The 55,751-nt window shown below is 65.9% G+C and carries 54 protein-coding genes (1 of these 54 running past the window's edge); 32 read left to right on the forward strand and 22 right to left on the reverse strand.

Annotation, left to right across the window (positions count from 1 at the left end):
- A partial coding sequence (locus tag E1N52_RS10725; RefSeq protein ID WP_165979344.1) for an ATP-binding protein occupies window positions 1–231 on the forward strand: 231 nt, incomplete at its 5' end.
- On the opposite strand, the gene E1N52_RS10730 is transcribed toward E1N52_RS10725, so the two are convergent.
- The 3 genes from E1N52_RS10730 to clpS all read right to left on the reverse strand — a co-directional run bounded on the left by E1N52_RS10730 (window position 174) and on the right by clpS (window position 4,341).
- Window positions 174–1,442 (reverse strand): amino acid permease, encoded by a 1,269-nt coding sequence (locus E1N52_RS10730; RefSeq protein ID WP_133183010.1) that lies wholly within the window; start codon window positions 1,440–1,442, stop codon window positions 174–176. The genes E1N52_RS10725 and E1N52_RS10730 overlap by 58 nt on opposite strands.
- A gap of 296 nt (window positions 1,443–1,738) precedes the next feature.
- Window positions 1,739–4,030 (reverse strand): ATP-dependent Clp protease ATP-binding subunit ClpA, encoded by a 2,292-nt coding sequence (gene clpA / locus E1N52_RS10735; protein ID WP_069262762.1) that lies wholly within the window; start codon window positions 4,028–4,030, stop codon window positions 1,739–1,741.
- Window positions 4,027–4,341: an ATP-dependent Clp protease adapter ClpS gene (gene clpS / locus E1N52_RS10740; RefSeq protein WP_028213389.1), complete on the reverse strand. Its 315-nt coding sequence runs from the start codon at window positions 4,339–4,341 to the stop codon at window positions 4,027–4,029. The genes clpA and clpS overlap by 4 nt, the downstream gene beginning before the upstream one ends.
- Window positions 4,342–4,926: 585 nt before the next feature.
- Between clpS and cspD the strand changes: the two genes are divergently transcribed.
- Window positions 4,927–5,133 carry a cold shock domain-containing protein CspD gene (cspD, locus tag E1N52_RS10745; protein ID WP_017776809.1) on the forward strand — a complete coding sequence of 69 codons (207 nt, stop codon included), beginning with the start codon at window positions 4,927–4,929 and terminating at the stop codon, window positions 5,131–5,133.
- Between the two features lie 79 nt (window positions 5,134–5,212).
- Here the strand turns inward: cspD and E1N52_RS10750 are convergent, their stop codons facing one another.
- Window positions 5,213–6,817, reverse strand: a complete 1,605-nt coding sequence (locus tag E1N52_RS10750) for a multicopper oxidase family protein (protein ID WP_133182638.1) — start codon at window positions 6,815–6,817, stop codon at window positions 5,213–5,215.
- A 312-nt stretch (window positions 6,818–7,129) separates the two neighbouring features.
- Between E1N52_RS10750 and E1N52_RS44015 the strand changes: the two genes are divergently transcribed.
- Window positions 7,130–7,324 (forward strand): hypothetical protein, encoded by a 195-nt coding sequence (locus tag E1N52_RS44015; RefSeq protein ID WP_165979358.1) that lies wholly within the window; start codon window positions 7,130–7,132, stop codon window positions 7,322–7,324.
- Between the two features lie 184 nt (window positions 7,325–7,508).
- On the opposite strand, the gene icd is transcribed toward E1N52_RS44015, so the two are convergent.
- Entirely contained in the window at window positions 7,509–8,765 is a 1,257-nt protein-coding gene (gene icd, locus E1N52_RS10755) for an NADP-dependent isocitrate dehydrogenase (RefSeq protein WP_133182640.1), read from the reverse strand.
- 525 nt (window positions 8,766–9,290) lie between these two features.
- Here icd and E1N52_RS10760 point away from each other — a divergent pair.
- The 11 genes from E1N52_RS10760 (at window position 9,291) to E1N52_RS10810 (ending at window position 22,683) form a co-directional block, all read left to right on the forward strand.
- Window positions 9,291–9,872, forward strand: a complete 582-nt coding sequence (locus tag E1N52_RS10760) for a pseudouridine synthase (RefSeq protein WP_133182642.1) — start codon at window positions 9,291–9,293, stop codon at window positions 9,870–9,872.
- Window positions 9,873–10,216: 344 nt separating this feature from the next.
- Entirely contained in the window at window positions 10,217–10,417 is a 201-nt protein-coding gene (locus E1N52_RS10765) for a hypothetical protein (protein ID WP_028213393.1), read from the forward strand.
- Window positions 10,418–10,649: 232 nt separating this feature from the next.
- Window positions 10,650–11,168, forward strand: coding sequence for a DUF192 domain-containing protein (locus E1N52_RS10770; protein ID WP_133182644.1), 519 nt, complete (start codon window positions 10,650–10,652; stop codon window positions 11,166–11,168).
- Window positions 11,169–11,478: 310 nt separating this feature from the next.
- On the forward strand, window positions 11,479–13,587 hold the full coding sequence (fusA, locus tag E1N52_RS10775) for an elongation factor G (RefSeq protein ID WP_133182646.1): 2,109 nt from the start codon (window positions 11,479–11,481) through the stop codon (window positions 13,585–13,587).
- Window positions 13,588–13,728: 141 nt separating this feature from the next.
- Window positions 13,729–14,247 carry a cupin domain-containing protein gene (locus E1N52_RS10780; protein ID WP_133182648.1) on the forward strand — a complete coding sequence of 173 codons (519 nt, stop codon included), beginning with the start codon at window positions 13,729–13,731 and terminating at the stop codon, window positions 14,245–14,247.
- A gap of 42 nt (window positions 14,248–14,289) precedes the next feature.
- Window positions 14,290–15,309 carry a HoxN/HupN/NixA family nickel/cobalt transporter gene (locus E1N52_RS10785; RefSeq protein WP_133182650.1) on the forward strand — a complete coding sequence of 340 codons (1,020 nt, stop codon included), beginning with the start codon at window positions 14,290–14,292 and terminating at the stop codon, window positions 15,307–15,309.
- A gap of 248 nt (window positions 15,310–15,557) precedes the next feature.
- Window positions 15,558–17,234 (forward strand): ABC transporter substrate-binding protein, encoded by a 1,677-nt coding sequence (locus E1N52_RS10790; protein ID WP_133182652.1) that lies wholly within the window; start codon window positions 15,558–15,560, stop codon window positions 17,232–17,234.
- A 53-nt stretch (window positions 17,235–17,287) separates the two neighbouring features.
- Window positions 17,288–18,289, forward strand: coding sequence for an ABC transporter permease (locus tag E1N52_RS10795; RefSeq protein ID WP_425468042.1), 1,002 nt, complete (start codon window positions 17,288–17,290; stop codon window positions 18,287–18,289).
- Window positions 18,286–19,179 carry an ABC transporter permease gene (locus E1N52_RS10800; RefSeq protein WP_133182656.1) on the forward strand — a complete coding sequence of 298 codons (894 nt, stop codon included), beginning with the start codon at window positions 18,286–18,288 and terminating at the stop codon, window positions 19,177–19,179. Before E1N52_RS10795 ends, E1N52_RS10800 begins: the two co-directional genes overlap by 4 nt.
- Window positions 19,176–21,272 carry a dipeptide ABC transporter ATP-binding protein gene (locus tag E1N52_RS10805; RefSeq protein WP_246089025.1) on the forward strand — a complete coding sequence of 699 codons (2,097 nt, stop codon included), beginning with the start codon at window positions 19,176–19,178 and terminating at the stop codon, window positions 21,270–21,272. Before E1N52_RS10800 ends, E1N52_RS10805 begins: the two co-directional genes overlap by 4 nt.
- Window positions 21,273–21,813: 541 nt before the next feature.
- Window positions 21,814–22,683 carry a hypothetical protein gene (locus E1N52_RS10810; RefSeq protein ID WP_133182660.1) on the forward strand — a complete coding sequence of 290 codons (870 nt, stop codon included), beginning with the start codon at window positions 21,814–21,816 and terminating at the stop codon, window positions 22,681–22,683.
- Window positions 22,684–22,924: 241 nt separating this feature from the next.
- Here E1N52_RS10810 and E1N52_RS10815 read toward each other — a convergent pair whose 3' ends face one another.
- On the reverse strand, window positions 22,925–23,770 hold the full coding sequence (locus tag E1N52_RS10815) for an aldo/keto reductase (RefSeq protein ID WP_133182662.1): 846 nt from the start codon (window positions 23,768–23,770) through the stop codon (window positions 22,925–22,927).
- Between the two features lie 157 nt (window positions 23,771–23,927).
- Here E1N52_RS10815 and E1N52_RS10820 point away from each other — a divergent pair, with 157 nt between their 5' ends.
- Entirely contained in the window at window positions 23,928–24,674 is a 747-nt protein-coding gene (locus E1N52_RS10820) for a GntR family transcriptional regulator (RefSeq protein ID WP_133182664.1), read from the forward strand.
- 21 nt (window positions 24,675–24,695) lie between these two features.
- On the opposite strand, the gene E1N52_RS10825 is transcribed toward E1N52_RS10820, so the two are convergent.
- Window positions 24,696–26,123, reverse strand: a complete 1,428-nt coding sequence (locus tag E1N52_RS10825) for a CoA transferase (protein ID WP_133182673.1) — start codon at window positions 26,121–26,123, stop codon at window positions 24,696–24,698.
- 144 nt (window positions 26,124–26,267) lie between these two features.
- On the opposite strand from E1N52_RS10825, the gene E1N52_RS10830 reads away from it, so the two are divergent.
- Window positions 26,268–27,518, forward strand: coding sequence for a citrate synthase family protein (locus E1N52_RS10830; protein ID WP_133182675.1), 1,251 nt, complete (start codon window positions 26,268–26,270; stop codon window positions 27,516–27,518).
- A 24-nt stretch (window positions 27,519–27,542) separates the two neighbouring features.
- Here the strand turns inward: E1N52_RS10830 and E1N52_RS10835 are convergent, their stop codons facing one another.
- Window positions 27,543–27,923 (reverse strand): DUF2917 domain-containing protein, encoded by a 381-nt coding sequence (locus tag E1N52_RS10835; protein ID WP_133182677.1) that lies wholly within the window; start codon window positions 27,921–27,923, stop codon window positions 27,543–27,545.
- 226 nt (window positions 27,924–28,149) lie between these two features.
- On the opposite strand from E1N52_RS10835, the gene E1N52_RS10840 reads away from it, so the two are divergent.
- From E1N52_RS10840 to E1N52_RS10850, 3 genes are all read left to right on the forward strand, one after another.
- Window positions 28,150–29,607, forward strand: coding sequence for an aminotransferase-like domain-containing protein (locus E1N52_RS10840; RefSeq protein ID WP_133182678.1), 1,458 nt, complete (start codon window positions 28,150–28,152; stop codon window positions 29,605–29,607).
- A 128-nt stretch (window positions 29,608–29,735) separates the two neighbouring features.
- Complete coding sequence (gene mdtD, locus E1N52_RS10845; RefSeq protein ID WP_133182680.1) at window positions 29,736–31,178, forward strand: multidrug transporter subunit MdtD; 1,443 nt, start codon at window positions 29,736–29,738, stop codon at window positions 31,176–31,178.
- A 270-nt stretch (window positions 31,179–31,448) separates the two neighbouring features.
- Complete coding sequence (locus E1N52_RS10850; protein ID WP_133182682.1) at window positions 31,449–32,720, forward strand: EAL domain-containing protein; 1,272 nt, start codon at window positions 31,449–31,451, stop codon at window positions 32,718–32,720.
- Window positions 32,721–32,745: 25 nt separating this feature from the next.
- Here E1N52_RS10850 and E1N52_RS10855 read toward each other — a convergent pair whose 3' ends face one another.
- Window positions 32,746–33,858: a sigma-70 family RNA polymerase sigma factor gene (locus E1N52_RS10855; protein WP_133182684.1), complete on the reverse strand. Its 1,113-nt coding sequence runs from the start codon at window positions 33,856–33,858 to the stop codon at window positions 32,746–32,748.
- A gap of 175 nt (window positions 33,859–34,033) precedes the next feature.
- On the opposite strand from E1N52_RS10855, the gene clpP reads away from it, so the two are divergent.
- Window positions 34,034–34,678 carry an ATP-dependent Clp endopeptidase proteolytic subunit ClpP gene (gene clpP / locus E1N52_RS10860; protein ID WP_133182686.1) on the forward strand — a complete coding sequence of 215 codons (645 nt, stop codon included), beginning with the start codon at window positions 34,034–34,036 and terminating at the stop codon, window positions 34,676–34,678.
- Window positions 34,679–34,704: 26 nt separating this feature from the next.
- Here clpP and E1N52_RS10865 read toward each other — a convergent pair whose 3' ends face one another.
- Window positions 34,705–35,355, reverse strand: a complete 651-nt coding sequence (locus tag E1N52_RS10865) for a TetR/AcrR family transcriptional regulator (protein ID WP_133182688.1) — start codon at window positions 35,353–35,355, stop codon at window positions 34,705–34,707.
- 63 nt (window positions 35,356–35,418) lie between these two features.
- Between E1N52_RS10865 and E1N52_RS10870 the strand changes: the two genes are divergently transcribed.
- Window positions 35,419–35,994 (forward strand): isochorismatase family protein, encoded by a 576-nt coding sequence (locus E1N52_RS10870; RefSeq protein ID WP_069262787.1) that lies wholly within the window; start codon window positions 35,419–35,421, stop codon window positions 35,992–35,994.
- A 106-nt stretch (window positions 35,995–36,100) separates the two neighbouring features.
- Here E1N52_RS10870 and sodB read toward each other — a convergent pair whose 3' ends face one another.
- Window positions 36,101–36,679, reverse strand: a complete 579-nt coding sequence (gene sodB / locus E1N52_RS10875) for a superoxide dismutase [Fe] (protein ID WP_042266176.1) — start codon at window positions 36,677–36,679, stop codon at window positions 36,101–36,103.
- Between the two features lie 481 nt (window positions 36,680–37,160).
- Complete coding sequence (gene xseA / locus E1N52_RS10880; protein WP_133182690.1) at window positions 37,161–38,537, reverse strand: exodeoxyribonuclease VII large subunit; 1,377 nt, start codon at window positions 38,535–38,537, stop codon at window positions 37,161–37,163.
- A 559-nt stretch (window positions 38,538–39,096) separates the two neighbouring features.
- Here xseA and lpxK point away from each other — a divergent pair.
- From lpxK to E1N52_RS10905, 5 genes are all read left to right on the forward strand, one after another.
- A complete protein-coding gene (lpxK, locus tag E1N52_RS10885) occupies window positions 39,097–40,176 on the forward strand; it encodes a tetraacyldisaccharide 4'-kinase (RefSeq protein ID WP_133182692.1) in 1,080 nt (359 codons plus the stop codon).
- Window positions 40,157–40,360 (forward strand): Trm112 family protein, encoded by a 204-nt coding sequence (locus tag E1N52_RS10890; protein ID WP_028205303.1) that lies wholly within the window; start codon window positions 40,157–40,159, stop codon window positions 40,358–40,360. The genes lpxK and E1N52_RS10890 overlap by 20 nt, the downstream gene beginning before the upstream one ends.
- A gap of 184 nt (window positions 40,361–40,544) precedes the next feature.
- On the forward strand, window positions 40,545–41,348 hold the full coding sequence (kdsB, locus tag E1N52_RS10895) for a 3-deoxy-manno-octulosonate cytidylyltransferase (protein ID WP_133182694.1): 804 nt from the start codon (window positions 40,545–40,547) through the stop codon (window positions 41,346–41,348).
- A gap of 298 nt (window positions 41,349–41,646) precedes the next feature.
- Window positions 41,647–42,309 (forward strand): adenylate kinase, encoded by a 663-nt coding sequence (adk, locus tag E1N52_RS10900; protein ID WP_133182696.1) that lies wholly within the window; start codon window positions 41,647–41,649, stop codon window positions 42,307–42,309.
- 199 nt (window positions 42,310–42,508) lie between these two features.
- On the forward strand, window positions 42,509–43,267 hold the full coding sequence (locus E1N52_RS10905; protein ID WP_133182698.1) for a 3-hydroxyacyl-CoA dehydrogenase: 759 nt from the start codon (window positions 42,509–42,511) through the stop codon (window positions 43,265–43,267).
- 78 nt (window positions 43,268–43,345) lie between these two features.
- Here E1N52_RS10905 and E1N52_RS10910 read toward each other — a convergent pair whose 3' ends face one another.
- Window positions 43,346–44,185, reverse strand: a complete 840-nt coding sequence (locus tag E1N52_RS10910) for a SirB1 family protein (RefSeq protein WP_133182700.1) — start codon at window positions 44,183–44,185, stop codon at window positions 43,346–43,348.
- A 5-nt stretch (window positions 44,186–44,190) separates the two neighbouring features.
- Window positions 44,191–45,741, reverse strand: coding sequence for a murein biosynthesis integral membrane protein MurJ (gene murJ, locus E1N52_RS10915; RefSeq protein WP_133182702.1), 1,551 nt, complete (start codon window positions 45,739–45,741; stop codon window positions 44,191–44,193).
- Window positions 45,742–46,165: 424 nt separating this feature from the next.
- Between murJ and rpsT the strand changes: the two genes are divergently transcribed.
- Window positions 46,166–46,438 carry a 30S ribosomal protein S20 gene (gene rpsT, locus E1N52_RS10920; RefSeq protein ID WP_133182704.1) on the forward strand — a complete coding sequence of 91 codons (273 nt, stop codon included), beginning with the start codon at window positions 46,166–46,168 and terminating at the stop codon, window positions 46,436–46,438.
- Between the two features lie 140 nt (window positions 46,439–46,578).
- Here the strand turns inward: rpsT and E1N52_RS10925 are convergent, their stop codons facing one another.
- Complete coding sequence (locus tag E1N52_RS10925) at window positions 46,579–46,926, reverse strand: DUF3579 domain-containing protein (RefSeq protein ID WP_133182706.1); 348 nt, start codon at window positions 46,924–46,926, stop codon at window positions 46,579–46,581.
- Between the two features lie 624 nt (window positions 46,927–47,550).
- Here E1N52_RS10925 and argF point away from each other — a divergent pair.
- Window positions 47,551–48,480, forward strand: coding sequence for an ornithine carbamoyltransferase (argF, locus tag E1N52_RS10930; RefSeq protein ID WP_042266191.1), 930 nt, complete (start codon window positions 47,551–47,553; stop codon window positions 48,478–48,480).
- Window positions 48,481–48,558: 78 nt separating this feature from the next.
- Here the strand turns inward: argF and E1N52_RS10935 are convergent, their stop codons facing one another.
- Window positions 48,559–49,374, reverse strand: coding sequence for an IclR family transcriptional regulator (locus E1N52_RS10935; protein ID WP_133182708.1), 816 nt, complete (start codon window positions 49,372–49,374; stop codon window positions 48,559–48,561).
- 112 nt (window positions 49,375–49,486) lie between these two features.
- Here E1N52_RS10935 and E1N52_RS10940 point away from each other — a divergent pair, with 112 nt between their 5' ends.
- Window positions 49,487–50,677, forward strand: coding sequence for an acyl-CoA dehydrogenase (locus E1N52_RS10940; protein WP_133182710.1), 1,191 nt, complete (start codon window positions 49,487–49,489; stop codon window positions 50,675–50,677).
- Between the two features lie 107 nt (window positions 50,678–50,784).
- Here E1N52_RS10940 and E1N52_RS10945 read toward each other — a convergent pair whose 3' ends face one another.
- Window positions 50,785–51,423: a peroxiredoxin gene (locus E1N52_RS10945; protein WP_028205314.1), complete on the reverse strand. Its 639-nt coding sequence runs from the start codon at window positions 51,421–51,423 to the stop codon at window positions 50,785–50,787.
- Between the two features lie 360 nt (window positions 51,424–51,783).
- On the opposite strand from E1N52_RS10945, the gene E1N52_RS10950 reads away from it, so the two are divergent.
- The 3 genes from E1N52_RS10950 to E1N52_RS10960 all read left to right on the forward strand — a co-directional run bounded on the left by E1N52_RS10950 (window position 51,784) and on the right by E1N52_RS10960 (window position 53,167).
- Window positions 51,784–52,086, forward strand: a complete 303-nt coding sequence (locus E1N52_RS10950; RefSeq protein WP_007584918.1) for an ElaB/YgaM/YqjD family protein — start codon at window positions 51,784–51,786, stop codon at window positions 52,084–52,086.
- Window positions 52,087–52,291: 205 nt separating this feature from the next.
- Window positions 52,292–52,678, forward strand: a complete 387-nt coding sequence (locus E1N52_RS10955) for a phage holin family protein (RefSeq protein ID WP_069262800.1) — start codon at window positions 52,292–52,294, stop codon at window positions 52,676–52,678.
- A gap of 15 nt (window positions 52,679–52,693) precedes the next feature.
- On the forward strand, window positions 52,694–53,167 hold the full coding sequence (locus E1N52_RS10960) for a DUF3318 domain-containing protein (RefSeq protein WP_133182712.1): 474 nt from the start codon (window positions 52,694–52,696) through the stop codon (window positions 53,165–53,167).
- A 32-nt stretch (window positions 53,168–53,199) separates the two neighbouring features.
- On the opposite strand, the gene E1N52_RS10965 is transcribed toward E1N52_RS10960, so the two are convergent.
- The 5 genes in view from E1N52_RS10965 to E1N52_RS10985 are tightly spaced (at most 47 nt apart) and all read right to left on the reverse strand, a layout consistent with a single transcriptional unit that may run on beyond the window.
- Entirely contained in the window at window positions 53,200–53,631 is a 432-nt protein-coding gene (locus tag E1N52_RS10965; RefSeq protein WP_246089026.1) for a type IV pilin protein, read from the reverse strand.
- 20 nt (window positions 53,632–53,651) lie between these two features.
- Window positions 53,652–54,137, reverse strand: coding sequence for a pilus assembly PilX family protein (locus E1N52_RS10970; RefSeq protein ID WP_133182716.1), 486 nt, complete (start codon window positions 54,135–54,137; stop codon window positions 53,652–53,654).
- A gap of 47 nt (window positions 54,138–54,184) precedes the next feature.
- Window positions 54,185–54,982, reverse strand: coding sequence for a PilW family protein (locus tag E1N52_RS10975; protein ID WP_133182718.1), 798 nt, complete (start codon window positions 54,980–54,982; stop codon window positions 54,185–54,187).
- The gene (locus tag E1N52_RS10980) at window positions 54,979–55,398 is read right to left on the reverse strand and encodes a hypothetical protein (protein WP_133182719.1); all 420 of its coding nucleotides are present in this window, start codon (window positions 55,396–55,398) and stop codon (window positions 54,979–54,981) included. The genes E1N52_RS10975 and E1N52_RS10980 overlap by 4 nt, the downstream gene beginning before the upstream one ends.
- Window positions 55,395–55,751, reverse strand: the 3' portion of a protein-coding gene (locus tag E1N52_RS10985; RefSeq protein WP_133182721.1) for a GspH/FimT family pseudopilin. The gene runs 174 nt beyond the window's last position; the window shows 357 of its 531 coding nt (coding positions 175–531); its start codon lies beyond the right edge, outside the window — the gene reads right to left on this strand; its stop codon occupies window positions 55,395–55,397. Before E1N52_RS10985 ends, E1N52_RS10980 begins: the two co-directional genes overlap by 4 nt.

The raw sequence follows: 55,751 nt of genomic DNA on the forward strand, positions 1-55,751 counted from the left end.
GAACTGCTGCAGACCCTCGTCCATCAACGCTACAAGCAACGCCGCAGCATCCTCGTCACGTCCAACCGCGTCGTCCAGGACTGGGGGCGCTACCTTCGCGACAGCACCATGGCTTCGACGATCCTTGACCGTCTGCTGCATCGCTCCAAACTCCTCGAGTTTGAAGGCAAGAGCTATCGTCTCCGTGAAGCCGCTGCCAGGCTTGCCGTCACTGAGGAATCCGACGCATAATCCGCTCGTCCTGCCTGGGGGAATTTAGCCGCCCACAAGTGGAGGAGTTTGAACTGCCCATCGGGGCACATGCGGAACGCGAGCGGCGCGCCGCCTTCGCGCGACTGACGCACGCGGAAAAAGATCTGCGTGACGAAGATCATGAACCACGTGAACATCGCGCCGAACATGGCGATCGACATCATCAGCGTGAACGCTGCCTGCGGCCAGAGCGCGTTGAGCACGGCCGCCACCGCAATGCCGATGGTGGACAGCGAAAGCGCCGCCGTCGGCACGCCATGACGCGTGAGACGCCCGAACGTCGCCGGCGCGTAACCCGCGCGTGAAAGGCTGAACATCATGCGCGTGGTGATGTAGAGCTGGCTGTTCATGGCCGAGAGCGCCGCCACGAGCACGATGAAGTTGATCGCGCCCGCCGCGTAAGGCACGCCGGTTGCGGCCATGACCTTCACGAACGGGCTCTCGTTGCCGCCCGCCTGGGTCCACGGCACGATGGCGAGCATGAGCGCGAGCGTGAGCAGGTAGAACAGCACGAGGCGCAGCACGGTCGCGCGAAACGCACGCGTGACGGCGCGTTGCGGGTCCTGCGCCTCGGCAGCCGCCACGGCGATCGTCTCCACGCCCAGGTAGCTGAAGAGCGAGACGATCGTCCCCACCCACACGCCCCACCAGCCTCGCGGCAGCAAGCCGCCGTGCGACGTGTAGTTCGCGAAGCCCACGCCCGAGCCGGCCGGCGCGCGCCACACGAACCACGCGCCCAGCACGATGAACGCGACGATGGCCGCGATCTTGAGGCTCGAAAACAGATATTCGATGGTGCCGTACGCGCGCACACTCATTGCGTTCACAACGATCAGCGCTGCTGAAAATCCGATGATCCAGTAGAGCCCCGGCACATGGGGAAACCAGAATTTCATGTAGACGGCGATTGCCGCAACCTCGGTGCCCACCGCCAGCACGTACGCCGACCAGTACGCATAGCGCACGACGAACCCGGCGAGCGGCCCGATGTAGTGCTCGGCATACGCGCCGAACGAGCCCGATACGGGATGCGCGACGGTCATCTCCGCGAGCGCGCCCATCAACAGCAAGGCGATCAGCGCGCCGATCGCGTAGGAAATGAGCACGCCGGGACCGGCGAAGGAGATTGCGAAGCCGCTGCCGAGAAAGAGCCCGGTGCCAACTGCGCCGCCGATGGCGATCATCGTCATCTGCCCGGCGGACAAGCCCTGACGCAGCCCTTGTTCGCGCTCGACGATAGCTTCGAACGCGCCCGATTTACGTGGTACCACTGTTACACCCCTGCTACGCGCAAGACGCTACTGAGCGCCGCGCATCAAAAAAACGCCGACGGCGGGACAAACGCGTATTTTACCGGCAGACGGCTCGCGCTCCTGCGCGTCACGGCGCAACACCTGGACCCGCGAGCACAAAAGAAAAACGGCGCAGTCCTTTCGGACTGCGCCGTCTTGCCTGAAGGCTGTTTGCGCCGTAGCGCTGCCGCCGCTTACTCCACTTCCACCGCTTCCGGATTGCGCGGCGCCGGCTGCTCGTCGAACGTGAGCTGGACCTTGTCTTCCGCGTCCACGTCCACGGTCACGCGGCCGCCGTTCATGAGCTTGCCGAACAGCAGTTCGTCGGCGAGCGCACGGCGGATCGTGTCCTGGATCAGGCGCTGCATCGGCCGCGCGCCCATGAGCGGGTCGAAGCCGTGCTTGGCCAGATGCTTGCGCAGCGCGTCGGTGAAGACCGCATCGACCTTCTTCTCGTGCAGCTGGTCTTCCAGTTGCATGAGGAACTTGTCGACCACGCGCATGATGATTTCCTCATCGAGCGCACGGAAGCTGATCGTCTGATCGAGCCGGTTGCGGAACTCGGGCGTGAACAGGCGCTTGATATCGGCCAGCTCGTCGCCCTGCTCGCGCCGGGTCGTGAAGCCGATCGTCGACTTGTTCATCGCTTCGGCGCCCGCATTCGTCGTCATGATGATGATGACGTTGCGGAAATCCGCCTTGCGGCCGTTGTTGTCGGTCAGCGTGCCATGGTCCATCACCTGCAGCAGCACGTTGAAAATGTCCGGGTGCGCCTTCTCGATTTCGTCGAGCAACAGGACGCAGTGCGGCTTCTTCGTGACGGCTTCGGTGAGCAGACCGCCCTGGTCGAACCCGACATAGCCCGGCGGCGCGCCGATCAGACGGCTCACCGCATGGCGCTCCATGTACTCGGACATGTCGAAGCGGATCAGCTCGATGCCGAGCGTGAACGCGAGCTGGCGCGCCACTTCGGTCTTGCCGACGCCGGTCGGGCCCGAGAACAGGAACGAGCCGATCGGCTTGTCCGTCTTGCCGAGACCCGCACGTGCCATCTTGATCGAAGCCGAAAGCGCGTCGATGGCCGGATCCTGGCCGAACACCACGGCCTTGAGATCGCGGTCGAGCGTTTGCAGCTTGCTGCGATCGTCCTGCGACACGCTTTGCGCCGGCACGCGCGCGATCTTCGAGATGATCTCTTCGATCTCGCTCTTGCCGATGGTCTTCTTCTGCTTCGACTTCGGCAGGATGCGCTGAGCAGCGCCCGCTTCGTCGATCACGTCGATTGCCTTGTCGGGCAAGTGACGGTCGGTGATGAAGCGCGCCGACAGTTCAGCGGCCGCGTTCAGCGCGCCCGACGAATACTTCACGCCGTGGTGCTCTTCGAAGCGCGACTTCAGACCGCGCAGGATCGCCACGGTTTGCTCGACGGTCGGCTCGACCACATCGACCTTCTGGAAGCGCCGCGACAGCGCCGCGTCCTTCTCGAAGATGCCGCGGTATTCCGTGAACGTCGTAGCGCCAATGCACTTGAGCGTGCCCGACGAGAGCGCCGGCTTGAGCAGGTTCGACGCATCCAGCGTGCCGCCCGACGCGGCGCCCGCGCCGATCAGCGTATGAATTTCGTCGATGAACAGAATGGCGTGCGGACGCTCTTTCAGTTCTTTCAGCACCGTTTTGAGGCGTTGCTCGAAGTCGCCGCGATATTTCGTGCCCGCAAGCAGCGCGCCCATGTCGAGCGAGTAGACCTGGGCATCCGCGAGAATGTCCGGTACTTCGCCGCGCGTAATGCGCCAGGCGAGCCCTTCCGCGATCGCGGTCTTGCCGACACCGGCCTCGCCCACGAGCAGCGGATTGTTCTTGCGGCGGCGGCACAGCACCTGCACCACGCGCTCCACTTCCAGTTCGCGACCGATGAGCGGATCGATCCGGCCGTCCTTCGCCATCTGGTTCAGGTTCTGCGTGAACTGGGCGAGCGGGGTTTCCTTCTGGCCGGCGGCGTCTTCGGCTTCGGCATTCGCGTCGCTGGCCTTGGCGGCTTCGCCGCTGCCCGTCTTCGCGATACCGTGCGAAATGAAATTCACGACATCCAGACGCGTGACGCCCTGCTGCTGCAGGTAGTACACCGCGTGCGAGTCCTTCTCGCCGAAGATGGCGACCAGCACGTTCGCGCCCGTCACTTCCTTCTTGCCGTTGGAAGTGGACTGAACGTGCATGATCGCGCGCTGGATCACGCGCTGGAACCCGAGCGTCGGCTGCGTATCGACGTCATCCGTGCCGGGAACCGTAGGGGTATTGTCATGAATGAAGTTGCGCAGGTTCTGTCGCAGGTCTTCGATATTGGCGGCACACGCGCGCAGCACTTCCGCCGCTGTTGGGTTGTCCAACAGCGCCAGCAGCAGATGCTCGACCGTTATGAACTCGTGCCGCGCCTGACGTGCTTCCATGAACGCCATGTGCAGGCTGACTTCCAGTTCCTGGGCAATCATGCTTCCTCCATCACACACTGCAGCGGATGCCCGGCCTGCCGTGCGTGGGTAACGACTTGCTCAACCTTGGTCGACGCGATGTCCCGCGTATAGACCCCACAAACACCCCTGCCCTCGCGATGGACCTTCAACATGATCTGCGTTGCGGTCTCGCGGTCCTTATTGAAATATTCCTGCACGACCATCACGACGAATTCCATCGGCGTGTAGTCGTCATTCATTAGCACGACCTTGTACATGGAGGGCGGTTTGACCTTTTGCTCCTGCCGCTCCAGTACGGTTGAATCCTGCTTGTCCGGGATAATCGCCATACACCCATTCTAAACAACTCGGACAGGCCCGCAATCCTGCCGTAACCTGACCGGCCGGCCGGTGAACCCGGCGCTCCCGACCTGCGACCCGCTGCAAGCAATTCATGCGCCCTGGCCCGGCCCCGATCCCTTCGACCGGCTGCGGGGCCGGTACACAATCCTGCTTCGAGCAGCTTTCACGCCACCGTTGAATTGAGTATCGCACAACCTTGCCGTTGCCGTGGAAAGCGACTGTAGGCGCCCGCACGCTCCGCGTCAGATTCCATGGTGCGGTGCATCGCATATGCGTCACCTGCGCGATTTTTCAAGACGCTCTCCTGCACCTGCTTTATGCACCGGTGCTCAGCGTCGGCGAAAAGCAGGAAAAACCCTGGAAATGCGCTCTTTACAACGCGTCAAAGGGCGTCTCAAAATATTCTTGACAGCAGAATAAAGACCCTCAACAATCAAGCTGGCACTTTTTTCAACCGCCTTAAATTCGAAAAAATGCCGTTGGTGAGCTTGTGAGGAGGGGGCGATCGCACCGCGATCGTTTAGCTTTTCGAACTGCTCGTGGTAGTGACATGAGTTACAGGGGAAGTTGGTATGGCAACCGGTACGGTCAAGTGGTTCAACGACGCGAAGGGTTTCGGGTTCATTACGCCGGATGAAGGCGGTGAGGACCTGTTCGCTCACTTTTCGGCTATTCAAATGAATGGCTTCAAGACCCTCAAAGAAGGGCAGAAGGTGAGCTTCGAGGTCGTGCAAGGCCCGAAGGGTAAACAGGCATCGAACATTCAGGCAGCAGCCTGATCTGTTCGGTACCCGTACCTTGGAAACCCGGCTTCGGCCGGGTTTCTTTTTGGTGTCATGGTTTTTTAACGTTCGCGTGCTAGCTCACGCGCAACGTACCCATCATGCCGAGGTCCTCGTGCTCGAGGATATGGCAATGAAACATGCGGTCGCCCGCTTCATGCTGAACGGTTGCGATATGCACCGTTTCGCCGGGCCGCACGTTCACCGTGTCGCGCCATGCAAGCAGTTCCTCCTCCTTGCGCACACCGCCCTGCTCGCGCGCCAGCACCTGAAACTGCGTACCGTGCAGATGAAACGGATGATCCATGTCCGTGCCGTTTGCTATCGTCCAGTGCTCGACTTCGCCGCGCCGGCTCGCTAGCGTCACGCGCGCCGGATCGAATACCGCACCGTTCACCATGAACTGCATGCCGCGCGGCATGGGCTGCGTGGACGCACCCGGTGCGTGCATCGCTTTCATGTCCATGGCCTCGCTGAACACCACGCTTTTCTTCGGTATCGTTAGATGACCTGAAGAAACGAGCGGCGCAATCTCACGCAGGCGCGCCGGCAGCGGCGACTGTGTCGCGTTTGCCGGTGCGAATCCCACGTTCGCCAGGATCAGCGATGGCCCCGCAGGCAAGCTGCCGTGCGTCATCGCCATCTTGTGACGGTCGTATTGAGCGGCAATCAGCGACGCACGCGAGGCGCCCTGCCCCGCGCGCACGATCAGCTCCGCGCGCTCGCCCGGCGCGAGCAACAGCGAAGTAACATCCTCGCGCGGCGCGCCCAGCAGCCCACCGTCGGTACCCACCTGCGCGAACGCGCGGCCGTCGTCGAAGGCGAGTTGCAGATAGCGCGCGTTGCAGCCGTTCCAGACGCGCCAGCGCTCGTCGCGCACGACGTCGATGTGCGGCTGACGCGCCCCGTTCACAAGCACGTACTGACCTTCGCGGCCGTTCATCCAGTCCATCATGCTGTTTGCAGGAATCGTGCCGTCTGCCGCGAGCTTCAGGTCGGACACGAACAGATGCCGCTCGGGCCACGCCGCGAGCGGATCGTCGGCGGCGCGCACGACGAAGGGCCCCGCCAGCCCGCGGAACACCTGCTCCGAACTCAGCATGTGCGGATGCGGGTGATACCAGTAGGTGCCCGCGCTCCCCTTCGGCAGCGTGAAGCGATAAACGTGCTGCTCGCCCGGCGCGACGGGTGTCGACGGATTGCCGTCCTGATCGGGCGGCACGGGCAGGCCGTGCCAGTGAATCGTCGAAGGCTGGGGCAGCCGGTTCACGAACGTGACTTCGACGGTGTCGCCTTCGCGTACGTCGATCAACGGGCCGATGACCGGGCCATCGTTTGCGGTCGCTGCGAGCGCATCGTATTGCCAGAAGACCGTTTGCGGCTTTCCGGGCAGCAGCGCACGCGCCGCGGGCTGCGCGATGAGGATCGCGCGGAACTGCCCCGGCTCTCGGCTCTGGTTGGCGAGCGTGCGCAGCGCGGCAAGCGGCGCGCCGGCGGGCAGCGCATCGGCAGGCGCAAGCGGCCCTTGCGCTTGCATCATGCCGCCCGACATCGCCGGCATGTCCGTCATGCCGTGCATGGCGTGCATCGCTTCGCCCGCACCTTGTGCGAACACATGGCGCGCGAACAGGGTCGCGGTGGCGGCGCTCAATGCGCCGGATAGAAATGCTCTTCGTTTCATCGATGAAATCCTCATACCTCGTTCATGCCTGGCACGCGACGCGCGATAACACGCATGCCGCTTGCGCGGGATTCGTTTCGCTCACGCAAAGCGCGAGCAATGCAACTCGCTCGAAGCGAGCGGCCCGGCTCAGGCGATTGGAGGAGGCAAAGGAGGCGCGTGCGTAATGCCGGCGCGCATGGCTGCGGGAAACACGCCAAGCGCGGCACGAGCGCCGGTTTGTGCGTCGAATGCAGTCACGGCAGAAGGCACGCTGCAATGCGCGCCGCAGCCCGCGACGCAGCAACTCGCGCCGCAGCTGGAATGCGATCCGTGACCGCGCGTGCTCGTCCCGGCGCAACGATCGCTGACAGCCACGACAACGTGCGGTGTGAGCGCAGCGTGCGACGTCAGTGCATCGTGCTGCATGTGCTCGCACGCCATCGCGCCGCGCAAGGGAAGCAGCGCGAGCAGACAGACGAGAAGGAAGCGATAGACGACTGGCACGTTGAACGAAGCTGCGGATGAACTCGATTGACCGTTGCCATGATAGCGCACGGCACACCGGCTTGCGCTCGTCAAATCGCAGCACATGCGGATGCGGTGATGTCCCAGCTATTCGTGACGGATTTACGCCGAGCAGATAAAAAAACCGGCAGACATTTCGGTCTGCCGGTTTTCTCTACTGGGACAGCGATGAGCTGTCTTTCGACTACATATTCTCGATCATCACCTGCCCGAAGCCCGAGCACGACACCTGCGTCGCCCCTTCCATCAAACGCGCGAAGTCATAGGTCACGCGCTTTTGCAGAATCGACTTCTCCATCGAGGCAATGATGAGGTTCGCCGCCTCGACCCAGCCGAGATGACGCAGCATCATTTCCGCCGAGAGAATTTCCGAGCCCGGATTCACATAGTCCTTGCCGGCATACTTGGGGGCCGTGCCGTGAGTCGCCTCGAACATCGCCACGGAGTCCGAAAGATTCGCACCCGGTGCGATACCAATGCCGCCCACCTGCGCCGCCAGTGCGTCGGAAATGTAATCGCCGTTCAGGTTCAGCGTGGCGATCACGTCGTATTCGGCCGGGCGCAGCAGGATCTGCTGCAGGAAGGCATCGGCGATCACGTCCTTGATCACGATATCGCCGCCCGTCTTCGGATTCTTGATCCTCATCCACGGGCCGCCGTCTATCAGTTCCGCCGCGAACTCCTTCTGAGCAAGCGCATAACCGTAGTCGCGGAACGCGCCTTCGGTGTACTTCATGATGTTGCCCTTGTGCACGAGCGTGACCGAACGGCGCTCGTTGTCGATCGCATACTGGATCGCCTTGCGCACGAGACGCTCCGTGCCCTCGCGCGACACCGGCTTCACGCCGACGCCGGAACTCTCCGGGAAGCGGATTTTCGCCACGCCCATCTCTTCGCGCAGGAACTTGATGAGCTTCTTCGCGCCTTCGGATTCCGCGGGCCATTCGATGCCCGCATAGATGTCCTCCGAGTTCTCGCGGAAGATGACCATGTTGACCTTCTCCGGCGCGCGCACCGGCGAGGGCACGCCCTTGAAGTACTGCACGGGGCGCAGGCACACGTACAGATCGAGCTGCTGGCGCAGCGCAACGTTGAGCGAGCGGATGCCACCGCCAACCGGCGTCGTGAGCGGCCCCTTGATCGACACCACGTATTCCTTCACGACGTCGAACGTTTCTTCGGGCAGCCACACGTCGGGACCGTAGACCCGGGTCGCTTTCTCGCCCGCGTAGATTTCCATCCAGTGAATCTTGCGCTTGCCGCCGTAGGCCTTTTCTACTGCTGCGTCGACCACCTTCAGCATGACCGGCGTAATGTCCACGCCCGTACCATCGCCTTCGATGTACGGGATGATCGGCTGGTCCGAGACGTTGAGCGAGAAGTCCGGATTGACGGTGATCTTTTCACCGCCGGTCGGAACCACGATGTGCTGATACGGCATGATCGACTCCAGTAAGGGCAAGGCTGTTGTAGCGGGTTTGACGCGGCGCCCGGCGCCTCGCGGCGGCGGCGAAGCCTTTTCGCCCGGCGAGTGAGGCATCTCGCCGTCATGGCTTCTCGACAACCGGCGCGGTCCATATTCGCAGCAAGACTGTCCAGCGACACGCGACGCACAGCGCGCAACATAGCGGAGTAAGCGGCTCGCCGAGCGGCTTACCTGGCGGCGCGACCGGCCCGTCGGCGTGAGGGTCTGGCGGCTATTCTAGCCCACGCCTCGCGCACGCGTACCGCGCCCTTCACACGAACGCCAGCGCAAGGCAAGCCGCTTGCGGTGCTGCAGCGCCACATGGCGAACGCGCCCGCGGCGCGCGCGAGACGTCATCGCACGGAGTTGCCGTAGCCGCGAGGAAGTGATCCGCCCCACTCTTGTCTTATGTCTTATATAAGACGTAGAAATCAATGAAACGTAATATGCATTAAGATCTCGGCGCTAGCCAAGTCATCCATTCGTACCCGTCGCCCTGTCATGCGTTTGATCGCCCTTAATAAACCGTTCGGCACGATCTGCCAGTTTTCGCCGCACGAAACACGCCAGTCTCTTGCGGACTGGGTGAAGGTGCCGGGCGTCTATCCTGCGGGCCGACTCGACTCCGATAGCGAAGGTCTCCTGCTCCTCACCGACGACGGCGCCTTGCAAGCACGCATTGCCGAACCGAAACGCAAGCTCGTGAAGCGCTATTGGGCGCAAGTGGAAGGCGAACCCGATGCGGGAGCGCTTGCCGCGCTCGAACGCGGCGTCGATCTCGGCGACTTCGTGACGCAGCCGTGTCGAACAAGAATCATTGTTGAGCCCGAAAATTTGTGGCCGCGCAATCCGCCGATTCGTTATCGCGCGTCGATACCCACCACGTGGGTGGAGATTGCGATCAGCGAAGGCAAGAACCGGCAGGTGCGACGCATGACCGCTGCAGTGGGCTATCCAACATTGCGGCTCGTACGTGTCGCGATCGGCGCGCTCGATATTTTTTCGCTTGGCCTGGCACCCGGCGAAAGCATCGACGTGCCCACCAATGCGCCCTGGCAAAACACGCCTCACAAACACAAGTGATTGTTGTGCAAGCACTTTTCACTTGCTGATCGATTTTTTTCGAATCACGCGGCACGTCCCTCATCTTTCTGTTGCGTCTCGTTACGAAGCAAATAGAAAGTTTGCGTCAACCGTCTCGCGAGACCATGCGTTATTCGACGCAGATGCCGACAGAAGCTATCCGGCATTCAGCCTTCAGGGTCCTCGCAGCAATGTACGGTCCCGACCGCTGGCAGACGCAGAAATCAAATTCACGCGAATTTGTCGAAAGCGACTGTCAACCGAAAGGTGGATGGCACGTTTACCGACCTGACTCCAAAAACCGGGTCACTTGGTTAATTAACTCAAGCTTGAGGATTCACAACATGAACAAACTGATCGCTGCTCTGGTCGCTGGTCTCTTCGCATCGGCTGCATTCGCACAAGCTTCGGCTCCGGAAGCTGCTTCGGCTGCTCCGGCTGCTGCTGCTTCGGCTGCTCACAAGTCGTCGCACAAGAAGGCACACAAGAAGTCGTCGCACAAGAAGGCAGCGAAGGCTGAAGCCGCTTCGGCAGCTTCGGAGTAAGCTTGTTGTAAGACGCATGAAGAAGCGGCACTCGTTGCCACTCTTCAGCGCGACGAAAGGCAGAGCGCCGCAAGGCGTTCTGCCTTTTTGTTTGGCTGCCTGATTTTTAGCCATTTTTTTGACATGCACGCTCGCCGCATCACGTCGATGACGTGAAACGCGCCGCGCATTTTGACCCGTTCTGACCTGGTCGCGTAACATGCGCGGATTAACCTACAGCAAGGAGTCTCTCGTGCGATTTTCCCTGCGCTCGTTCTTCGTGCGCTGCGCGCTTGTCGTCGCATTGCCATTGGCCGCTTTCGCGGCGCTCATGTTCACCGCGACGGCCACGTCGAGCATCGCCCAGGCGCAGCAGATGCCGCCGGGCGCCAAGCAGCCAGGCGAATTTCCGCGCGTGAAACTCACGGCAGGGATGTTCGTGATCGACGCAGCGGTCGCCGCCAACGACGCGGACCGCGAGCAAGGCCTCATGTACCGTTCGCAGCTCGGGCCCAATGAAGGCATGCTGTTCGTGTTCGGCGAAAACGCCGTGCACTGCTTCTGGATGAAGAACACGCTGATCCCGCTGTCGATCGCTTTCATTCGCGCCGACGGCACGATCACCGACATCGATGAGATGCAGGCCGAAACGACGAACAACCACTGCCCGCGCAACAACGGCGTCTTTGCGCTCGAAATGCCGAAGGGCTGGTTCACGGCGAAGGGCATCAAGCCCGGCATGAAGATCGAGGGACTGCCGCCGCTGCAGTAAACACGCGATGACCCAGCGCGCGACAGTCGCGCGCTGCGCGAAAAGCGCAAGCCGGCCCTGCACGCACGCGGCGCCGGCTTTTTTTGCGCGCGTGCCCGCCAGTGCACCGCCTGGCGCCGCGCAGGAGCGCTGCCGCCGCTTCCCGCGCCGCGACATACGTCCTGCAAAACCGGCGCGCAAGCGCTATCCTGTTAATCTCCCGCATGACGCGTGCCACCAGGGTGCGCCCATGCGGCGCATCGGGCCGCGCGCTGGCCGCGCCGCGTGCCGCCCGGCAGCTTCCATGGCGCGTCATTCCAAGGAGATCACCGTGCCTCGCAAGACCCCCATCGAGCGCTATCGCAACATCGGGATCAGCGCTCACATCGACGCCGGCAAAACCACGACGACCGAGCGCATCCTTTTCTACACCGGCGTGAATCACAAGCTCGGCGAGGTTCACGACGGCGCGGCGACCATGGATTGGATGGAGCAGGAACAGGAACGCGGCATCACGATCACTTCGGCCGCGACCACTGCGTTCTGGAAAGGCATGGCCGGCAATTACCCCGAACACCGCATCAACATCATCGACACCCCGGGGCACGTGGACTTCACGATTGAAGTCGAGCGCTCCATGCGCGTGCTCGACGGCGCGTGCATGGTGTACGACTCCGTGGGCGGCGTGCAGCCGCAGTCCGAAACCGTCTGGCGTCAGGCGAACAAGTACAAGGTGCCGCGCATCGCGTTCGTCAACAAGATGGACCGCGTGGGCGCAGACTTCTTCCGCGTGCAGCGGCAAATCGGCGAGCGTCTGAAGGGCGTGGCCGTGCCTATCCAGATTCCGGTCGGCGCTGAAGATCACTTCCAGGGCGTGGTCGATCTCGTGAAGATGAAGGCGATCGTCTGGGACGACGAGAGCCAGGGCGTGAACTTCGAGTACGAGGACATCCCCGCGAATCTCGTCGAGCTTGCGCACGAGTGGCGCGAGAAGATGGTCGAAGCCGCCGCCGAGGCCGACGAAACGCTGCTCGAAAAGTACCTTCACGATCACGAAAGCCTGACCGAAGAGGAAATCAAGGGCGGCCTGCGCAAGCGCACGATCGCCAACGAGATCGTGCCGATGCTCTGCGGCAGCGCGTTCAAGAACAAGGGCGTGCAGGCCATGCTCGACGCCGTGATCGACTATCTGCCCTCGCCGGTGGACGTGCCCGCGATTCTCGGCCACGACCTCCACGACAAGGAAATCGAGCGCCACCCGAGCGACGACGAGCCGTTCTCCGCACTCGCCTTCAAGATCATGACCGACCCGTTCGTCGGCCAGCTGATCTTCTTCCGCGTCTATTCGGGCGTGGTGAATTCGGGCGACACAGTGCTCAACGCGACCAAGGACAAGAAGGAGCGCCTCGGCCGTATCCTGCAGATGCACGCAAACGAGCGCAAGGAAATCAAGGAAGTGCGCGCGGGCGACATCGCGGCCGCGGTGGGCCTGAAGGAAGCGACGACGGGCGACACGCTCTGCGATCCGGCGCATGCCATCGTGCTCGAAAGGATGATCTTCCCCGAGCCGGTGATCTCGCAGGCCGTCGAGCCGAAGACCAAGGCCGACCAGGAAAAGATGGGCATCGCGCTCAATCGCCTCGCGCAGGAAGACCCGTCGTTCCGCGTGCAAACCGATGAAGAGTCCGGCCAGACCATCATCTCGGGCATGGGCGAGCTGCACCTCGAAATTCTCGTCGACCGCATGAAGCGCGAGTTCGGCGTGGAGGCGACCGTCGGCAAGCCGCAGGTCGCGTATCGCGAGACCGTGAAGAACAAGGTCGAAGATGTGGAAGGCAAGTTCGTCAAGCAGTCGGGCGGGCGCGGCCAGTATGGCCACGCCGTCATCACGCTCGAGCCGCAGACGCCGGGCAAGGGCTACGAATTCGTCGACGCCATCAAGGGCGGCGTGATTCCGCGCGAGTTCATCCCGGCTGTCGACAAGGGCATTCAGGAAACGCTCAAGGCAGGTGTGCTTGCGGGCTACCCGGTGGTCGACACGAAGGTCACGCTCACGTTCGGCTCGTACCACGACGTGGACTCGAACGAAAACGCCTTCCGTATGGCCGGTTCGATGGCCTTCAAGGAAGCGATGCGCAAGGCGAAGCCAATTCTGCTCGAGCCGATGATGGCCGTGGAAGTGGAGACGCCCGAGGACTTCATGGGCAACGTGATGGGCGACCTGTCGAGCCGTCGCGGCATCGTGCAGGGCATGGAGGACATCGCGGGCGGCGGCGGCAAGATCGTGCGCGCCGAAGTGCCGCTCTCGGAGATGTTCGGCTACTCCACGTCGCTGCGCTCGCTCACGCAAGGCCGCGCCACCTACACGATGGAGTTCAAGCACTACGCAGAAACCCCGCAGAACGTGGCCGAAGCGGTCATCAACGCGAAGAAGGCGTAAGTCAGGCGACGTGCAGGCGCTGCTGTGCACACGAAAGCCCGTCCCCTGCGGACGGGCTTTTTTGCATGCGCGCGGCGCAATTTTGACCATGCCACAATGCGGCGATGACGCTGCGAGACCCACAGTCAAGGAGACACGACGATGAGTCACGAACACGACCATGAGCATCCTCATGAACACGCTCACGACGACGCACCCATCGACTGGCGCGAAAACGGCGTCAAGGTGATACGCGGCGACCAGCTCGACACGAACACGGCGCAAACGCCCGGCATGAACCGCGCGGCCGCGATCAATGCGGCCCGTGTGGGCGCGCAGAAGATCTGGGCGGGCACGGTGACGATCCATCCGAATGCGAAGACCGGCGCGCATCATCACGGCGCGCTGGAAAGCGTGATCTATGTCGTGCGCGGTCATGCGCGCATGCGCTGGGGCGATCATCTGGAGTTCACGGCCGAAGCGGGCCCCGGCGACTTCATCTTTGTGCCGCCCTACGTCCCGCACCAGGAGATCAATGCGAGCACCGACGATCCGCTCGAATGCGTGCTCGTGCGCAGCGACAACGAGGCCGTCGTGGTGAACCTGAACATCGACGCCGTCGAAGCCCCGGAAACCGTGTACTGGGTCGATCCGATCCACCGTCATCCGCACGACCATTGAGCGCCCGGCAGCCCATTCCGCCTTCCACGATGCACTGACGTTATGACGACGCCCGCCGCCTCGCTCCGCGCCCTGATTCCGCTCTATGCCGCGCTCATCGCCGCCAATCTCGGCGCGTGGGCGTGGGCGCTGATCGCGTTTCGCCACTTTCCGCTGCTGCTCGGCACGGCGCTGCTGGCCTACGGCTTCGGCCTGCGCCACGCCGTGGACGCCGACCATATCGCCGCCATCGACACCGTCACGCGCAAGCTCATGCAGCAGGGTCAGCGCCCGCTCGGCGTGGGCCTCGCGTTCTCGCTCGGCCATTCGACGGTCGTGATCGCCGCCACGCTCGGCATCGCGCTCACGGCGCTCTCGCTGCATGGCCGCTTCGAGCAGTTCCACGAGATCGGCTCGACCATCGGCACGCTCGTCTCGTCGACGTTCCTGCTCGTGCTCGCGGGCGTGAACCTCGTGATCCTGCGCGACGTGTGGATGCGTTACCGCCGCGCGCAGCAAGGCGACGACGCAGCACTCGCCGCCGCCTCGAATACATCCGCGCCAGCCGGCCTCTTCTCTCGCGCGCTCAGGCCGCTCTTCGCGCTCGTCACGAAGAGCTGGCACCTGTACCCCGTGGGCGTGCTGTTCGGCCTCGGCTTCGACACGGCCACCGAAATCGGCCTGCTCGCCATCGCCGCCGCCGAAGCGGGCAAGGGCCTGCCGATGTATTCGATTCTCGTGTTCCCCGCGCTCTTCACGGCAGGCATGACGCTCGTCGACTCCACCGACAACGTGTTGATGGTCCACGCCTACGGCTGGGCGATGGACGACCCCAGGCGCAAGCTCTACTACAACGCGAGCATCACGTTCGTCTCGGCGCTCGTGGCGATCGTGATCGGCGGCGTGGAAGCGCTCGGGCTCATCGCCGACAAGCTCGGCGCGAGCGGCGGCGCGTGGACGCTCATCGCCGGCCTGAACGAGCGCTTCGGCGAGCTGGGCTACGGCATCATCGCGGCATTCATCGCCTGCTGGATCGGCTCGGTGCTGTTCCATCGCTGGCGCCGGCCCGCCGCGGCCCGCTAGAACTCACGCCCCTCTCACGACTGCACGGCGCGCCACGCGCGCGCAACCCCGCGAAACCCTACCCTTCGCCTCGTTTGCCGAAAGCGCGTAAACTAGGCCCAGCTATTGCGCGCCTGTTGCGCTGGCTAGCCGCTTCAATCGTTTCACCTTGCTGCACCATTCGTCGTCTGCCGTACCGCATGCCGCCGTCGCGCAAGCCCTCGGGCCTCGCGCGTCCCCTGAACGGAATCGCACGGAAACCCGCACCGATGAAACGACCGCAGTCCCGCCGTCCGCTCCTCCCCAGCCTCGAAGCGCTGCGCCCTCAGGCCTGCGATCACGGCAACCACGCCCTCGACGAATTCGCTGCCGGCCGCCTCACGCGCCGCGAGCTGCTGCGCTACGCAAGCGCGGTCGGCCTCACGGCACTGCCTGCGTTTGCGGGACTCGCCGTGCCGCGCGGCGCGCATGCCCAGGGCGCGGCGAAGCCCGGCGACCAGACGATCCGCGTGGCCCACCTGATGCCAGCGGGCGCCGTCGATCCGCTCACCGTGACCGATGCGGGCGCGCTGTGTCTGCTGAACCAGACCGGCGAATTCCTCGCCAACGACGACGCGCAAGGCCATCTGCAACCCGCGCTCGCGCTCTCCTGGCAAGCCAACGCCAAAGCAGACGTCTGGACGTTCAAGCTGCGCCCCAACGTGAAATTCCACGACGGCCAGCCGTTCGGTGCGAAGGACGTAGTGGCGACCTTCGATCGCCTAGCCGATCCCGCAACCGGCTCGGCGGCGCTCTCGGTGCTCAAGGGCGTGCTCTCGAAAGGCGGCACGAAGGCCATCGACGATCACACGGTCGAGTTCCATCTCGACGCGCCCAATGGCAACTTCGCCTACTACGTTTCTTCGGACAACTACAACGCCGTGATGCTGCCCGCCAACTATGCGGGCAATTACGAAAAGAGCTTTATCGGCACCGGGCCGTTCAAGCTCGACAGATTCGAAGCGCGGCGCGGCGTGAGCTTCGTGCGCAATCCAGACTATTGGGGCGACAAGGCGCTGCCCGCGCGCGTCGAATTCGCCTTCTACGCCGACGAGCAGGCGCAATTGCTGGCGCTGCAAGGCCACCAGGCCGACGTGATGGGCACCTTCACCGTGCAGGGCGGCATCGGCATCCTGAACAATCCCGACTTCAAGGTGATCGGCGTGCGCTCGAGCGCCCACCGCCAGATCCACATGCGCAACGACTCGCCCACGTTCAAGGACAAGCGCGTGCGCCAGGCGCTTGCGCTTGCGCTCGATCGCGACGTGCTCGTGCGCGGCCTTTTCAAGGGCCGCGCCGTGTTGGGCAACGACAGCCCGTTCGCGCCCATCTTCCCTTCCACGGCAACCGACGTGCCCCAGCGCAAGATCGATGTCGCGAAGGCACGCCAGTTGCTCGCGCAGGCGGGCGTGCCCAACGGCTTCGACGTGACGCTCACCACCGAGAAGTACATGGAGATACCGGACCTCGCCGTGGTCGTGCAGAACGCGGCGAAGGCGGTCGGCATCCGCATCGCGCTCAAGGTGGAAAGCCAGTCGCAGTACTACGGCGCGGGCACGTTCGGCAAATCGGACTGGCTCGACTCGCCGCTCGGCATTACTGACTATGGGCACCGCGGCGTGCCGAACGTATTTCTCAACGCGCCGCTCACCTCGGGCGGCACGTGGAATGCTGCTCACTTTCGCAACGCGCAGTACGACAAGCTGGTCGCGCAGTTCGCGGCGACGCTCGACGTGGCGGCCCAGAAGCAGGTGGCGAGGCAGATCCAGACGCTGCTACTCGACGAGACGCCCGTGATCATCCCGTACTTCTACGACCAGTTGATCGCACAGCGCGCCGTGCTTTCGGGCGTGCGCTTCACCGCGCTCGCCCAGCTCTATTTCGACCGCGCGACGCTCGCCGCCTGAACCGGCCCAAGCGCACCCGAAACGGAGGTCCGATGGCTACTCCGCTCCCGCCCATGTCGAATCCGGCCGGCACCGCGCGCGCCTTCGCCCCGCGCGCGGGCGTCGCGCGCTTTCTCGGGCGGCGCGCCGCCTGGGCGATCTTTACGCTCTGGCTGCTCTCCGTGCTCGTGTTCGCGGGCGGCCAGTTGCTGCCCGGCGACATCGGCCGCGCCGTGCTCGGCCCGCTCGCCGACGCGCGCGCCGTGGCCGCCCTCAATCACGAGCTGGGCGCGGACCGGCCGGTGCTCGACCAGTACGTTTCGTGGATCACGCATGCGTTGCGCGGCGACTTCGGCATGTCGTGGAGCTACAAGGAACCCGTTGCGCCGTTCGTGGGCGACGCGCTCCTGCAGTCGGCCAGGCTCGGCCTGCTTGCGTTCGTGGTGGTGGTGCCGCTCGGCATTGCGGGCGGCGTATGGGCGGCGCTTCACGAAGGCCGCCTGATCGACCGCGCGATCAGCACGGGCGGCCTGTGCGCGAGCGCCGTGCCGGAGTTCGTCTCGTCGATCGTGCTGATCCTCATCTTCGGCGTGTGGCTGCGCTGGCTGCCCATCGAGGCCACCGCGCCCAGCGGCGCGGGCGTGCTCGAGCAATTGCGGCACCTCGTGCTGCCCGTGCTGCCGCTCGTGCTCGTGTTCTTCGGCTATCTCGCGCGCATCGCGCGTGCGGGCACGATCACGGCGCTCGATGCCGACTACACGCGCACCGCGATTCTCAAGGGGCTGCCGAGCCACGTCGTGATCATGCGGCACGTGCTGCGCAATGCGCTGCTGCCCAGCGTGACGGTGGCGGCCACGCAGCTCGGTTATCTGATCGGCGGCCTCGTCGTGGTCGAATCGCTGTTCCGCTATCCGGGCGTAGGCTCCCTCATCTTTAACGCCGCGAAGGCCAAGGACTTCCCGTTGCTCGAAGCGGGCGTCCTCGCGGTGGGCGCGGTCTATACACTCGCCAATCTCGCCGCCGACGCCCTGCACGCATTGCTCGACCCGCGCCTTCGCGCGCCGGGAGGCACATGAACGATACGGCATCCGAAGCAATTTCTCCCGGCGGCGAACCGGGAGATGAGGCGCTCGCCGACACGCGTCTGCGCGACACGCTGCATCTGCTGCTGCGCTCGCCCTCGTTCGTCGCGGGAGCGCTGATCCTTTTGTGGTGGATCGTCTGTGCGCTCGCGGGCCACTGGTTCGCGCCGCAAGACGCCTACGCGTCCGATCCGCTCAGCTCGCTCCTGCCACCGGACCATACGCACTGGTGCGGCACCGATCAGCTCGGCCGCGACATCTGCTCGCGCGTGATCGTGGGCGCGCGCGACATTCTTACGATCGCGCCGCTCGCGACGCTCGTCGGCACGCTCGCGGGTGCGGCGCTCGGGCTCGTGACGGGCTATTTCGAAGGCGCATTCGGCACGCTCGTCGCGCGCACGCTCGACGCCGTGCTCGCGCTGCCGCTCGTGATCGTCGCGCTGCTCGTGCTCGCAGCCGTGGGCGCCTCGAATCTCGCCGTGGTGCTCGTGATCGGCATCACGTTTGCGCCGCTCATTGCGCGCACGGTGCGCGCGGCTGTGCTCGCCGAGCGCCATCTCGACTACGTGGCGGCGGCTCGTTTGCGCGGCGCGAACGCGTTCGCCGTGATGTTCACGGAGATCCTGCCGAACGTCTGGCCGCCCATCGTCGTCGAGGCGACGGTGCGCCTCGGCTATGCGATCTTCGCGGTGGCGACGCTCTCGTTCCTCGGCTTCGGCATCCAGCCGCCGTCCGCCGACTGGGGGCTCGCGCTCGCCGAGTCGTACACGCTGCTCGCGGGCGGCGCATGGTGGTCCGTGGCGTTCGACGCGCTCGCCATCGCCTCGCTGGTGGTGGCCGTGAACCTGATCGCCGACAGCCTGCGCGAGGTGCTCCAATCGTGAACCGCCCCGCTTCTTCACGCCCCGCTCTCGCCACCTTCAGCGCGCCGCGCGACGACGACGCGCTCGCGCTCGTCGGCCTCACTGTCGCCTACCGCGTGCGCGGGCGCGACCGCGATGTGCTCACCGACGTTTCGCTGCGCATCCGGCGCGGCGAAGCGTATGGGCTCGTCGGCGAATCGGGCTGCGGCAAGTCGACGGTCGCGCTCGCCGCGCTGCGCTATCTCCCGCGCAATGGCCGCGTGAAGGCCGGGCGCATCGCGATTGCGGGCGACGACGTGCTCGCGCTCGACGCCGACGGCCTGCGCACGCTGCGCGCCAATGCCGTTTCGATGGTCTATCAGGACCCCGCCAGCGCGCTCAACCCCACGCTCACGATTGCCCGCCAGTTGAACGAGGCGTTCGAAGCCGCGGGCGCCGATGCGAGCGTGGCCCGCTCGCGCTCGCACGCGATGCTCGAACGCGTGCGCATTGCCGATCCGGGCCGCGTGCTGGCGAGCTATCCGCATCAGCTCTCGGGCGGCATGCAGCAGCGCGTGGTGATTGCGATGGCGCTCGCGTCGAACCCCACGCTCCTGATTCTCGACGAACCGACCACGGGCCTCGACGCCACCGTCGAGGCCGAGGTGCTCGACCTCATCGCGAAGCTGCGTGCGGAGCTGGGCATGGCGGTGCTGCTCATCAGCCACGACCTCGCGGTGATCGGGCGCATGTGCGAGCGCGTGGGCGTGCTCTACGCGGGACGGCTCGTCGAGGAAGGCGCCACGCGCGATGTGTTCGAGCGCGCGCGGCACCCGTACACGGTCGGCCTGCTGCGCTGCCTGCCGGCGCAGGGCCGCAACAAGCATGCGGGCGCGCTCGACACGATACCAGGCGAGTTGCCCGCACCTGGCGCGAGTGCGCCCGGCTGCATCTACGCACCGCGCTGTCGCCTCGCCGACGCGCGTTGCCGCGTGGAAGCGCCGCCGCCGCATCGCATGTCGTCGCCGCACGGCGAGCAGATGTCGCGCTGCCACTATCACGAACGCGCGATGGAATTGCCGTTCGGGAATCTGATCGGCGGCGGCGACGGATCACAGACCTCGAGCGATGGTCCGTCGAATGGCGAAGCCGAGCCGCGCGTCGTGTTGCGCGCGCTCGACGTCTCGCGCACCTTCGGACACGGCGCGCAAGCCGTGCGCGCACTCGACGGCGTATCGATCGAGCTGCATGCGGGCGAGACGCTCGGCGTCGTGGGCGAATCGGGCAGCGGCAAGACGACGCTCGCGCGTATGCTGCTCGGCCTGCATGCGCCCGATGCGGGCGGCGCCGTCGAACTGGACGGCAAGCGCCTGCACGCCCACGTCGCGCGGCGCCGAGCCGACGAGCGCGCGGCGCTGCGCGTCGTGTTCCAGCATCCGGACGCCTCGCTCAATCGCGCGCTGCCCGTAAAACGGCTGATCGAGCGCGCGCTTTCCCGGCCGCACGACGACACGCCGGCAGCTCACCAAGCCTCAGACGAATCGCGCATCGCGGGACTGCTCGAAGCCGTACGCGTGCCGGCGCGCTATCTCGTGGCGCGGGCGCGGCAACTCTCCGGCGGCCTCAAGCAGCGCGTGGCGATCGCCCAGGCGTTCGCGGGCGAGCCGCGCATCGTGATCTGCGACGAGCCTACCTCCGCGCTCGACGTCTCCGTGCAGGCCGCAATTCTCAACCTGCTCGCACGACTGCAGCGCGAACGCGGCGTGAGCTACCTGTTCATTTCGCACGACCTCGACGTCGTGCGCTATCTCGCCGATCGCATCGTCGTGCTCTACGCGGGCCGTGTCGTGGAAAGCGGCCCGGCCGGTGCGGTGTTCGACGGCCCGTGGCATCCGTATACAGAAACGCTGCTGGCCGCGCGTGCGCTCGGCGCGGCAACGACCAACGACGCGAACGCCGCGGGGCGCGGCTGCATTTTCAGCGCGCACTGCCCGCGCAAGCTCGGCGCCATTTGCGACGAAGCGCCACCACCGCTTACGGACGCGGGCGGGGGCCATCGCATTCTCTGCCACATTCCCGTAGACGAATTGCGCGTACAACAGAGCGCCACCACAGCCACACAAGCGGCGACCTGACGGTGCGATAGCGCTCATATCGCACCAAGGTTCGTTGCGCTGTCCGCTTTCGCAACGCGAATCGCGCCATTCGGCGCGCGCGTTTCATCGCCGTAACGTTTTCCGCGTTTTTTCTGCCACGCGGGCGACACATCAATTGTCAAGCCCACCCCGCACGCCCTTCCCCGGCCGATGGCACAAAACTGGCTACATCGGCACCAGGCATCCGGCCGCCGCAATCCAGTGCAGTCCGCCCCGACACGCGCGGGTCGTCGCACCGGGCGGAAGGATGACCGGCTGCTCGACGCGCTTGTAATCTGCCGTCCCACACCATGGGCTCCGACAATCCACAAGTAGTCCTGCACAAACCGGTCATCCTGCGCGCGGCCTGACCGATGCCTTTTGTTTGGCGAGTGCCGCTCCAGCCGGATCAAATCCAATACGCCGGCGCGAAGCGGGTTGCGAGCCTGACAGAGTCGGCGCACGCGCACAAGGCGTGCAGCCTGCACGGGGGCAAGAGAGACGACAGCGCATCACGCTGCCGCCTTGCGGGGAGAACAAGATGAAAAAGACTAATATTCATCAGTACTGCGATTGGATAAGACGGGGAGCAGGCATGTGCGCGGTGGGCGCGGGCGTTTTATTCCCCGCGATCTCTGCGCACGCCGCAGGCGATGCCATCAATCCGGTGATCCTGCTCGCCGATGCACCTTTGCCGGCGAGCGGGGCTGAGGGCTTCGGGGCTTTCAGCGCGCCGGTTGCGGCGCAATCGCCCGCTGCAGGCACCTTGTCGACAACTGATTCGGAGTCCGACTCAGTTACATTGGCGAGCGACGTTTCTACCGTGTTCGCGCCGAACGATTGCATTAGCCGTACGGGCAGCGCGTGTTTCCGGGGCAACGGCGGCGGCCATGGCGGCTCGGGTTCATCGAGCGGCGGTAACGGAAGCAGCGGCGGCGGTGCGGGCGCCGCGACGGCCAGCACGGGAGGGCTTGGCCGCAGCGGCAGCCCTGGCGTGGGAGGGAGGGGACCGAGCGGTTCGGGAGGCGGTTCCAGCAACTCCGGCGGCGGGAAAGGCGGTGGTGGCAACAGCGGTAGTGGCAACAGCGGTGGTAGCAACAACGGCGGTGGCAACAACGGCGGTAGCAACAACGGCGGTAGCAACAGCGGTGGTGGCAACAACGGTGGCGGCAATAACGGCGGCGGAAGCAGCAACGGCGGCAGTTCAGGCGGCTGTGGCTGCGGCAGCCACGGCGGATCGGCAAGCGGCCCTTCGGGCGGCTCCGCAGGCGGCTCCGCAGGCGGCTTTGGCGGGGGTTTCGGCGGATTCGGCGGTGGCTTCGGAGGTGGATTCGGCAAAGGTGGACCGTCGAGCGGCCCGGGCGGCGGGTACGGCGGCGGACACGGTGGCGGCCATGGCAGCGGTCATTGAACCTGTACGGCGGTGCAGGCAGACCGCCGCAGCCACTCCGATCTGGCGCGACGGCCAGGCGCGCCAGTCCTGGCGTCGGCGGCGGCGTCCCGGTCCCCCGGCCGGGCACCGCCGCCGTGGGCCGGTCGCCGGATACGCGATGCGCGTGGCGGTCCCAGGTGGCCACACCGGATGCCTGCTCACCATACGCCGGCGCAGACCATGACCGCTTTCGCCAGGCGCGTACCCAACCGCTCGCGCCCTACAGCATCTCCAGCGGACGCTTGCTGCGCGGCGGCTTGAAATACGCGTCGAGCGCCGCGTGCTCTTGCGCGCCGAGCACTAGGTCGAGCGCCGCGCGGTTGTCGCGCACATGCTCAACGCGTCCCGCCTTCGGAATCGCGCAGACCCCGCTTTGGCCCAGCACCCACGCCATCGCCACGCGATAGACCGACACCCCGTGCGCGTGAGCGATGTCGTCGAGCGGCGAGCGCCTCGGCAAGCGCGCGTGATCGACAGGGCTATACGCCATCACCGGCATGCGATGCGCGGCGCTCCACGGCAGCAGGTCGAATTCCGCGCCACGCCGCGCGACGTTGTAGAGAATCTGATTGGTCGCGCACGCCTCGCCGCCCGTGGTGGCGAACAGCTCCTCCATGTCGTCGGTATCGAAGTTGCTCACGCCCCAGTGCCGGATCTTGCCCGCGCGCACGAGCGCCTCGAACCCTTCGACCGTCTCTTCGAGCGGCACCCCGCCGCGCCAGTGCAGCAGATAGAGATCGAGCCGGTCGGTGCCGAGGCGTTTCAGGCTCGCCTCGCACGCGCGCGCAACGCCGCTGCGGCTCGCGTTGTGCGGATACACCTTGCTCACGAGAAACACCTCGTCGCGCAGCCCCTGCAACGCCTCGCCGACGAGGCGCTCGGTCGCGCCGTCGCCGTACATCTCGGCGGTGTCGATGAGCGTCATGCCGAGCGCCACGCCTTCGCGCAGCGCGGCAATTTCCGCCGCGCGGTGCGCGCTGCGCTCGCCCATTTCCCATGTGCCCTGCCCGAGCTTCGGAATGCGTTCGCCGTCCGGCAATGCGACGCTTGCGATATCGGTCGTCATGATCTCCTTTGCGCGCCGCAACGGCGCTGACTGGCAAAGAACGGCCAGTGTATCGCCTCGCGCGCAATGCGGTCATACGCACTCTCGCAAGCCGTTCATTTCCTCGATTGCGCATCGATGACATAAAATTGCCGTTCGCCTTTCATGCCTGCCTCCCATGAACGCACCCACGGAAGACCGCTGGCGCGACCTGCGCCCGGACCCGGACAACGACACGCCGCTCTATTTGCAGCTCGCGCGCAAGCTGAGCGTCGCGATTCACGACAATCGCTGGAACGCGGGCGAAGCCCTGCCTTCGGAACGCGTCCTCGCGGAGTCGCTCGGCGTTTCGCGCATCACGGCGCGCAAGGCGATCGCGCTGCTCGTCGAGCAGGGCCTGATTCGCCGCACGCAAGGCGCGGGCAGCTTCATCACGCCGCGCATCGAAGACCCGCTCTCGCGCCTCACGAGCTTCAGCGAGATGCTGCGCCAGCGCGGCTTCACGCCGAGCTCGCGCTGGCTCTCGCGCGAAATCCAGCCCGCGAGCCGCGACGAAGTCATCCAGCTCGGGCTCTCGCCGGCGGCGGCCGTCACGCGCCTGAAGCGCCTGCGTCTCGCCGACGGCATCGTCATGGCCGTCGAGAACTCCACCTTCCCCGCCGCGCTGATTCCCGACCCGAACGCGATCGGCGACTCGCTCTACAGCTTTCTCGAACAGCGCGGGCTGTCGATCGTGCGTGCGCTGCAACACTTCCGCGCCGTGAACGCGAGCGAGGAGATCGCGCGCCAGATGAGCATCGCGACCAACGAGGCACTGTTGCTCATCACGCGCGTGGGCTATACCGCCGATCAGCGCGCCATCGAACTCACCGATACCTACTGCCGCAACGACTATTACGATTTCGTCGCGGAATTGCGCAAGTAGTCCGCGAAAACGCGGCAGCGTCTAGTCGTTCCAGACCGGCGCATCGCTGCCGATCGGCACCGGCGGCCGCACGTGAAACGCAGGCGTGAGTTCGAGCCGCTCGGCGGGCGCCACCGCGCGCACGCGCCCGAACGGCGAATCCATTTCCTCCAGACAATCGGCGAGATCGGCGGCGCCCACCTCGGGTGCCTGCTGGCCGTCCTCGAGCGTGCCCATCGTCTGCAGCCAGCGGCCCGTTTGCGCGAGCGAAAGGCGCACGTGCCAGCTGCCGCCTTCGCGCATGCGCCGCGCAAGCGCGACCATCGCGCCGAACGCCGCGAGATAGCCCGTCGCGTGATCGAGCGCCTGGCACGGCAGCGGCCGGGCCGTGGTGAACGGCTGCGCGCCTGCTGCGCCGTCGCCGTGTTTTGCTGCGGCGACGCTCTCGGCCCACACGATGCCGCTCGCCGACTGCACGAGGCTGTCGAAGCCACGCCGCTCGCGCCACGGCCCGCGGTGCCCATACGCGCTGATCGACACGCACACGATGCCGGGCCGCACCTGCGCGAGCGCTTCGGGCGCGAATCCGCGCGCGGCGAGCGCACCTGGCCGGTAGCCTTGAACGAACACATCGGCATCGCGCGCGAGTGCGCGTAACTGCTCGCACGCGGCTGCGTCACGCAGGTCGAGCGTGGCCGAGCGCTTGCTGCGGCCGTTGTCGATCACGAGCGGAGCGATGTTCGGCAGATGCGGGCCGTTGATGAGCAGCACGTCCGCGCCGTGTTGACCGAGCGTGCGCCCCGCCACCGGCCCCGCGATGATGCGCGTGAGGTCGAGCACGCGCACACCCTCCAGAGGACGCGCGCCGTCGCCCGCTCGCGGCGCCTCGGCCGGCGCGTCGCCGATGCGCTCGATCTCGAAGAGCGGCAGGCTCGCCACGGCCTTCGCCTGCTCGTGCGCGGCCCATTCGCGCGGCGCGCGCACGAGCGCGGCGCACAGACCCGCTTGCGCAAGTGCGTCGTCGAGCGCCGCGCCTTCCCAGCCAAGGATCGCGCGCGCCACGGCGTCGCGGTCGTCCGCGCATTGGAGCACGCGCAGGATGCCTGCAAGGTGATGCGGGAAATTCGCGTGCAGCTGGACCCAGCGGCCGTCGCCGGTCGGGAAGTGGCCCGTCACCGGATGACGCAGCTCCGTGGGCGGCTTGCCGTCCACGCTCAAATAGCGCTCGCTGCGAAACGCGGCGAGCGAGCGGCGCACATCGATCGCCACGCGCTGCGCCCCGCCCGTGCGCAGCGCGTGCAGTTGCGCCGCCGCGAGCCCCGCCGCGCCGATGCTCGCCGCCGCGAGCGTGCCCACGCGAAAGATCGAGGGCAGGCCCGGATCGGCGCCTTCCATGTCGAGCCAGTCGAGCGCGGACGGGTCGCAGCCCGCCAGCATCCAGAGGTGTTCGAGCGCGTCGCGTGGCGTCATGGCGAGCAGTCCTTTTGCGAGGGAAGCGGAAAGAAAACGAGCCGAAGTGATGTCACGCATCGTCGCGCCGCTCGAATCCCGGCTCAATCTTGATTATCATGATCAACATAGATTGATTTCTCCGGTTCCAGGAGGCGAGCCACCATGTCCAGCTATATGACCGCGGAACAAGCGGCTGCCGAACTCGGCATCAACCGCGCCACGCTCTACGCCTACGTGAGCCGCGGACTCATCGCCTCGGCGCCCTCGCCCAATGGCCGCCACAACCGCTACGACGCCGCCGAGGTGCGGCGCCTCGCGCGCCGCAAGGCCGACGGCAAGCGCGCGGGCAAGGTCGCGCAGAAGGTGCTCGACTGGGGCGTGCCCGTGCTCGAATCGTCGATCACGCTGATCGCCGACGGCAAGCTCTTTTATCGCGGCGAGGACGCCCTCGCGCTCGCGCGTCAGGCCTCGCTCGAAGAGGTCGCGGCGCTGCTCTGGCAATGCGCGCCACGCCGCGTGCTGCAGGCGCCCGAGGCGCCCATCGCGGCCGCGCAATGGTCGGCATGGCTGAAGATATGGAGTGGGCACACGCCGCTCGAACGCGCGCTCGTGCTGTTGCCTGCCGCCGCGGCGCAAATGCCGCGCATCTGGGCGCAGGGCCGTGACGCGCAAATCGACACCGGTGCGATGCTCATGCGCCTGCTCGCTGCGGCGCTCGTTTCCGCCGCGCCGTCGAACGAGCCGCTGCACCGTCAGCTAGGCGAGGCTTGGGGGGTGCGCTCGCGCGCGCAAACCGACTTGCTGCGCGCCGCGCTCGTGCTGTGCGCGGACCACGAACTGAACGCCTCGACGTTCACGGTGCGCTGCATCACCTCCACCGGCACGCATCTGTTCGGCGCGGCGACGGGCGGCCTGGCCGCCCTGGCCGGGCCGCGCCACGGCGGCGAGACCACGCGCGTGGCTGCGCTCTTCGACGAAGCCGCACGCGCCGACGACCTGCATCGCTATCTTGCCGACCGTCTCGCGCCCGACGAACTCGGCGCGGCCGTGCCGCTCTCCGGCTTCGGCCACCCGCTCTATCCCGATGGCGACCCGCGCGCGCGCCTGTTGCTGGACCTGCTCGCGCAACGCGCGCCGGCGCGCTCGCCGATGGACGAAGTCGACGCGCTTGCCCAGGCCGTGGCCGAGACGAGCGGCGCGCGTCCGACGCTCGACTACGCGCTCGCGGCCATCGAGCGCGTGCTGGGGCTGCCGCGCGGCGCTGCGTTCACGCTGTTCGCCGCGGGCCGCGTGACGGGCTGGATCGCGCACGCGCTCGAGCAGACGGCCGATGGCCGGCTGATCCGCCCGCGCGCACGCTACGTGGGGGAAATGGCGGGCGACACGAGACATGCCGTGCCGCACATCGCGTAACACGCCCGGCAAGGTCAACCCGGCTCAACCCGCGGCCCGGACACCCCACTGCCCGCGCTGCACCCAGCCGCGCAACGCCTCGCCGATGCGCGCCGCTACGCCGCTCGCACCCGCCGCGCGTACGCGTTCCACGTCGACTGGCGCCACCGTCCATGCCGGCGCATCGGCGCTTGCGCCGCCCAGCGCCAGCACGAAACGCGCCCCTTCGCGGCCCGCGCTCACGTGCACGCGCACGCCCGCGTCAAGTCCGATCGACTCGCCGGCGCGCAGCCAGTAGTCGCCGGCGTCGCCCGCGATCGTGAGCCAGAGTTCGCCTTCGCTCACATGCAATTGCATTGCCTGGGCGAGCCGCCAGGTTTCGACGGGCTCGCCGTGTTCCAGTTCGAAGATTCGGATTTCGCGCATTGCCGTGCTCCTTGCAGACTGGCCGCCGAGTCCCCCTCGCACGGCCACCGGAAGGCTTGCCGCAAAGGACTTGAAGCGCCTTGCCGGTAGGAGCATTATTGCGAACAGTGGCGCACGATCCCATGTACAGTTCCGAACAGTTCATCTGGAACTGTGCAGCCAAAAAACCGAACAGTCACTGCCGTTCCAAGCCGCAGCCTGACATGGCGTACCCAGCGAGACCCAGATGAAACTCGAACTCGACCGCGCGAGCAACGTGCCGCTTACCGACCAGATCGTCACCGGCGTGCAGACGTGGATCCGCTCGCGAGCCGCGCACCCGGGTTCCCGGCTGCCGTCCATCCGCCAGTTCGCCACCGACTACGCCATCAGCCGCTTTCCCGTGATCGAGGCCTATGACCGGCTCGTCTCGCTCGGCTATCTCGACTCGCGCCATGGCTCGGGCTTTTACGTGAGCGAGCACGCGCGCTCGGGACTCTCCGGCATGGGCACCTGCGACCTCTCGAATGCCGCCGACGAATCGGGCCATCTACTCAGCCAGCTCGAACGCGCGGACGAGCTGCTGCAGCTCGACAGCGGCTCGATCCCGCAGGCTTGGCGCGACATCGACGCGCTCGGCCAGGCGATCCGCCATGTGTCGCGCAGCGATCCCGCGAGCCTCGTCGACTACGGCACGCCAACGGGCGACGCCACGCTGCGCGAGCATCTGCGCAACCGGCTCGCGCCGCTTGGCATCGTCGCCGATACGCAGCAGATCCTCGTCACCGAAGGCGCGAGCGAAGGCCTCGACCTGCTCATGCGCTACATGCTCAAGCCCGGCGACACGGTATTCGTCGAAGACCCCGGCTACTACAACCTGTACGGTCTGCTCAAGCTGCACGGCGTGCGCCTCGTGGGCATTCGCCGCACGACAAGCGGGCCCGATCTGGACCATTTGCACGCCATGCTCGCCGAGCACCATCCGCGCGCATTCTTCGTCAACACGGTGTTCCACAACCCGACCGGCTCGACGATCTCGCCGCCTGTCGCGTTCCGCTTGCTGCAGCTCGCGCGCGAGCACCGCTTCACGATCGTCGAAGATGACATCTACGCCGACTTCCAGGCCGACCCCACCGACCGCCTCGCGGCGCTCGACCAGTTCGAGCACGTCGTGTACGTGGGCGGCCTGTCCAAGACGCTCTCCTCGGCGCTGCGCGTGGGCTACGTCGTGGCCAACCCGGCGATCGTGCGCGATCTCGCGGCCATCAAGGCGCTCACCACCATCAGCGGATCGCGCTTCACGCAGGCCGTGGCCGCCACGCTGCTCGAGCGCGGCGCGTACCGCAAATACCTCGAACGGTTGCGCCGGCGCATCGCCGAAGCGCAAGGGTCGGCGATGCGCACGCTCGAAGCGCATGGGTGGGAGCTGTTCGGCGGGGCTTCGTCGGCGTCATCGGCCACAGCGGCCAGCGCGGGGCGCGGCTATGCGCAAACGGGCGGCAAGTTCGTCTGGGCGCGCGTGCCGCACGTGGAGGATTCCACGCGCCTCGCAGCCTGCGGCGGGCCGCTCGGGGTGGCGGTCTCGCCGGGCAGCCACTTCCGCCCGCAAGGCGAGCCGAGCCCGTGGATCCGCATCAACGTGGCGCTCACGCTCGACCCGCGCGCCCAGGCCTTCTTCGCGGCGGCAGCGCAGCTCGACGGATAAACGCGCAGGCGCCGGACGCACGGCGCAGGCGCCGCCTACGTCACATAGGCGTCAGCGGGCCCGGCCGACTGCGCGCGCACGCCGTTTTCCCTACAATGGCGCTTGCCTGCGCGCCCCACTCCTCGCCCATGTCCGAATCCACCGCTGCATCCAGCACCGCCCCGTCGCCCCGCTCGTTGTCCGTGATGCTGTGGCTCGTCGCCACCGGCTTCTTCATGCAGACCCTCGATTCGACCATCGTCAACACGGCGCTGCCGGCGATGGCGAGGAGCCTTGGCGAACTACCGTTGCGCATGCAATCAGTCGTGATCGCCTATTCGCTCACGATGGCGGTGATGATCCCCGTATCGGGCTGGCTCGCGGACAAGCTCGGCACACGGCGCGTGTTCCTCGGCGCGATTTTCGTGTTCACGGTCGGCTCGCTCCTGTGCGCGAGCGCGCACACGCTGAACCAGCTCGTGGTTTCGCGCATCGCGCAGGGCGTGGGCGGTGCGATGCTGCTGCCGGTCGGCCGTCTTGCCGTGCTGCGCACGTTTCCCGCCGAACGCTACCTGCCCGCGCTCTCGTTCGTGGCGATTCCGGGGCTGATCGGCCCGCTCATCGGCCCGACGCTCGGCGGCTGGCTCGTGCAGATCGCCTCGTGGCACTGGATCTTTCTCATCAACGTGCCGGTGGGCGTGGTGGGCTGCGTCGCCACCTTCATCTTCATGCCCGACAGCCGCAACCCCGACACGCCGCGCTTCGACCTGCCGGGCTACCTGCTGCTCGTGATCGGCATGCTCGCGATTTCATTCGCGCTCGACGGGCGCAGCGAGTTCGGCATCCAGCACGCCACCGTGCTCGTGCTCTTCATCCTTTCGCTCGCCGCGTTCGTGGCCTACGGTCTGCACGCGGTGCGCACGCCACAGCCGATCTTTTCGCTCGACCTTTTCAAGATCCACACCTTCAGCGTGGGGCTGCTCGGCAACCTGTTCGCGCGCATCGGCAGCGGCGCGATGCCGTATCTGATTCCGCTGCTGCTTCAGGTGGCGCTCGGCTACACGGCCTTCGAGGCCGGCCTCATGATGCTGCCCACGGCCGCCGCGGGCATGTTCTCCAAGCGGCTCGTGACGTATCTCATCATGCGCTACGGCTACCGCAGCGTGCTGGTCTCGAACACGGTGCTCGTGGGCCTCATGATGGCGAGCTTCGCGCTTTCCACGCCCCACGAGCCGCTGTGGATGCGCATCGCGCAACTGGCGCTATTCGGCGCCGTGAACTCGATGCAGTTCACGGCGATGAACACGCTCACGCTCAAGGACCTCGGCACGGGCGGCGCGAGCAGCGGCAACAGCCTCTTCTCGCTCGTGCAAATGCTCTCGATGAGCCTTGGCGTGACCGTCGCGGGCGCGCTCCTGACCACCTTCACGGGCATCATGGGCCATAAGACGGGCGAGAGCGTGATTCCGGCGTTCCACGCGACCTTCATTTGCGTGGGCATCATCACGGCGGGTTCGTCGTGGATCTTCGCGCAGCTCTCGTCGGACCTGCGCCGCACCGCGAAGAAGACCGATCCGTCCGAGCGGACCTGATAGCGGAGCTGACCGGAGTCGTTGTGTTCGCATCCTCGCCGCCCGCGCGCGCACCGCAAAGGTGCGGCGCGCCTCGTGGCCGTGCGGCGCCTGTGTTCGCGCCGGGTTCGCGCACCAATCCGCGCACTATCCCCAATTAGCGCGTGCCGCACCGTACGGGCCAATGGCCATAGGAGCTGGGACTCGCATACTTTTTGCTGGCCTATCCTGTAAACTTGACGCTCATGCGTCCCGCCCGTCGCGTCCGTCCCACGCGCCATTGAAACGACAATGACCAGCATGATCGATCTCGATCCCCCCGGCTTCCAGTCTCGCCCCATCGCCGGCGAAGAAGGCGCCCGCCGCACCGTGCTGTACGGCGGCTACACCGTCTTCAGCGTGTTCCAGCCCGTGTTTTCGGTCGCGCACCGGCGCGCGATCGGCTATCACGCGTCGCTGCGCGCACACGACGAGCAGGGCCAGCAGGCGCCCTCGCAGGAAGTGTTCACGCAGGCGGCGCGCCGCGGCGACCTGCTCGAACTGGGGCGCCTCGCGGAATCGCTGCATCTGGGCAATTTCAACGCGTTCGATTCGCATGACGAATGGCTCTTTCTGAGCCTGCACCCGGCCGCGCTCATGGACACGAGCTACGGCGACGCCCTGCTCGCCGGCCTCAAGGCGCTCGGCCTGCAGCCGCAGCGCGTGGTGCTGGAAGTGTCGGAACAGGCGGGCGGCGAGAATTCGCGCTTCGCGGAGATCATCGACGGATTGCGCAAGGCGGGCTTCGTGATCGCGCTGGATGGCTTTGGCGCGAAGCATTCGAACATCGACCGCGTGTGGCAGCTGCGGCCCGACATCGTCACGCTCGACCGCAGCCTGCTCGCCCAGGCGAGCCGGCACGCGCATATCGAGCGCGTGCTGCCGGGGCTCGTCTCGATGCTGCACGAGTCGGGTCAGCTCGTGCTCGTGGGGGGCCTTTCGACCGAGCGAGACGCGCTGATCGCGCTGGAGAGCAACGCCGACTTCGTACAGGGCGCGTATTTCGCGCGGCCTGACGTCGAGCCGGTGCCGCCGGCCAAGGCCGCGCAGCTCATGGACGATCTTTCGGCGCGGCTGCGCGAGCGCGTGGCCGCGCGCGAGCGTTCGCAATCGGCGCGTCTCGCGCCGTATGTGAGCGCCATCGAAGCGGCGGCGAAGCAGCTTGCCGAGGGCGTGAACATGAGCGACGCCACGCTGCCGCTGCTAGGCCTCGGCGACACGGCGCGCTGCTTCCTGCTCGACGCGTCGGGCCGCCAGATCGGCGACAACGTGCTGCCCGACGGCCGCACGTCGCAGCGCGCCAAGCGCTTCCGGCCGCTGCTGCATTCCGAGGGGGCAAGCTGGGAACGGCGCCCCTACTTCATCGGTGCGATGAAGGCGCCGGGGCGCGTGCAGTTCACACCGCCCTATCTTTCGATCAACGAGGCGCACCTGTGCGTCACGGCCTCGGTCGCCGTCCAAACGGAGCACGGCGTGCAGGTGCTGTGCGTCGACATCAACTGGGACGCCGCCTTGCGCGGCTAGTGTTCGTCCAGGTTCAGGCTCGAACTCACGCGAGGACGAGCGGCTGCGTGAGCAGCGTTGCGCAACCGTGTGCGGTGGACGCGCAAGCGGCGACGCGGAGCGTGGACACGCACACCGCGCCGTCGCTCGACGCAAGCCGGGCCAGCATCTTGCGCACGGCTTCGCCGCCGAAAGCCCGGTTGGCCGCCTGAAGCCGGTTGGCCGGCCCCGCGCTCCCCTCTTCCATTGCCGCAACACAAACGACCGGCTCGGGCAACCCGTCGCCGCCGTCGCGCAAATGCAGCCAGGCGGCGAGCGCGCCGTCCTGCGCGACGAGCGCCACACCCGGCTCGCCGTCCAGCGCAAGCGCTTCGGCGCGCAGAGCGCGCGCAACGGGTGCTTCTTGCGGGATCTCGCTGCGAGACTCTTCGGCCGCGCTCGCCACGACCAGCGCGTTTGCCGTCACCCCCAGCAAATCCATCAATCCCACGCGATCCTGTGCATGCAGTACGTCACGCAAGCGCTCGACCGTGCGCGCGTGCTGCACTTTGTCGGCTGGAGCCGCTTGCGGCGCGGCCTCGCGGGCGAGCCGGACGCGGGCGCGCCGCACGATCTGCCGGCAATGCTCGTTCGTGCAGCCGGTGAGCGCGCCGATTTGCGCGTAGTCGCAGTCGAAGGCCTCGCGCAGCACGAACACCGCCTGCTCGAGCGGTCCCAGCCTTTCGAGCAGGAGCAGCAGAGCGTCCGAGAACCGCCGCGCGCGCAAGCCCGCCTCTTCCGCAGAAGGCGCCGCGTCGTCGAGCCAAGCGGCCTCGTGTTCGCCCGCATGTTCGCGACGCAAGCGCCGCAGCCGGTCGATCGCGAGGCGCACGGTGACCGTGGCGAGCCACGCCTGCGGTACGCGCAGGGCTTGTGCGTCGGCGTCGCGCCAGCGAAACCACGCGTCCTGCACGACGTCCTCGGCCTCCGCGCGGCTGCCCAGCACGCGTGCGGCCAGCGCAATGAGCCGGGCGCGCGCCTCGCCAAAGGCGGCGGCGCGGCGCGCGTCGGTCCACGCTGCCGTCCCAGGTTCGGCTTCGGCGCTCACTGGGGTCGCAGCCTCATTGCGCCCAGCGCCCTCCAGACTCGTTCCTTCGATTGTGTCGATCGCCTGCGTCATTCGCTTCGCTCCTTCGCCATGCGTGCTCGCTCCCGCCCGTTTCCCTTATGACGTCCGGCACGCGGCCGGCGTGACAGCCCCACGCAAATATATTTTCGTCACGGGCGACCCGCGGCGAGCGTCATGGCAGCAGCGGCGCAATCGCGCCGTCAACGGAAAAAACGCGAGACCACTCATGCCATCCATTGCACTGAATCATGCAGCATTGCCGCCGAGCGCGCTTAATCTCGTCCCGACCGTGATCGAAACATCGGGGCGCGGCGAGCGCGCCTACGACATCTACTCGCGCCTCTTGCGCGAGCGCATCGTGTTCCTCGTCGGGCCGGTGACCGAGCAAAGCGCGAGCCTCGTGGTCGCGCAGCTGCTCTTTCTCGAAGCGGAAAACGCGGACAAGGACATCAGCTTCTATATCAACTCGCCGGGCGGTTCGGTCTACGACGGACTCGCCATTTACGACACGATGCAATTCATCAAGCCCGATGTCTCGACGCTGTGCACGGGTTTCGCCGCCAGCATGGGGTCGTTTTTGCTCGCCGCGGGTGCAAAGGGAAAACGCTTCGCACTACCGAACGCACGCATCATGATCCATCAACCTTCGGGAGGCGGCCAGGGCACCGCCGCCGATGTCGAGCTGCAGGCGCGCGAGATCCTGTACCTGCGCGAGCGCCTGAACGCGATACTCGCCGCGCGTACCGGACGCGGCATCGAGCAGATCGCGCACGACAGCGACCGCGACAACTTCATGTCGGCCCACGCTGCCGCCGAGTACGGCCTGATCGACCGCGTACTCGAGTCGCGCGACGACCCGTTACTGCGCTAAGGCGCAGTATCCGCGGCTCGCGGGGCTCACGCGAGCCGCACGGCGAGCCACGCCGCCAGCACGCCCTTGTACTCGGCGACCAGCAGCTTGCGCTCCTTCGGCTTTGCCGCGGCGTATAGTGGGTTGAGGCTCTTGATGACCTGCAGCATGACTTCGGCCACGCGATAGGCCTCATCCGACGAAAGCGCCGGCTGATAACGCAGGAAGAGCGCCGTGAAACGCTGGCGCAGCAGGTTGCGCACGGCCGCATCGCGCTTGAAGCCGAGCGGCACGGAAAGCAGGGGCAAATACGCGGGATAGTCGTGCATCAGATCGACCATCAGGTCGAACAGACGCTCGACGAGTTGCGCGAGCGGCAGCTTGCCAGCATCGTCGTGCGCGGCGATGAGCGCGCTCCAGCGCGCGTCCATTTCGTCGCCGTAGCGCTTGCGCAGCGCGAGGGCCAGTGCCTCCTTGTTCGGAAAGTACTGGTACGCCGCGCCCACCGAAACGCCCGCCTGCTGCGCGATCTGCGTCATCGTCGCCGCTTCGAAGCCGCGCTCGGCGAAGGCTTCGCCCGCGGCTTCGAGCAGCGCGTCGACCGTGCGCGCCGCGCGTTCCTGGCGCGGCACGCGGCGTGCGTTTTCGCGTGCCTCTTCCTTTTGCGCCTCCTTGCGCGCGAGCGGGTCTGCCGCCATATCTGAAGCCTCCTTCACATTCGTGTATGATTATGTGAAGCCATCCTCACATATAGGTGAACCATGACGCAAGCACTTTCACTGAACGCGCGCACCACGGCGCTCGTGATGATCGACCTTCAGCACGGCATCGTAGGCCGTCAGATTGCGCCCTATAGCGGCGCGCAGGTCGTGGCCAACGCCAAACCGCTCGCCGACGCACTGCGCGCCAAGGGCGGCACCGTCGTCTGGGTGCACGTGCTCCTGAACGAGCTGCTCGCGCTGCCCGCCGACGCCCCCGGCCGCACGCCCGACACGCCGCCCGCACCGGCCGAGGCATCCGAACTCGTGCCCGAGATCGGCGCGCAACCCGAGGACGTGATCGTCGCGAAGCGCCAATGGGGCGCGTTCTACGGCACCAATCTCGAGCAGCAGTTGCGCCGCCGCGGCATCGACACCATCGTCATCGGCGGCATCGCCACGAACTTCGGCGTCGAATCCACCGCGCGCGCGGCGTTCGATCTCGGCTTCAAGCTCGTGTTCGTCGAAGACGCCACGTCCGGTCTGAACGAAGAGATGCATCACTTTTCGTTCGAGAAGCTGTTCCGCCACATGGGCCACGTGCGCTCGACGCAGGAAACCATCGCCGCGTTTGCGTAAATCCGTTTGTGTAAAACGCTTCGCGCAAAACAAAAAGCCCTCGATGCAAATCGAGGGCTTTTTACATGTGCCGCAGCGATTGCGGCGCATCGAACAGGGCTTCGTATTACGCGAAGTTCTGTGCTGCGAAGTTCCAGTTCACGATGTTCCAGAACGCTTCGACGAACTTCGGACGCGCGTTGCGGTAGTCGATGTAGTAAGCGTGTTCCCACACGTCGATCGTGAGGAGCGCCTTGGCGTCGGTCGTGAGCGGCGTGGCGGCGTTGCTGGTCGACACGATGTCGAGCGAACCGTCAGCCTTCTTCACGAGCCACGTCCAGCCCGAACCGAAGTTGCCCACGGCAGCCTTCGTGAAGGCTTCCTTGAACGCATCGTAGGAGCCCCACTTCGCGTTGATCGCGTCGCCGAGCGCGCCCGACGGTGCGCCGCCGCCTTGCGGCGAGAGGCTGTTCCAGAAGAACGTGTGATTCCAGATCTGTGCCGAGTTGTTGAACACGCCACCCGACGACTTCTTGACGATCTCTTCGAGCGAGAGCTTTTCGAACTCGGTGCCCGGAATCAGGTTGTTCAGATTCGTGACGTAAGCCTGGTGGTGCTTGCCGTAGTGGAACTCGAGCGTCTCTTCCGACATGTGCGGAGCGAGGGCGTTCTTCGCGAACGGCAGCGGCGGGAGCGTAAATGACATGATGCGGTTCCTTCGTCGTGTTATGGGGAGTTCTGCGTGATAACCGGCATGGAGCACTCGATTGTAGGCGAGTTGGAATAACCCCGCAAACGAGCGGCCTTTATGCCGGATATCGTTTGCGCGGGGCTTTTGCGGATGAACCGCTACGCGGTTTTTCGCGGATTCCCCGGTGAATGGGTGCCGTGCTGCACGCGTTGCACAGAGCGCGATGCTCAATGCAACGACGCTCCAACAACGCTTGCGATGCTACGCGAACCATACCGGTCTCGCGCGCAGACAAGACTGCTGCAATCGCGTTGCAATCTCCACGCAACCGGCGTGCAAACTTCCTGCAACGAGACTGCAACAATCGCTAGTCGCCACGATGTTTCGTCGTAGCGGCTAGCGATCGTGCGACTGCGCCGGTGCTGCCTTGTGCAGCAAACATCGGACCTGACAGGCTGACTGCGAGGCCGAGTGGGAGGCCAAGCGAGGGCCTGTTTCAGAAACCGTCGGCGAGACGCGGCTGGACGTCGGCGAGCGCGACGTCGGCGCTGCCCTGGGCGAGGTGCACCGTGAGGCGTTTGCCGGGTTTGAGCGTGGCGGGCGAGCGCACGGCCGCGCCGCTTTGCGCGTCGAGCAGCGCCGCATAGCCGCGCTCGAACGTGCGCTGCGGGCTCAGCACTTCGAGCCGCGCCGTGAGCTCCGAAACGCGCGCCGCTTCGCGCTCGCGCTGGCGCGAGAAGGCACCGTCCAGACGCCGTCCGAGCGACTCCAGCTGGGCGCGGTGCGCAGCGGCATCGGGGCGCGAGCGCTGCCAGCGCATTTGCATGACGTTCAGGCGTGCACGCGCCTCGGCGCTGGCACGCGAGCCCGCCGATGCGAGCCGTATCGTCAATTGGCGCAAGTGCGTGCGCTGCTGCGCAAGCCGTTCGACGGGCGAAACGAGCCGGCGCGCCAGCCAGTCGAGCTGCTGCGCGCGCCGCTCGAGCAGACGGCCGAAATCGCGGGCAAGTGCGGCATGGCGCTGGTCGAGGTCGCGCAGCAGCAGCGCGCGCTGCGGGCTGACGAGTTCAGCCGCGCCGGTGGGCGTCGGCGCGCGCACGTCGGCGGCGAAATCGGCGATCGTGAAATCGGTTTCGTGCCCAACGCCGCTCACCACGGGAATGGCGCTGGCCGCGATCGCGCGTGCAAGCGCCTCGTCGTTGAACGACCACAGGTCCTCGATCGAGCCGCCGCCGCGGCACAGCACGAGCACGTCCACTTCATTGCGCGCGTTCGCGGTTTCCAGCATCGCCGTGAGCTTTTCCGCCGACCCCGCGCCCTGCACCGGCGCGGGATAGACGATCACCGGCAGGTGCGGCGCGCGGCGGCACAGCGTCGTCAGCACGTCGCGCAGCGCAGCGGCCTGCATCGACGTAATCACGCCGATGGCGCGCGGATGCGAGGGCAGCGCGCGTTTGCGCTCGGGGTCGAAGAGCCCTTCTGCCTCGAGTTGCGCCTTCAGTCGCAGGAAGGCTTCATAAAGCCGGCCCTGGCCCGTGCGCCGCACGGCCTCGACGTTCAGCTGGAGTTCGCCGCGCGGCTCGTACATCGTGACGAGCGCGCGCACTTCGATACGGTCGCCTTCGCGCGGCGTGAATTCGGCGTACTGCGCGCGGCCACGGAACATCACGCAGCGAATCTGCGCCTGGGCGTCCTTGATCGAGAAGTACCAGTGGCCACTCGCGGCACGCGTAAAGTTGGACACTTCACCGGAAATCCATGCAAGCGGAAACGTGCGCTCGAGCATCGAGGCGATCGCCCGGTTGAGCGCCGAGACCGGCACGACGACGTCGCCCGAAGGTGCGGAAGAAGCGGAAAATCGGTCGGATAGCATGCGAAAAGGTGTGGGGAAACGTCAGCCGGACAGACGATAGACCGTTCGGGGGGCGATAGTCCAGCACGAATGAGACCCGGCCCGCAAGCCCCGCGAAGTGTCCACATCGGCGCTGTCATGCGGCATGATGACCGCACCCAGCCCGCAGACGCTAAAAAAACAGCCCATGCCGTTGATTTTTATACGATTTTTATCCATATAACATCCTTACAGGCCGATGGAGAGGCCGAAGAATGGGCCTTTCAGCCTTCCCGGCACCTACTTCTCCACAAAGTTATCCACAGACCTCGATTTTTTGGGCGTTTCGCGCGCCTTGCAGGCAGCCGACGGCTGCGTACGGCCAGGCAACTTGCCGCGTAACGCCTACCCGCGCTAGAGTGCCGGGTTCACGAGCGTCAGTGCCGCATCACGCCAAGCGCCGGCTGCTCGCATGCGCAGGTCATTCGTCTGCCGTCCTGTTTGTCGCTCAGCTCACCTTGAACCGGAGAACCGACCCGATGCCCGCCCAGCCTGTCTGCTTCCCGCATGCCGCGTGCGGCGCTTCGCGCGCATATTGCCGATGAGCGGCCCCGTCTCCAGTCTCAAGGAACGCCTCGAAGCGCAGTTTGCGCACGCCTGGCAACGCCGCGGCGCGCTCGCCTGGGCGCTCACGCCGCTCGCCGCCGTGTTCGCCGCCGTGAGCGGTGCGCGCCGCGCCGCCTTCGCGGCCGGCTGGCTCAAGAGCGTACGCGTGGGCGTGCCCGTGGTGGTGGTCGGCAACGTGACCGTGGGCGGCACGGGCAAGACGCCCACGGTGATCGCGCTCGTCGAGGCGCTGCGCGCCGCGGGCTTCTCGCCGGGTGTCGTCTCGCGCGGCTACGGCGCGAAAATCGCACGCCCTACGCCCGTCACAGCAGATACGCCCGCGCGCCTTTGCGGCGACGAACCCTTGCTGATCGCCCGCCGCACGGGCGTGCCCGTCTGGGTCTCACCCGACCGCGTGGCGGCGGCCACGGCGCTGTGCGGCGCCCACAGCGACGTCGACGTGATCGTGAGCGACGACGGCCTGCAGCACTACCGCCTCGTGCGCGACGTCGAGATCGTGGTGTTCGACCATCGCCTGGGCGGCAATGGCTTCCTGCTGCCGGCGGGCCCGCTGCGTGAGCCGCTCTCGCGCCGGCGCGACGCCACGCTGGTCAACAATCCGTTCGAGCGCACGCTGCCGGCCTGGCCCAATACGTTCGCGCTCAAGCTCGAACCCGGCGACGCCTGGCATCTCGCCAATCCGGCGTTGCGCCGTCCGCTCGCGCAGTTTGCCGCGGGCGCGGCCGCACCGGGGCAAGGCGCCGGTACGCAAGGATCGCAGGGCGCGCTGCGCCTCGTGGCGGCGGCCGGCATCGGCTCTCCGGAGCGCTTTTTCGCGACGCTGCGCGCGGCCGGCCTCGCGCCGCAAACGCTGCCGCTGCCCGATCACTACGCCTATGCAACCAACCCGTTCGCAGACGTCGCCGCCGACGCGATCCTGGTCACCGAAAAGGATGCAGTAAAATTGGGGGCCTGGAACGACGCGCGCATCTGGGTCGTCCCCGTTGAAGCCGCGCTCGATCATCGCCTCATTACCCTGGTTGTGGAGAAACTTCGTGGACGCTCGTCTGCTTGAAATCCTGGTCTGCCCGATCTGCAAGGGCCCGCTTAGCTATGACCGCGCCGCGCAGGAGCTGATCTGTAACGCCGACAAGCTCGCCTATCCGATCCGCGACGGCATTCCGGTCATGCTCGTCGACGAAGCGCGTCAAACCGTGGAAGGCACGCCGGTCGATCCGCACGGGCCGGGCGCCGCGTAAGGCGCGTGGGTGGCGCATCGCGCGCCGCCAGGCGGTCGCGAGCGCACTCACTCGTCCCGCATACACCTGGTGGTTCCGGCTGAAAGCCGAGTCGCGCGCGCCGGCCCCGGCGCGCTGTCGTCTCCCAAGGCGGTTTCCTGAGCCGGTTTCCCAATCCCCTTTCCTGTCCTTGCTCCGTCTGGCCATGACCGCTCCCGTGCAACCCTTCATCGCCGTCGTCCCGGCGCGCCTCGCGTCCACGCGGCTGCCCAACAAACCGCTCGCCGACATCGGCGGCAAGCCCATGGTGGTGCGCGTGGCCGAGCGCGCGCGCGATTCGGGCGCGCAGCAGGTGCTGATCGCCTCGGACGCCCAGAGCGTGCTCGACGCCGCCCGCGACCACGGCTTCGAGGCCGTGCTCACGCGCGCCGATCACCCGTCGGGCACCGACCGTCTCGCCGAAGTCGCCGAGCACTACGGCTGGAGCGACGAAACGATCGTGGTCAACGTGCAGGGTGACGAGCCGCTGATCGACCCCGCACTCGTGTGCGACGTTGCGTCGCACCTCGCCGCGCACCCCGAGTGCGCGATCGCCACTGCCGCGCATCCCATCTCGGCGCCCGACGAAATCTTCAGCCCGAACGTCGTGAAGGTCGTACTGGACGCACGCGGCGTTGCGCTCTACTTTTCGCGCGCGCCCATTCCCTGGGCCCGCGACGCATGGCAGCCGCACTGGTCGCCGGCGCGCCTCGATCTCGGCGCAATGCCCGCCCCGCCGGCTCCCGCGACCGTTTATCGCCACATCGGCCTGTACGCGTACCGCGCGAAATTCCTGCGCAGCTACCCCACGCTCGCACATTCGCCGATCGAGCAGGTCGAGGCGCTGGAGCAGCTTCGAGCGATGTGGCACGGCGAGCGCATCGCGGTGCTCGTCACGGCGCAAGCACCCTCGCCGGGCGTCGACACCCCCGCCGACCTCGCCCGTGTGCAGGCGTTATACCGGCCTTAATTCCGTCCGTGGGGCAAAAATCCCATGGCATAATCAATTGTTTGCGCGAGCCGTCTAAAGCCTTTGTGCGTCGGGGTTTCCCCGCTTTTCGGCACCGTCTTGCAGCGCTGCGCCGTGTTCTGTGCGACTCATGAACACCGGGCGAAAGCCGCGCGGGACATGCCGTCGCCCCCGCCTGCACTGCCTCGACGGCCGTGAGCGAACGGGCGAGGAGACGCACGACGCTGACGATGCCGCCCCACCGCGTGCGGGGCAGCCGCCGCGCCGCAAGAATTCACACAGATCGGAGATTGTTCACATGCGTTTGATCCTGTTGGGCGCCCCGGGCGCGGGCAAGGGAACCCAGGCAAGCTTCATCAAGGAAAAGTTCGGCATTCCGCAAATCTCGACGGGCGACATGCTGCGCGCGGCCGTCAAGGCCGGTACGCCGCTTGGCCTCGAAGCGAAGCGATTCATGGACGCCGGCGAGCTCGTGACCGACGAGCTCATCATCAATCTCGTGAAGGAGCGCCTTCAGGAGCCCGACTGCCAGAACGGCTACCTGTTCGACGGGTTCCCGCGCACGTTGCCGCAAGCCGAAGCGATGAAGCAGGCGGGCGTCGCGATCGATTACGTGCTGGAGATCGACGTGCCGTTCGACGAGATCATCACGCGCATGAGCGGCCGCCGCATGCACCCGGGTTCGGGCCGCACGTATCACGTCAAGTTCAATCCGCCGAAAGTGGACATGACGGACGACGTGACGGGCGAACCGCTCGTCCAGCGCGACGACGACAAGGAAGAAACGGTGCGCAAGCGTCTGGACGTGTACGTCGCCCAGACCAAGCCGCTCATCGCCTACTACAGCGACTGGGCGAAGCGCGGTGAGGAAAACGGCCTGAAGGCGCCGCAGTATCGCGCCATCTCGGGCCTCGGCAGCGTCGACGAAATTCGCGATCGCGCATTCGAAGCGCTCAAGTAAGCAGATCAAAGTCCGCGGGTCAAAGTCCGACCCGAAGCCGGTTTCGGCACACTTGCTGGTTTGCCTGCGGGCCGGCTGGCGCCGCACTCCCGAGGTGATTCGGGACGCGACGCCAGCCGGCCCGTTTTGTTTTTGGTGAGTCTCGCGCGCCTTGCCTCTCTACGCGGGACAGCATGGCCACAACAACAGGAGACGAAAGATGCAGATCCGCGGCAACGTATTTCTCATCACCGGCGGCGCGTCGGGGCTCGGCGCGGCCAGCGCGCGTCTGATCGCGGCTGAAGGCGGCAAGGTCGTCATCGCCGACCTCAACGAGGACGCCGGCAACGCGCTCGCGAAGGAACTGGGCGGCGCGTTCGTCAAGTGCAACGTGGCGAACGAGGACGACGGCGCGAGCGCCGTGGCCGCGGCAACCGCGCTCGGCACACTGCGCGGACTCGTGAACTGCGCGGGCATCGCGCCCGCCGTGAAGACCGTGGGCAAAGACGGCCCGCATCCGCTCGACACGTTCTCGAAGACCATTTCGGTCAATCTGATCGGCACCTTCAACATGATCCGCCTCGCGGCGGCCGCCATCGCCCAGACCGGGCCCAGCGAGGGAGGCGAGCGCGGCGTGATCGTCAACACGGCTTCGGTGGCCGCTTACGACGGCCAGATCGGCCAGGCGGCCTACGCCGCGTCGAAGGGCGGCGTCGTCGCGATGACGCTGCCGATCGCGCGCGACCTTTCGCGCAGCGGCATCCGCGTGATGACGATCGCGCCCGGCATCTTCGAAACGCCAATGCTGCTCGGCATGCCCAAAGAGGTGCAGGACGCGCTCGGCGCAATGGTCCCGTTCCCGCCGCGCCTCGGCAAGCCGGATGAGTACGCGATGCTGGTCAAGCAGATCGTCGAGAATCCGATGCTCAACGGCGAGGTGATCCGTCTGGACGGCGCGATCCGCATGCAGCCGAAGTAACGGCGCGCCCTCTCCTGCACGATAAAAAAAGCCCGCGATATTCGTCGCGGGCTTTTTTCTGCGGCCAGGCCGTGGGCTTCAGTCGTTATCGAGCGTGCGCTGGCGCAGCTCATGCAACTGCGACTCGACGACGGTCGCGTCTTCTGCGTCGGGGCGCTCGTCGAGATAGTGTTCGAGGTCTTCGAGCGCCGGGCGCAGATAGTCGAGCCGCGCATAAGCGAACCCGCGATCGCGCACTTCCTCGATGTTCTCCGGCAGCAGGATCACGAGCCGCTGCTGGATGGCCAGCAGGCGCTGCCAGCGCTCGGTCTGCAGATAGACCGATTTCAGGTTGCGCAGCATGCGCGCAACGATCTCGCGCCGTGTGGCCGGCTCGAGCAGCATGCGCAGCGCACGCGCCACGGAATCGCCGGCGTTGGCCACGAACGGTTCGAGCATCTCCACCATGTCCGACTCGGTGAGCGTGCGGCCCGTGGTGGGATCGAGCATCTCGTCGCCTTCGGGCAACGCGACGCGCAGCAGAAAATGCCCCGGAAACGACACGCCTTTCACCGGCAGACCGAGCTGGGTCGCCATTTCCAGATACAGCACCGCGAGCGAAATGGGGATGCCGCGCCGACGCTTGAGCACAGCGTTCAGGTGGCTGTTTTCGGGGTCGAGAAAGTCATTGAGATTGGCGGCGAAGCCCATCTCGCGAAAGAAGCAGCGGTTGAGCACGGCAACCTGCTGGCGCACGTCCGCCCCTTCGGGCATGCGGCGGCACACACGCAGCGCGAGTTCGTCGATCTCGGCAAGCGTGCCTTGCAGATCGAGATCGGGATAAGCGTCCTGCGCGATCGCGAGTGCCGCCTCGGTGAGCGGCAGGCTCTCGTCGTCGGCAACGAGCGCGCTGAAATAGTCCAGAACCCGCGTAGTCATCGTGGTCACTTCGCCCGCCTCTTGAAGTACGCGTATTTGAAGCCCATCAGCCAAAGCATACCGAAATATAGCGCCGCGAACAGGACGAGGCACGCACCGAGCAAGGCGATGCGCTCGAGCGGCGCATGACGCAGTGCGATCCAGTCGTAGCTGATGGCGCACCAGTGCATCGCCCCGGCCAGCACGAGACATGCCCCGAGCAACTGCACGAAGAACGTCGTCCAGCCGGAGGACGGCATATAGATGCCGCGGCGGCGCAGCCCGATGAACAGCAGCAGCGCGTTCATGCAGGCGCCGAGGCCGACCGAGAGCGTCAAGCCCGCGTGCGAGAAGATCGGCACGAAGATGTAGTTGCTGATCTGCGTGGCGATGAGCACGCCCACACCGATCTTGACCGGCGTTTTGATGTCCTGGCGCGCATAGAAGCCGGGCGCGAGGATCTTGATGAGGATGAGGCCGACGAGCCCCACGCCGTACGCCGCCAGCGCGCGGCCCGTCATGATGACGGACGTGGCGTCGAACTTGCCGTAGTGAAAGAGCGTGGCCGTGAGCGGCTCGGCGAAGAAAAAGAGCGCGACGGCCGAAGGCGCGGCAAGCAGGAACGTCACGCGCAGGCCCCAGTCGAGCAACGCCGAGTATTCGTGCGGATCGGCATCGACGTGGGCCTTCGAGAGGCTCGGCAGCAGGATCGTGCCGAGCGCCACGCCGAGCAGCGCGGTCGGGAACTCCATCAGGCGGTCGGCGTAGTTGATCCACGACACCGCGCCGGGCCCGAGACGCGAGGCGATATTGGTGTTGATGATGAGGCTGATCTGCGCGACCGAGACGGCGAACATGGCGGGCACCATCTTCGCGAGCACACGCTTCACGCCTTTGTGCGCGAGCGCCTTGAGCGGGTTCAGGCCGATGCGCGGCATCATGTCGATGCGCTTCAAGCCCGGCAATTGCACGATGAACTGCAGCACGCCGCCGACGATCACGGCCCATGCGAGCGCGTAGACCGGCTGCTTCATGTGCGGCGCGAAGGCCACGGCCGCCGTGATGAACGAGACATTGAGCAGCACCGGCGCGAACGCGGGCAGCGAGAACTGCTTGTACGTGTTGAGCACGCCAGACGCGAGCGACGTCAGCGAGATGAACACGATATAGGGGAACATGATGCGCGTCATCGTGACGGCGAGCGGGAACGCCTGCCCGTCGCTCTTCAAGCCCGAAGCGACCACGATCACGACGAACGACGCGCCGAAAATGCCGAGCAGCGAGAGGACGGCGAGCACCCAGGCAAGCACGGTCGACGTGGCGTCGACGAGCGCGCGCGTGGCGTCGTGGCCCTTCTGGTTCTTGAACTCCGCGAGAATCGGCACGAACGCCTGCGAAAAGGCGCCCTCCGCCGAGATGCGGCGCAGCAGGTTGGGAATACGAAACGCGACGTAGAAAGCGTCGGTGTACTGACTCGCACCGAAGGCGCGCGCAATCAGCGTTTCTCGGGCCAGACCGGTCACGCGCGACAGCAGCGTGAAGCCGCTGACTGTCAGCAGGGCTCGGAATAGATTCATGGGGCGGTCATTATACGGGCGTCGTCCGCTCCATCGCGGATGCGCAGCGCAAAGGTCGGCGCAAAACCCCGCGCGACGCCGCTGGCGAGCGAGAGGCAAAGACAAAAGCGCGCTGATTGTGACCGTGCCGCGTGAAAGGCGTTCACGTTCGGCGGCGCTTGTCTTCGCTATCGCGCCGTGATTGCCAGCCTGATGACTCTGTTGCTATAATCATCGATTCGAGTTCTCCCAGAGGGCTCGAAACGCGTCTTGGAAAGGGGGCAGGAAACAGGCAGCAACCCTGCTCTGGCACAAAAGGCGCGGCTAGTTGAGCAAAACTCAACCGGCAAATACCGTTTTGAACGTCTCAGGCATCGCTGCCGGTCGTTCAAATCCAGGCAAAGAGCGTCGGTAGGACCACGCTCCGCAATCACAAGGAATCGAAATGGCAAACTCCGCACAAGCACGCAAGCGTGCCCGTCAGGCCGTCAAGGCAAACTCGCACAACTCGGCACTGCGCTCGAAGTTCCGCACCGCCATCAAGGCCGTTCGCAAGGCAATCGACGCCGGCGACCAGGCAAAGGCTGCTGAAATTCTGAAGGCATCGGGCAAGACGCTCGACATCATCGCCGACAAGAAGATCGTTCACAAGAACAAGGCCGCTCGCCATAAGAGCCGCCTGGCTGCTGCCGTCAAGGCAATGCAAGCCGCGCAGTAAAGAGATTCGGACGCCGGCCGCGGCTGGCGATCGCCTCTTTGAGCTGCACCACAAAAAACCCGCTTCGGCGGGTTTTTTTGTTTCTGCCGGGCGCAAAAAAACCCGCCGAAGCGGGTCCGTTCGTTGCCGTGGCCGCACCGTCAGCGCACGGTGGCCTGCTGCGTGGCGTGATCGTGAGGCAATTCGCACGCCTCGGTCACGACGAGATCGTTGTCCTTCGCGAAGTTCATCACGAAATTGAAGGCCATCGGCTCGACGTCTTTCAGGCGCGAGTCCAGCACCACGACCTTGAGGTCGCCGATCATCGTCGGACGCACATAGAGCGAGTAGCGCAGATACGCATTCGGGCCACGAGCATTGGCCGACGCCTTCGGACCGAAGCTCGACATCACCCCGGCAAGACGCTCCGACCAGTCGCTCGGACGAAACTTCTTCCCCGCGCTGGTGATGCCTTGAATGAAGTATTCGGTTGGAGCTTCGTCGGCCATGCAGGAGTACCTGTGTGTGTAGCTGCTGGGTGCGTTTGCAGCGTGTAACGGCGGCACGAGCGCTGCGCCCGCGCTGGTACCGCGGAACGCCGGCTACGGGGATCGCCCGCCGCCACGCGCATGGACAGTCCGATGGATAGGAACGGCTGCCGCGCACCCCGCCCGGCGTGCAGTCTCGAAAATCGCCGCCTTCGCATGTCACAAGCAGGTCTCGCAACGGGATCGACAGGACGATTTCGCGGCGCACTGCCAGTCGGCGCACAGGCCGCTCCCGCGGGCTTGCCTGCCGTGGCCGCGCGGTGTTGCCACCTCGCCATCACACACGTTCAGGGCCCGTTTGTCGTGCCTAAGAAATCTCCGGGATTATAGCGCACTGACCGTTTTGACGCAGTGCACACAAGGCACTTGAAAGGCTGAATACGGCCTCTCGTTGTGCCCGCAAAACAGGCATGAAAACCGTCACGAAAGCGCCACCCACCGTGCGTCAGGGCGCCCTGCCTAAATTTTGGGCAACTCGTCAAATTGCGCAAAATCCTTTATGCTGCTTTGACTTACCACCAACCGCAGCGGCGTCGCCGGCCCAATCCTGCAGTTCGAGGCCGGATCGGGCGCCGTTTCTGTTTCATGACCTCCCGGACCATACGCCATTACCTGCAGTTCAAGGATTTCTCCCTTGACGAATATGAATATGTGCTGGAGCGCGCGCGCATCCTGAAGCGCAAGTTCAAGAACTACGAGACCTATCACCCGCTGCACGACCGCACGCTGGCGATGATCTTCGAGAAGAGCTCCACGCGCACGCGCTTGTCGTTCGAAGCGGGTATCTTCCAGCTGGGCGGCCACGCCGTGTTCATGAACACGCGCGACACGCAGCTCGGCCGCGGCGAACCGATCGAAGATTCGGCGCAAGTCATCTCGCGTATGGTCGACATCATCATGATCCGCACGTTCGGCCAGGACATCCTGCAGCGCTTTGCAGAAAGCTCGCGTGTGCCGGTCATCAACGGTCTCACGAACGAGTACCACCCCTGCCAGGTGCTGGCCGACATCTTCACGTACTACGAGCACCGCGGTCCGATCCGCGGCAAGACCGTGGCGTGGGTCGGCGACGCCAACAACATGCTCTACACGTGGATCGAAGCTGCGCAGATCCTCGGCTTCAAGCTGCGCATCTCCACGCCGCCGGGTTATCCGCTCGATCCGGCGCTGGTCGCGCCGGAAAGCAAGCCGTTCTATGAAGTGTTCGAGGACCCGCACGACGCCTGCGACGGCGCCGACCTCGTCACGACCGACGTCTGGACCAGCATGGGCTTCGAAGCCGAAAACGAAGCGCGCAAGCAGGCCTTCGCTGACTGGTGCGTGGACGCGCCGATGATGGCCCGCGCCAATGCCGATGCGCTTTTCATGCACTGCCTGCCCGCGCACCGCGGCGAGGAAGTGAGCGCCGAAGTGATCGACGGCCCGCAGAGCGTGGTATGGGACGAGGCGGAGAACCGCCTGCACGTGCAGAAGGCGCTCATGGAGTTCCTGCTGCTCGGCCGCCTGAATCACTGAGCCTGGCATACGCCACCACGAAAAAAGCCGACCCGAAGGTCGGCTTTTTTATGCCCGCTGCGGCCCACGGCCCGCGCGTCAGACCGTTTCGCCGAGACGACGCGCCAGCGACTTCAGAAGCGGCGCCACGCGCTCGCGAAACACCTCGGGCCCCATCGACGAGGCCGGCCCGCTGCAGCTGAGCACGAGCCAGCGACGCTCGCGCGGCTCGCGAAACGGCACCGCGACGGCGTTGACGTCTTCGTGCCAGTCGCGAAACGAATAGCAGCACCCCTCCTTGCCAAACACCTCGATCTCGCGTTTCGCGGCCTCGACCAGCGCCGGCCCTTCGGCGCCCGCCGTCTTCTGCAGTTCCGCGAACAACGCCATCCGCACGTCGATGGGCTGCACAGCCAGATACGCCCGGCCCATCGAGCTCGTGAGCATCGAGAGCCGCGAGCCCGACGCGAGGCCCAGCGTGAGCGCCGTCTCGCTGCGGATCGTCTCCAGATAGATCACGTCGAGGCCGTCGCGGCACCCCAGCGACACCGCGGCGCCCACCTCGCGTGCGAACGCGCGCATATGCGGGCGTGCGAGTTCGAGCGTGTCCGTGCCGGAAAGCAGCGCAAAGCCGAGTGACAGCACCCCGGCGTCGAGCGCATATTTGCCTAGCGATTCGTCGAAGCGCAGATACCCGAGCACGGTGAGCGTGTATGCGAGCCGGTTCACGGTCGCCTTCGGCAAGCCCGTTCGCTCCACGAAATCGCGGTTGCCGAGCAGCGTTTCGCCGGGACGGAACGCCCGCAACAGGTCGAGCCCGCGGGCGAGCGCCACGACGAACTTGCGCTCGTCGATCGGCCCCTCGGCCAGCGAAGAAGAAAAAGATGAAGTCGTCGTCATTCCGGATGCAGACATGGGCGCCCTGGTGCTACACTAAGGTCAATTTGCAAAACATTGTTCCGCATAGCGGAACTCGCGTCAAGCGCAAATTCGCCCATTTCAAGGATTTGAGGAAAGGAGAGACACCATGGCCGCACACGCCCAGTTCCATTGGGAAGACCCGCTTCTGCTCGACCAGCAGCTCACCGAAGAGGAGCGCATGGTGCGCGACGCCGCCGCCGCATACTCCCAGGACAAGCTCGCGCCGCGCGTGCTGGAAGCGTTCCGCCACGAGAAGACGGACGCCTCGATCTTCCGCGAGATGGGCGAAGTTGGCCTGCTCGGCCCGACGATTCCCGAGCAATATGGCGGCCCCGGCCTCAACTACGTGAGCTATGGCCTGATCGCGCGCGAAGTCGAGCGCATCGATTCGGGCTATCGCTCGATGATGTCGGTGCAGTCGTCGCTCGTGATGGTGCCGATCTTCGAATTCGGCTCGGAAGCGCAAAAGCAGAAGTACCTGCCCAAGCTCGCGAGCGGCGAATGGATCGGCTGCTTCGGCCTCACGGAGCCGAACCACGGCTCGGACCCGGGCAGCATGGTCACGCGTGCGAAGAAGGTGAACGGCGGCTACTCGCTCTCGGGCGCGAAGATGTGGATCACGAACTCGCCGATCGCCGATGTGTTCGTCGTCTGGGCGAAGCTCGAGGAAGACGGGAAGGACAACATCCGCGGCTTCATTCTGGAGAAAGGCTGGAAGGGTCTCTCGGCCCCGGCCATCCACGGCAAGGTGGGTCTGCGCGCCTCGATCACCGGTGAAATCGTGCTCGACGAAGTGTTCGTGCCGGAAGAGAACCTCATGCCGGGCGTGAAGGGCCTGCGCGGTCCGTTCACCTGCCTGAACTCGGCGCGCTACGGCATTGCCTGGGGCGCGCTCGGTGCAGCGGAATCGTGCTGGCACACCGCGCGCCAGTACGTGCTCGACCGCAAGCAGTTTGGCCGCCCGCTTGCCGCGAACCAGCTGATCCAGAAGAAGCTCGCCGACATGCAAACGGAAATCACGCTCGGGCTGCAGGGCTGCCTGCGTCTTGGCCGCATGAAGGACGAAGGCACGGCGGCCGTCGAGATCACGTCGATCATGAAGCGCAACTCGTGCGGCAAGTCGCTCGACATCGCGCGTCTCGCCCGCGACATGCTGGGCGGCAACGGTATTTCCGACGAGTTCGGCGTGGCACGTCACCTCGTGAACCTCGAAGTGGTGAACACCTACGAGGGCACGCACGACATCCACGCGCTGATCCTCGGCCGCGCACAAACGGGCATTCAAGCGTTCTTCTGATCGCCGCCCTGCCCGGCATCGCCTGCGCATATAAAAACGCCGCACGAATCGTTTCGTGCGGCGTTTTTGTTTTGGCGCGCGCCCCGCGCGGAAGCTGGCCGAACGGCTTACTTGTTCGGCTGGGGCGTCATGCGCAGATACGGACGCAGGGCCTTGTAGCCCTTCGGGAACTTCTGCTTGAGGACTTCTTCGTCCTTCAGCGACGGCACGATCACGACGTCGTCGCCCTGCTTCCAGTTGCCGGGCGTTGCGACCTGGTAGTTGTCGGTGAGCTGCAGCGAGTCGATCACGCGCAGCACTTCGTCGAAATTGCGGCCCGTACTCGCCGGATAGGTGATGATGAGGCGCACCTTCTTGTTCGGGTCGATCACGAAGAGTGAGCGCACAGTGAGCGTCTCGTTCGCGTTCGGGTGGATCATGTCGTACAGCGTGGACACCTTGCGGTCGCCGTCTGCGAGAATCGGGAAGCCGACGTTTGCTGCCTGCGTCTCGTTGATGTCCTTGATCCACTCGTTGTGCGACTGGGCGCTATCCACCGAAAGCGCAATCGTCTTCACGTTACGCTTCTCGAATTCGTCCTTGAGTTTGGCGGTCAGTCCAAGCTCGGTCGTGCAGACCGGTGTGAAGTCGGCCGGGTGCGAAAACAGCACGCCCCAGCTATTGCCGAGCCACTCGTGAAACTTGATGCGGCCAATGCTCGAATCCTGCTCGAAGTCGGGTGCGATATCGCCAAGACGTAGACTCATGGTGCGGTTCCTTTGAACGAGGTGAACGGGTTTGATCGAAACGGCGCGCGCGGCCCGTTGATCCAGTGGACGTTTACAACACCCAAGCATACAGGCCCTGGTTGCGCCCCGCGAACGAACATCGCCTCACACCGGTATGAGTTTTTGTAATTTTGAACCGGTTGGAGGAAACTTTAGGTGCCGGATCAAATCAATGACTCTCACCTCGCGATTTTTTGTGAGCGGGATCCAGAACCCCGTCCATGCACGCTCGCGGGAACGGATCGTGCGAATTCGCAGGTCGTGGCGGCGCGGCACGCTTGCCAGCGCCCGTATCTTTGTTACGATTCACGCGTGATGTGACACGATGGGAGCCAGTCAATGTCAGAAGTCAACAAGGAGAGGCTGATGTCCGATATCAAAACCGTCCTCGCGGATGCAGAGGACCTGCTCAAGCAGGCTGCGAGCGCTACGGGCGAGCGCGCTTCGGAGTTGCGCGAAACGGCACTCTCGCGTCTGAAACAGGCAAAAGAGAAGGCCGCCGACGTCCAGGTGGTCGTGGTCGAGAAAGGCAAGAAAGCGGCGCGCGCCACCGACGACTATGTCCACGAGCATCCGTGGGCGTCGATCGGGATTGCCGCCGGCGTGGGCGTGCTGGTCGGTTTGCTGATCAACCGCAAATAAAGCCGCGCTCGCCGCGCCACGCGGGTGGGCTCCGGGCCCCTCGCGCGGCGCGCTCGACCAGGCGCTGGCAGCGCTTGCCTGACGGCTTTTCGTTGGCGCGGCCCGCCACACCGCTTGGTCTCGCCGGGCAATCCAGCCCGCTGACTTTTCTTGCGTTTTTTCTTGCGCATAGCTCGGGCATCCGCCTGCGCCACCTGCCATCGCCATGACGACAGACACCCACTCGCAGCGACACGAACACGGGCCGTTGCGCCGACTGCTCGGCTCCGCGTCCGCGATGCTACAGACGCGGCTAGAACTGATCGGCATCGAACTCGCCGAGGAGAAGGACCGCCTCATCGGCGTGCTCTTCCTTGGCCTCGCGGGGATGATGTTCGCGATGCTCGCCCTGATCGCACTCACGGCGCTCGTTGCCATCGCCTTCTGGGACACGTACCGGTGGGAGGCGCTCGCCGGTCTCACGGTCGTCTATGCGATCGCGGCGATTTTCTGCGGCCTGAAGGCGCGCCGCGGGCTGCACACCGCGCCGCTCGTATTCCAGGCGACGCTCGAGGAGTTCGAAAAAGACCGCGATGCCCTGCGCAACCCCTAGCCGCGAGCCGACGCCATGAATCAACCTCGACCGGACACTGCTTTTCGCCCCCGCCGCGGCCGCGCGCACGACCTCTCGACGCCGCAGCTGCGCGCCCTGCGCAAGGAATTGCTGCTCGTGCGAGCGAGCGTCGAGCGCGCCGAAATGGCCGAAGCGCTCGTGGACATCCGCGCGACGGTCACGAACTTCAGCTGGCTGCGCTTCGTGGTGCCCGGATTCAGTCGCTCTGGCGGCGGTGGCGGCGTGGCTTCCGGCCTCGGCAGCCTGCTCAAGGAATATCCGCTGGTCAGTTCGCTCATCTCGCTCATCGTGGCGAAGCCGCTGCGTACGAGCATCGTCTCGGCTGCGCGCCCCGTCATCAAGTGGGGCGGCCTCGCTTTTACGGCGTGGGAAGCCTATCGCGTGTGGCAGCAGGTGCGACGCCAGCGCGGTACCTCTGCAAACCAGCCTGCCCGCGACAGGTCCGACGAAGACGACCTCACCGGCTGATCGCCGCCGCCGGCGACAGCTCTCCAGGCCGTTCACCGGTCCCTCCAGCACATCTGCGTAGCCCCCGCGACGGCGCCGCCGCCTGCAGCGTGATTGCTGCGCGCGCCGGTTGCACCGAATACGAAGGCGCCGCACGCATCGCCGCGCATCGGCCCGGTTTCCACCGGATCGGCCGCGATGGCGTAGCCGCCGTTCGACTCGTCGGCGGGCATCAGGCGCAAGCGATAGATGGGCGTTCCCGTCGGCGGAGCCTGGTCGAATCCCGTGGGCAACGACGCCATCGACGCGCTCTGCGTATCGACGAATTGCGCTGCGCGATAGAGCGCCGCCACGGCGTCGATGCGATGTCCTCGCGCGATCTGCGCGCTCCACCCCGGCATCGCGAAGGCCGCGACGATAGCGGCCACCGCCAGCGCAATAACCAGTTCAAGCAGTGAGAACGCGTTGTACCGGTTGCTCTTCACCTTGCCTCCCATTTGCCTCGTCAAAAGGGCCTCGCGACGACGTGACGCCAGTGATGCTCGACGCGCGCCGTGTCACCCGCGGCTTCGATGACCAACTGGTCCTGTAGCCAGCTTTGCGTGTCTTCCGATGCGCCAAACCCTCGCGCCGTGACGAGATACGCGCGAACCAGCGGACGGCCGTCGATGCGCCAGGCCTCGACGAGGCATTGCGGCGCGCGCACGGACCCCGGCCACGCGGCAACGGGCGCGACCGCCTGTCGCTCGAAGCTGTCCTGCCGCCGCCAGGCTTGTGGTTCGCCTGGCTGCGTGGCCGCCGCAGGCGCGGCCAGCGAGCCATTCGCCAGCGCACGCGAGCACAACACGAGTGCGGCGTCGGCGGCATGGAAGGACTGCAGATGATCGGCGACGGCATCTGCGTTGCGCCGCGCGAGCAGCGCTGCCTCGAACCACGCCGCCGAGGTCACGAGCATCATCGCGACGATAAGCAGTACGACCGGGAGCGCCATACCGCAACGCGCAGCGCGTGTGCGACGCTTCCCGCGCAGCCTCGCTCTCATATCGCTGCCGGCACAACGTTACGCAGCACGATGTGCCGCCAGAACGCCTGTCGCGCCCGCCCATCCGCGGCGATCGCCTGCACACCTTCGCAATCGACGTAGCGCATGCGCGACGCAAAGGCCGCCCCGCGCACCAGCACGCACAGATCGACCGCCACGACCGACGCCCACTGATCGCGCGCGAGCGCCGAAGCCTCGACCGCCTGCGCCGCGCCCGCCGTCCAGTAGCGCATATGCAAACGCTCGACGCCCTCGACGAGCGGCTGCGCCGTGCCGACCTTGCCGGAGCCCTCGCAGTAAAGCTCGCTCTCGCCGGTCGACCCGCTCACCCTGGCGTGATAGCGGTTCACGATTTCCGCGCCTGTCACGCCGACCGCCTGTCCAAGGCAGTCGGTAACCTGGCCGTTTGCGGCGGGCCACGTCGATACACTGTCGCCTTGATAGCGCACGGCCAACCCATCAGAGCGGCTCGACAGCGACTTGCAGGCAAGCGCCGCATCGGCGACGGTCGGGCGCCCGGCCGCGCAGCCGTAAATCGCGGGCCCGGCGAGCGGCGAGCGTGCCTCAGCGGCAACGAAGCCTGCCATCTGGATCTGCTCGCCGATCAGCATCAACGCATTCATGCCGGCCTCGTGGATGCGCGCAGCGTCGCTCGCCTGCGCGTAGGCCTGCCGCTGCGCACGATAAGCCGAGAGCGCGCCAAGCGTCACCACGAGGCCCAGCGCCACGGCGATCGTCAGTTCGAGCAATGTGTGGCCGGCCTGCTCGCGGACGTGGGTGAAACGCTTGTTCATCGCAAAAACGCCAGGGCGACGCAGGCGCGCCCAGCGGCCGGCGCGGCATCGACACACGGCGCAACCCGCGAAACCGCCGTCGATGCCGACGCTGCGCCGAGCGGTGTAGCCGCCCAACTCACGGACGCGATCGATGCGTCTCCGCCCGCGCTCGACGTGGTCAGCCGCCCTTCGGGCACGACGCTCGCCGTGAGCGCCTTCCATTGATCGGTCGCAGCGGGCGTTGCACCCGCCACGCGCGCAGCTTCGGCAATGGCGTCAGCGGCAAACGCCGCGCGCTCGCGCGCCGCCGCCAGTTGCGCGTGCCGGGCCAGCCCGAGTTGCGTGCTCATCAAGCCGAGCCCGCACAGCGCCATGACGCCGAGCGCAATGGCGACTTCCAGCAGCGTCGAGCCGCGCTCGCTCACGTGGCTCATGACGTCCCCGTGCATGCGCCGTCGCTGATGCGTGCCCCCTGCGCGATGCGTATGCAGCGACGCCAGCCCGCGCCGCGTTCTGCAGCGGCGGCGGCCCGCGGGGCAATCTCGAAGTTGCGCAAGCTGCCGATGGTCTGCCCCGCCGGCGGCGAAAACGTGATGGCGGTAAGCCCCGACGCCACGGAAATCTCGCCGAGCGCCGGCTGAATGCGCAACGGGATATACGCTCCGGCGCGCTCGATCATGACGGCCCAGCCGCAGGACCAGTCGGCAATACCGGACGGACACGCCTTGGCCGCCTCGAGGCAATGGCGCGCGGCGTCGACGCGACAAACGGTAATGCGCGACTTGCG

The sequence above is a fragment of the Paraburkholderia guartelaensis genome (assembly GCF_004353905.1).
In the GTDB taxonomy this organism is placed as follows: Bacteria; Pseudomonadota; Gammaproteobacteria; order Burkholderiales; family Burkholderiaceae; genus Paraburkholderia; species Paraburkholderia guartelaensis.

What these genes read in the sequence shown, in the direction of transcription:
- E1N52_RS10825 (WP_133182673.1), bottom strand. Translation starts at nt 26,123, where the DNA reads ATGACGCCACGCGACGCGCTCGAACACCTCTGGATGCTGGCGGGCTGC.
- E1N52_RS10835 (WP_133182677.1), bottom strand. Translation starts at nt 27,923, where the DNA reads ATGCGCGAAATCCGAATCTTCGAACTGGAACACGGCGAGCCCGTCGAA.
- E1N52_RS10765 (WP_028213393.1), top strand. Translation starts at nt 10,217, where the DNA reads ATGAACAAACTGATCGCTGCTCTGGTCGCTGGTCTCTTCGCATCGGCT.
- E1N52_RS10865 (WP_133182688.1), bottom strand. Translation starts at nt 35,355, where the DNA reads ATGGCGGCAGACCCGCTCGCGCGCAAGGAGGCGCAAAAGGAAGAGGCA.
- clpA (WP_069262762.1), bottom strand. Translation starts at nt 4,030, where the DNA reads ATGATTGCCCAGGAACTGGAAGTCAGCCTGCACATGGCGTTCATGGAA.
- E1N52_RS10815 (WP_133182662.1), bottom strand. Translation starts at nt 23,770, where the DNA reads ATGACGACCGATATCGCAAGCGTCGCATTGCCGGACGGCGAACGCATT.
- E1N52_RS10855 (WP_133182684.1), bottom strand. Translation starts at nt 33,858, where the DNA reads ATGACGCAGGCGATCGACACAATCGAAGGAACGAGTCTGGAGGGCGCT.
- E1N52_RS10905 (WP_133182698.1), top strand. Translation starts at nt 42,509, where the DNA reads ATGCAGATCCGCGGCAACGTATTTCTCATCACCGGCGGCGCGTCGGGG.
- murJ (WP_133182702.1), bottom strand. Translation starts at nt 45,741, where the DNA reads ATGAATCTATTCCGAGCCCTGCTGACAGTCAGCGGCTTCACGCTGCTG.
- E1N52_RS10870 (WP_069262787.1), top strand. Translation starts at nt 35,419, where the DNA reads ATGACGCAAGCACTTTCACTGAACGCGCGCACCACGGCGCTCGTGATG.
- argF (WP_042266191.1), top strand. Translation starts at nt 47,551, where the DNA reads ATGACCTCCCGGACCATACGCCATTACCTGCAGTTCAAGGATTTCTCC.
- cspD (WP_017776809.1), top strand. Translation starts at nt 4,927, where the DNA reads ATGGCAACCGGTACGGTCAAGTGGTTCAACGACGCGAAGGGTTTCGGG.
- kdsB (WP_133182694.1), top strand. Translation starts at nt 40,545, where the DNA reads ATGACCGCTCCCGTGCAACCCTTCATCGCCGTCGTCCCGGCGCGCCTC.
- E1N52_RS10750 (WP_133182638.1), bottom strand. Translation starts at nt 6,817, where the DNA reads ATGAAACGAAGAGCATTTCTATCCGGCGCATTGAGCGCCGCCACCGCG.
- clpP (WP_133182686.1), top strand. Translation starts at nt 34,034, where the DNA reads ATGCCATCCATTGCACTGAATCATGCAGCATTGCCGCCGAGCGCGCTT.
- E1N52_RS10910 (WP_133182700.1), bottom strand. Translation starts at nt 44,185, where the DNA reads ATGACTACGCGGGTTCTGGACTATTTCAGCGCGCTCGTTGCCGACGAC.
- E1N52_RS10780 (WP_133182648.1), top strand. Translation starts at nt 13,729, where the DNA reads ATGAGTCACGAACACGACCATGAGCATCCTCATGAACACGCTCACGAC.
- E1N52_RS10830 (WP_133182675.1), top strand. Translation starts at nt 26,268, where the DNA reads ATGTCCAGCTATATGACCGCGGAACAAGCGGCTGCCGAACTCGGCATC.
- E1N52_RS10820 (WP_133182664.1), top strand. Translation starts at nt 23,928, where the DNA reads ATGAACGCACCCACGGAAGACCGCTGGCGCGACCTGCGCCCGGACCCG.
- E1N52_RS10945 (WP_028205314.1), bottom strand. Translation starts at nt 51,423, where the DNA reads ATGAGTCTACGTCTTGGCGATATCGCACCCGACTTCGAGCAGGATTCG.
- E1N52_RS10795 (WP_425468042.1), top strand. Translation starts at nt 17,288, where the DNA reads ATGTCGAATCCGGCCGGCACCGCGCGCGCCTTCGCCCCGCGCGCGGGC.
- E1N52_RS10935 (WP_133182708.1), bottom strand. Translation starts at nt 49,374, where the DNA reads ATGTCTGCATCCGGAATGACGACGACTTCATCTTTTTCTTCTTCGCTG.
- E1N52_RS10760 (WP_133182642.1), top strand. Translation starts at nt 9,291, where the DNA reads ATGCGTTTGATCGCCCTTAATAAACCGTTCGGCACGATCTGCCAGTTT.
- icd (WP_133182640.1), bottom strand. Translation starts at nt 8,765, where the DNA reads ATGCCGTATCAGCACATCGTGGTTCCGACCGGCGGTGAAAAGATCACC.
- sodB (WP_042266176.1), bottom strand. Translation starts at nt 36,679, where the DNA reads ATGTCATTTACGCTCCCGCCGCTGCCGTTCGCGAAGAACGCCCTCGCT.
- E1N52_RS10980 (WP_133182719.1), bottom strand. Translation starts at nt 55,398, where the DNA reads ATGAGCCACGTGAGCGAGCGCGGCTCGACGCTGCTGGAAGTCGCCATT.
- E1N52_RS10800 (WP_133182656.1), top strand. Translation starts at nt 18,286, where the DNA reads ATGAACGATACGGCATCCGAAGCAATTTCTCCCGGCGGCGAACCGGGA.
- rpsT (WP_133182704.1), top strand. Translation starts at nt 46,166, where the DNA reads ATGGCAAACTCCGCACAAGCACGCAAGCGTGCCCGTCAGGCCGTCAAG.
- mdtD (WP_133182680.1), top strand. Translation starts at nt 29,736, where the DNA reads ATGTCCGAATCCACCGCTGCATCCAGCACCGCCCCGTCGCCCCGCTCG.
- E1N52_RS10950 (WP_007584918.1), top strand. Translation starts at nt 51,784, where the DNA reads ATGTCAGAAGTCAACAAGGAGAGGCTGATGTCCGATATCAAAACCGTC.
- xseA (WP_133182690.1), bottom strand. Translation starts at nt 38,537, where the DNA reads ATGCTATCCGACCGATTTTCCGCTTCTTCCGCACCTTCGGGCGACGTC.
- E1N52_RS10810 (WP_133182660.1), top strand. Translation starts at nt 21,814, where the DNA reads ATGAAAAAGACTAATATTCATCAGTACTGCGATTGGATAAGACGGGGA.
- adk (WP_133182696.1), top strand. Translation starts at nt 41,647, where the DNA reads ATGCGTTTGATCCTGTTGGGCGCCCCGGGCGCGGGCAAGGGAACCCAG.
- E1N52_RS10730 (WP_133183010.1), bottom strand. Translation starts at nt 1,442, where the DNA reads ATGACGATGATCGCCATCGGCGGCGCAGTTGGCACCGGGCTCTTTCTC.
- E1N52_RS10785 (WP_133182650.1), top strand. Translation starts at nt 14,290, where the DNA reads ATGACGACGCCCGCCGCCTCGCTCCGCGCCCTGATTCCGCTCTATGCC.
- E1N52_RS10975 (WP_133182718.1), bottom strand. Translation starts at nt 54,982, where the DNA reads ATGAACAAGCGTTTCACCCACGTCCGCGAGCAGGCCGGCCACACATTG.
- clpS (WP_028213389.1), bottom strand. Translation starts at nt 4,341, where the DNA reads ATGGCGATTATCCCGGACAAGCAGGATTCAACCGTACTGGAGCGGCAG.
- E1N52_RS10960 (WP_133182712.1), top strand. Translation starts at nt 52,694, where the DNA reads ATGAATCAACCTCGACCGGACACTGCTTTTCGCCCCCGCCGCGGCCGC.
- E1N52_RS10790 (WP_133182652.1), top strand. Translation starts at nt 15,558, where the DNA reads ATGAAACGACCGCAGTCCCGCCGTCCGCTCCTCCCCAGCCTCGAAGCG.
- E1N52_RS10840 (WP_133182678.1), top strand. Translation starts at nt 28,150, where the DNA reads ATGAAACTCGAACTCGACCGCGCGAGCAACGTGCCGCTTACCGACCAG.
- lpxK (WP_133182692.1), top strand. Translation starts at nt 39,097, where the DNA reads ATGAGCGGCCCCGTCTCCAGTCTCAAGGAACGCCTCGAAGCGCAGTTT.
- E1N52_RS10925 (WP_133182706.1), bottom strand. Translation starts at nt 46,926, where the DNA reads ATGGCCGACGAAGCTCCAACCGAATACTTCATTCAAGGCATCACCAGC.
- E1N52_RS10850 (WP_133182682.1), top strand. Translation starts at nt 31,449, where the DNA reads ATGACCAGCATGATCGATCTCGATCCCCCCGGCTTCCAGTCTCGCCCC.
- E1N52_RS10955 (WP_069262800.1), top strand. Translation starts at nt 52,292, where the DNA reads ATGACGACAGACACCCACTCGCAGCGACACGAACACGGGCCGTTGCGC.
- E1N52_RS10940 (WP_133182710.1), top strand. Translation starts at nt 49,487, where the DNA reads ATGGCCGCACACGCCCAGTTCCATTGGGAAGACCCGCTTCTGCTCGAC.
- E1N52_RS10970 (WP_133182716.1), bottom strand. Translation starts at nt 54,137, where the DNA reads ATGGCGCTCCCGGTCGTACTGCTTATCGTCGCGATGATGCTCGTGACC.